We start from the raw sequence: 56,084 nt of genomic DNA on the forward strand, positions 1-56,084 counted from the left end.
ACATGCGTCCGTAGTGGGACGGGTGCACGTCACGGACCTCGAAGCCGGCCCGCTCACGGGAGAGACCACCCGGGCCAAGAGCCGACAGGCGGCGCTTGTGGGTGAGACCCGACAGCGGGTTGTTCTGGTCCATGAACTGCGACAGCTGGCTGGTGCCGAAGAACTCCTTGATGGAGGCGACGACCGGCCGGATGTTGATCAGGGTCTGCGGCGTGATGGCCTCGACGTCCTGAGTCGTCATGCGCTCACGCACGACGCGCTCCATCCGCGCCAGGCCCGTGCGGACCTGGTTCTGGATGAGCTCGCCGACGTTGCGCAGACGACGGTTGCCGAAGTGGTCGATGTCGTCGGTCTCGACGACGATCGAACGGCCGGACTCGCCGACGGTCTCGGTCTCCCCGGCGTGCAGCTTCACCAGGTACTTGATGGTCGCGATGATGTCGTCGCTGGTGAGAACACCGGCGTCGAGCGGCTCATCCGCGCCGAGCTTCTTGTTCACCTTGTAGCGGCCGACCTTCGCGAGGTCGTAGCGCTTCGGGTTGAAGTAGAGGTTCTCGAGCAGCGTCTGAGCAGCCTCGCGGGTGGGCGGCTCGCCCGGGCGCAGCTTGCGGTAGATGTCGAGCAGCGCGTCGTCCTGGCCCTGGGTGTGGTCCTTCTCCAGGGTGGCGCGCATCGACTCGTACTCGCCGAACTCCTCCAGGATCTGCTCGGTGGTCCAGCCGAGAGCCTTCAGGAGGACGGTGACGGACTGCTTGCGCTTGCGGTCGATGCGGACACCGACCATGTCGCGCTTGTCGATCTCCATCTCCAGCCAGGCACCCCGGGAAGGGATGATCTTGGCGGAGAAGATGTCCTTGTCGGACGTCTTGTCGATCGACGAGTCGAAGTAGACACCCGGCGAGCGGACCAGCTGCGACACAACGACACGCTCGGTGCCGTTGATGACGAAGGTGCCCTTGTTGGTCATGAGCGGGAAATCGCCCATGAAGACCGTCTGGGACTTGATCTCGCCGGTCTCGTTGTTGGTGAACTCGGCCGTCACGAAGAGCGGGGCGGCGAACGTGAAGTCGCGCTCCTTGCACTCGTCGATCGAGTTCTTCGGGGGCTCGAAGCGGTGGTCGCGGAACGTAAGCGACATCGACCCGGAGAAGTCCTCGATCGGTGAAATCTCCTCGAAGATCTCCTCCAGGCCGGACTTGGTGGGGACGTCTTGTCCACTGTCCAGAGCAGCCTCGACGCGAGCCTTCCAGGCGGCGTTGCCGAGGAGCCAGTCAAAGCTCTCGGTCTGCAGCGCGAGGAGGTTCGGAACCTCGAGGGGCTCCTTGATTTTTGCAAAAGAGATGCGCAGCGGGGCGGTGCTGGCGCCGTTGTTCGTATTCGCGGTCGAGGCGTTGCGCGAGGCGGCCAAGAGGGGGTCCTTCCGAGGGCTCGGACTCACTACGCGCGTACCGGTCCCAAACTGGACACATGGATAGATGTCCCTCTTCAGAGATGATCAATCCACGGTGCACAAGATGAGTATGCCCCTGGTGACGGGCAGGAGGCAGCTAACAGGCAGCGCAAAGGGTCAGTGTAGCCAAGCGGCACACTGATGTCCAGTCGGGGTTCTCAGAGACCCACGTTGCTCTCAACAGCTTGTTCTCAACACCTATGTCTAGCCCTGCATGAGCTGCGCTCTTCTTTACTGCCCTCTTCGTCATCGATCCATGCCTCGGATCCGGATCGATGTGACGACGCGCCTTGAGAATTGCGCGCCTCGTGCGGTTCGTCAAGGCCCCCCAGCCGGGCCAGGCCCCGGAGACCCGCATCCGCCGCCCCTCTTCGCCGTTCGCGCTCCCCTTCGAGAGGCGCACGGCGAAGATCACCATACTCGTCAGCGCGGGAAGAGCAAGGCACCCTCATGGGTACGCCGAAAGGCGACCACCCGTACGGGTGATCGCCTTTCGCGATGTGACGTCCGTGCCTCGCGGCACGGGGGTCCAGACGAGTCAGAAGACTCGCAGGGTCACTTGACCTCGACGGAGGCGCCGGCGCCCTTGAGGGACTCGGCAGCCTTCTCGGCGGCCTCCTTGGCGACCTTCTCGAGGACGGGCTTCGGGGCGCCGTCGACGAGGTCCTTGGCCTCCTTGAGACCCAGCGAGGTCAGCTCACGCACGACCTTGATGACCTGGATCTTCTTCTCGCCGGCACCCGTGAGGATGACGTCGAACTCGTCCTGCTCCTCGGGAGCGTCAGCGACGGCACCCGGACCGGCAACGCCGGCAACGGCGACCGCGGCGGCGGCGGTGACGTCGAACTTCTCCTCGAAGGCCTTGACGAACTCGGAGAGCTCGATGAGGGTGAGCTCCTCGAACTGGGCGAGCAGGTCTTCCTGGCTGAGCTTCGCCATGATGGCGTCCTTCCACTATTCGGCAGGTGCCGGATGTATATGTCGGCGGGCGTACGTGGAGCCCGCTGGACCGCTGAGCGAAATTACTCGGCGGCCTCGGCGGGAGCCGGAGTACCGGCACCGCCCTGCTCTTCCCTCTTGGCGCGAAGCGCTTCCGCGGTGCGGACGAACTTCGACGGCAGAGCCTGGAAGAGCTGCGCAGCCTGAGTCTGCTTGCCCTTCATGGCACCGGCCAGCTTGGCGAGCAGAACCTCGCGGGACTCGAGGTCCGCGAGCTTCTTGAACTCATCGGCGGACAGCGCCTTACCGTCAAGGACACCGCCCTTGATGATGAGGTTGGGGTTGTCCTTGGCGAAGTCACGAAGACCCTTCGCCGACTCCACCGGGTCACCGGTGACGAAGGCAACCGCCGTCGGACCTGCGAACAGGTCGTCGAGCGTGTCGATCCCGGCCTCGTTGGCCGCAATCTTGGTCAGCGTGTTCTTCACCACGGCGTACTGGGCGTTCTCACCGAGCGAACGGCGCAGCTGCTTGAGCTGTGCCACGGTGAGACCCCGGTACTCGGTCAGCACGGCGGCGTTCGAGCTGCGGAACTGGTCCGCGAGCTCGGCTACCGCGGCAGCCTTGTCGGGCCTTGCCATGAGCTTGGCCTCCTTCCGGGTGATGAGGACCGCTCAGAAGGGGCCGGAAAAGACGAAACGCCCCAGCACAAGTGCCAGGGCGTAGCTCAACCGCACGAAGTCCGGGAGCTTTCCACAGTCACCTGCGCAGGTCGTCCGTGCTCAACGGATCCTTCGGTTGCTGTCCCCCTTGCGGGAGCGCAGCAACGACCAGCGGTCTTTGGCTTCTGCAGAAGAGTACGCGACCGGGGTCGCGCCGAGCAAATCCGTCCCACTCCGGGTACTGCGGGAGGTTCAGGACGCGCCGCCGGACGCTCCCTGCTGCTGCTTCAGGAGCTCGGAGAAGTCGACGCTGTCGGAGGCCGGCGGCCGCTCGACCGACACCTTGGTGCCGTAGTCGCTGTAGAACACCGTGGAGTTGAGCTCGCCGGTCTTCATCTGGCCGCGCTCGGTCTTCTTCACCAGCAGGTCGTTCTTGTCGACCCAGATGTCGACCTTCTCCGTGGTGATCCCGGCGTCGCTGAGCTGCTTCTTGAACGCGGCGAGCTGACCGGCGTCCAGCTCGGAGTTCTTGGCGGTCAGCTCGGCGACGTCGACCGTGCCGGAGTAGTGCGTGGTGGCGACACCCCGGACGTCCTCCTGGCCCGTCTTCTTCACGTCCCCGGAGGCCAGCAGCGCCTTCACCCCCTGGTCGGGGGTGGTGTTCTGCATCTGGTCCTTCATCAGCTCGCCCGAGGCGCCGGAGAGCTTGGCGAGGTCCTCGTAGCTGTAGTTGATCCAGTGCTTGCCACCGGCCTGCTGGCGAAGGCATCGCCCATGTTGGCCGCGTAGCCGTCCTTGAAGTAGCGCGCCTGCATCGTGCCGTCGCTGCCGGACTGCTTCAGGGTGTCCGCCATGGTGCCGCCGGTGTACTTGATCTCCAGGGCGCCGCTGATGCCGTCGGACCAGTCGATGGCCCCGGACTGCTTCATGGACATCTGGGTGCCCATCGTGGTGGTGCCCTCGACCTTCGCCGAGTTCGCCCCGCCGGTCTTCTTCTGGACCGCGAGCAGTGCGGCGATCGGTTCGGCCTTCGTCGCAGCCGCGCCGCCGCGGCTCTCGCTCTTGCTGTCCGATCCGCCGCAGGCCGCGACCGACGTCAGCGCCGCTGCCACTGCCACGGACAGACCCACGCGCCGTACGGTACTTGTCCTCATATCCGCTCCCACCCCTGTGTCCGGCTCTCGGTGCCCTCACGCTAACTCACGGCTCCGACAGCCACCGGTACGTACGTACGAGGACGGGCCCCGCACCTCGAAAGGTTGCGGGGCCCGTCAATGTCACACGTGACGCGGCGTTCGTACGAGCACTCGGGCTCAGACGGAGGCCGGGTCCTCCTCGACGAGGAGGTTACGGGTGCGGTTGGAGTCCAGCGGGATGCCGGGGCCCATCGTGGTGGCCAGCGTGGCCTTCTTGATGTAGCGGCCCTTGGCGGCGGACGGCTTCAGACGGAGGATCTCGTCCAGCGCCGCTGCGTAGTTCTCCACCAGCTTGGTCTCGTCGAACGAGGTCTTGCCGATGATGAAGTGCAGGTTCGAGTGCTTGTCGACGCGGAACTCGATCTTGCCGCCCTTGATGTCGTTGACAGCCTTCACGACATCGGGGGTGACGGTGCCGGTCTTCGGGTTCGGCATCAGACCACGCGGACCGAGCACGCGGCCCAGGCGGCCGACCTTGCCCATGAGGTCCGGGGTCGCGACGACGGCGTCGAAGTCCAGACGGCCCTTCGCCACCTCGTCGATGAGCTCGTCGGCGCCGACGATGTCGGCGCCCGCGGCTTCCGCGGCCGCAGCACGGTCACCGGTCGCGAAGACCAGGACCCGGGCGGTCTTGCCGGTGCCGTGCGGGAGGTTCACGGTGCCACGGACCATCTGGTCGGCCTTGCGAGGGTCAACACCCAGGGCAAACGCGACCTCGACGGTGCTGTCGAACTTCGTGGAGGCGGTGTCCTTGGCGATACGGACGGCCTCGAGCGGGGCGTAGTTGCGCGCCCGGTCGATCTTGGCGTCCGCAGCGCGGAGGTTCTTGCTGCGCTTCACTTCTACTCCTGTGGTTTCAGAGTGTGGAGTCGTGGTGCGGACCAGCGCTTGGTCCTACCACTGAGGGCGGTGGGGCTGAATCAGCCTTCGACCGTGATGCCCATGGAACGGGCGGTGCCGGCGATGATCTTCGACGCTGCGTCGAGGTCATTGGCGTTCAGGTCGGGGAGCTTCGTCGTGGCGATCTCGCGGACCTGGGCGGCCGTCAGCTTGGCAACCTTGGTCTTGTGCGGCTCGCCGGAGCCCTTGTCCACACCCGCGGCCTTGAGGATCAGCTTGGCGGCCGGCGGAGTCTTGGTGATGAAGGTGAAGGAACGGTCGTCGTAGACCGTGATCTCCACCGGCACGACCATGCCACGCTGCGACTCGGTCGCGGCGTTGTAGGCCTTGCAGAACTCCATGATGTTGACGCCGTGCTGACCCAGTGCGGGGCCGACCGGCGGGGCCGGGTTGGCCGCACCGGCGTTGATCTGGAGCTTGATAAGCCCCGTGACCTTCTTCTTCTTGGGAGGCATGTGCTCTCTCCGGGTCCTAGTGAGAGTTTTCGCCGTCATCCGGTCATCCGGATGCAGGCATACCGCACAACGATAACGGGTATAGCTGCGCGACCAAAAACCAAGCAGGTCAGACAGGCTTTGACAGCCGGTCTGACCTGCTTGGTAGGCATGTGTCCAGAAGCTGGCGGGCGCCTGCTCGGGCAGTCGCTAGTTCTTCTGGATCTGGTCGAAGCTGAGCTCGACCGGCGTCTCGCGGCCGAAGATCTCGACGAGACCCTTGACCTTCTTCGAGTCGGCGTTGATCTCGTTGATCGTCGCCTGCAGCGTCGCGAACGGGCCGTCGGTGACGGTGACGGAGTCGCCCACCTCGAAGTCCAGCACCTGGACCTCGACCTTGCGGGACGGAGCCGGCTTGCCCTCGGCCTCCGCGGCCTCACGGGCGGCCTTCTCCTCGGCCTCCGGCGCGAGCATCTTGACGATCTCGTCCAGGGTCAGCGGGTACGGGTCGTAGGCGTTGCCCACGAAGCCGGTGACACCGGGAGTGTTGCGGACGACGCCCCAGGACTCGTTCGTCAGGTCCATGCGCACCAGGACGTAACCCGGGAGCTTGTTCTGACGGACGTTCTTGCGCTCGCCGTTCTTGATCTGGACGATTTCCTCCTCAGGCACCTCGGCCTGATAGATGAACTCCTCCACGTTCAGCGAGACGGCGCGCTGCTCCAGGTTGGCCTTCACACGCTTCTCGTAACCGGCGTACGTGTGGATGACGTACCACTCGCCCGGCAGGGTGCGCAGTTCCTCGCGCAGGGCCGTGACGGTGTCGACGGGGGCGGCCGGCTCGGCCTCTTCCTCGTCGGCCTCGTCGTCGGCTTCCTCGGCGTCGGCCTCTTCGTCGTCCGCGGACGCCTCGGCGGCCTCGTCGTCAGCGGCCTCGGCCTCGGCGTCACCGGCGTCGGCCTCGGCGGCCTCGTCGGTGGTCTCGGCGTGCACTGCGGCCTGCTCGGCGGGCGCGCCCGCGGCGTCGTCGGCAGCTTCAGCCTGGTCCGGCTCCACAGCGTCCGCCGCCTCGACGATGTCGAGCTCGTCCTCGGCGGACTCGAAGGCGCCCGCCGTCGGCTCGACGGCGTCGTTCAGGTTCGGGTCAGACACGGTGGCTGCTTCTTCCTGGATACAAATGGGTGGAACATGCGAAAGGGGCGCCCATGAGGCGCCCTCCGCGGGATCAGCCGAAGACGTACTTGATGACCCGCTGGAATCCGAAGTCAATCACGGTAACGAGACCGATCATGACGACCACGAACACAATCACCACTGAGGTGTATGTCGTGAGCTGGTTGCGAGTCGGCCAGACAACCTTGCGGAGCTCGGCGATGATCTGGCGGTAGAAGAGCGCGAGACGGCCCAGAGGGCCCTTCTTGCCGCGCTTACCGCCCTTCCGGGTCTTCTTCTTCGACTCGGGGACTTCATCCTCGGCATCAGGCATGTCGATGGAGCCCACGGCGTCCGTCACGCTTCTCACCTGATTCCGGGTCATGGCCGTGCCGCGCCCGGTGGAGCCGCACGGCGATGCATTGAAGTACGTACATGCGCACACATCCTGGCGAAGGAGTGTGTAGCAGGGCCGGAGGGACTTGAACCCCCAACCGCTGGTTTTGGAGACCAGTGCTCTACCAATTGAGCTACGACCCTTTGTGGTTTCCACCAACCTACCGCATGTTCCCGGATGCCCCGAGTGCAGGAACGGTGCGGCTGGTGAAGGCCAACGACAGGTGAGTGTACGTGCTCAGCGGCCCGGCGTCGAACAGATAGCTCCCGACCGGTCCTGTCCGATTGTTGTCCGCATGCTGTCCGAGTGCTGTCCGGTCCCTGAAACCCCTGTGCCGACGCGGAATACGGTCTGGGAGCATGGGGGGCATGAGCGCTGCTACTCCTCCCTCCGAGCGCCGGGTCTCCGCCCGCATCGGTGCCATCTCCGAGTCCGCCACCCTCGCCGTCGACGCCAAGGCCAAGGCCCTCAAGGCCGCCGGCCGTCCGGTGATCGGCTTCGGTGCCGGCGAGCCCGACTTCCCGACCCCCGGCTACATCGTCGACGCCGCGGTCGAGGCCTGCCGCAACCCGAAGTACCACCGCTACACCCCGGCCGGCGGGCTCCCCGAGCTCAAGGCCGCCATCGCGGAGAAGACGCTGCGCGACTCCGGCTACGAGGTCGACGCCTCCCAGATCCTGGTGACCAACGGCGGCAAGCAGGCCATCTACGAGGCCTTCGCGACGATCCTCGACCCGGGCGACGAGGTCATCGTCCCGGCTCCGTACTGGACCACCTACCCCGAGTCGATCCGCCTCGCGGGCGGTGTCCCGGTGGAGGTCGTCGCCGACGAGACCACCGGCTACCGGGTCTCCGTGGAGCAGCTGGAGGCGGCCCGTACCGAGCGTACGAAGGTCGTCCTGTTCGTCTCCCCGTCGAACCCGACCGGTGCGGTCTACAGCGAGGCCGACGCCGAGGCGATCGGCCGCTGGGCCGTCGAGCACGGCCTGTGGGTGCTGACCGACGAGATCTACGAGCACCTGGTCTACGGCGACGCGAAGTTCACCTCGCTGCCGGCGATCGTGCCCGAACTGCGCGACAAGTGCATCGTGGTCAACGGTGTCGCCAAGACGTACGCGATGACCGGGTGGCGCGTGGGGTGGATCGTCGGCCCCAAGGACGTGGTGAAGGCCGCGACCAACCTGCAGTCGCACGCGACGTCCAACGTCTCCAACGTCGCCCAGGTCGCCGCGCTGGCCGCCGTCTCCGGGAACCTGGACGCGGTCGCCGAGATGCGCACCGCCTTCGACCGGCGCCGACAGACCATCGTGCGGATGCTCAACGAGATCGACGACGTGCTGTGCCCGGAGCCCGAGGGCGCGTTCTACGCGTACCCCTCGGTGAAGGCGCTGCTCGGCAAGGAGATCCGCGGCAAGCGCCCGGCCACCTCGGCGGAACTGGCCGCGCTGATCCTGGACGAGGCCGAGGTCGCGGTCGTGCCGGGCGAGGCCTTCGGTACGCCGGGCTACCTGCGTCTCTCCTACGCGCTGGGCGACGACGACCTCGTCGAGGGTGTCTCGCGGCTCCAGAAGCTGCTGGGCGAGGCCAAGGCCTGATCACCTGACGCATCCAGCGGGCGACCCTCGGCCACGGCCGGGGGTCGCTTTCCTGTTCGGGGGGCAACTCGATGGGGAATCCGGCTACCGCGACACCCCGTCCGTGCGGCAGGATCTTGGAATGGAGCGTGATGTACGGCTGTTGCCCAAGGCCCACCTGCACTTGCATTTCACCGGGTCGATGCGGCCCACGACGCTGCTCGAACTCGCCGACAAGTACGGCGTACGGCTGCCGGAGGCACTGACCGGCGGCGAGCCTCCCCAGCTGCGCGCGACGGACGAGCGGGGCTGGTTCCGTTTCCAGCGGCTCTACGACATCGCCAGATCCTGTCTGCGCTCGCCCGAGGACATCCAGCGGCTGGTGCGCGAGGCCGCCCAGGAGGACGTCGCGGACGGCTCCGGCTGGCTGGAGATCCAGGTCGACCCCACCTCGTACGCGCCCCTGCTCGGCGGGCTCATCCCGGCGATCGAGATCATCCTGGACGCGGTGGACAGCGCCTCGCGCGCGACCGGGCTGCCGATCCGGGTGGTCATCGCGGCGAACCGGATGAAGCACCCGCTGGACGCCAGGACCCTGGCCCGGCTCGCGGTGCGCTACGCCGACCGGGGCGTCGTCGGATTCGGGCTCTCCAACGACGAGCGGCGCGGCATGGCCCGCGACTTCGACCGGGCCTTCGCCATCGCCAGGGAGGGCGGCCTGCTGGCGGCCCCGCACGGCGGTGAGCTGTCGGGCCCCTCCAGCGTCCGCGACTGCCTGGACGATCTGGAGGCGTCCCGGGTCGGGCACGGGGTGCGGGCCGCCGAGGACCCGCGGCTGCTGCGCAAGCTGGCGGAGCGCGGGGTGACCTGCGAGGTGTGCCCCGCGTCCAACGTGGCGCTCGGCGTCTACGAGAAGCCGTCGGACGTACCGCTGCGCACCTTGTTCGAGGCCGGGGTGCCGATGGCGCTCGGCGCGGACGACCCGCTGCTCTTCGGCTCCCGGCTGGCCGCGCAGTACGACCTGGTGCGACGCCACCACGCGTTCACCGACGAGGAGCTGGCGGAGCTGGCACGTCAGTCGGTACGCGGTTCGGCCGCGCCGGACGCGGTGCGGGCGGAGCTGCTGGCGGGCGTGGACGGCTGGCTGGCGAAGCCGGTGGGCTGACCGGCCGCCGGCCCGGCCTGCTCGCCGATCCCCCGCAGCAGCGCGCGGGCCACCGACGCGGCGAACTCGTCGAGGGACTGCGGCGGCCGCCCGTCCTCCGTGGCCGCGTAGGCGAAGGCCCGCTGTGCGCAGGCCCCCAGCAGCAGGGACGCGGCCGCGTAGGTGTCGGCGTCGGCCCGCACCCGGCCCGCGGACTGCTCGGCGCGCAGATAGGCGTCCACCCCGCGGATCGGCACATGGGGGCCGGTACCCAGCTCCCGCATCGCCGCGTTGTGACGGTTCCTGAGCCTCGGCTCGGCGTACAGGGACGCCGCGATCGGGAAGCTCTGCTCGTAGAAGAGGGCGGCCTCGCGGGCGATCTCGGTGAGGTTCTGCTCGACCGTCCGCTCTCCCTCCCCCGGGTCGGCGATCAGCCGCTTCAGGATTCCGTCGACCTTGGGCAGCCGTTCCTTCAGGACCGCCACGAAGAGCTCCTCCTTGCTCGGGAAGTGCTTGTAGAGCGCGGCCTCCGAGCAGCCGGCGGCCTTGGCGATCTCCTTGGTGGTGGCGCGGGCCAGGCCGATGGTGAGCATCAGCCGGTGAGCGGCGTCGATGATGCGGGCGCGGGCCGGCTTCTGATCCATGTGCACTCCAACGAAGCTTGACGAGTGGGTAAGTGTTCACTCACTGTAGAGGTGAGTGAACACTTACCCACCCTGGGAGGGTGCGCAATGAGACTCACTGTGTTCGGTGCGACAGGCGGTATCGGACAGGAGATCGTCCGCCAGGCGGTGGCGGCGGGGCACCAGGTGACGGCGGTGGTGCGCGACCCCGCGCGGCTGCCGGTCCCGCTCTCCGACGTGACGGTCCACACGGTGGCCCGGATCGATGACCCGGAGGCACTGCGCGAGGCTGTCGCGGGCCGCGACGCGGTGCTCTCGGGCCTGGGCTCACGGGGCCGGAAGGCCGGCGGGATCGCCGAGCGGCTGACCCGCGCCGTGCTCGCGGCGATGGAGGCCGAGGGAACGCGACGGCTGCTCGTGGTGAGCGCGGCCCCGGTCGCGCCGGAGCCCGCGGACGACCCGCTGCTCGACCGGATGATGCTCTCCGCGATCGGCCTGATCCTCAAGGAGGTCTACGCGGACCTCACCGCGATGGAGGCGGCGCTCGCGGCCTCCGCGACGGACTGGACGTCCGTCCGGCCCCCGAAGCTCACCAACGGCCCGATGACGGGGAGGTACCGGACGGTCCACGGCAGCAACCCGCGCAGCGGCCGGTCCATCTCCCGGGCCGACGTGGCGCACGCGATGCTGGCGCTGATCGACGACCCTGCGGCGGTGAAACAGGGCGTGGGCGTGGCGTACTGACCGGCCGGCCCGTGCGGGGCCCTGCTGCCCGGGCGCTGCTACAGGGCCACGCCGACGGTCACCGGTTCGTTGACGAGCGTGACGCCGAAGACCTCGTGGACCCCGGCGACGACCTCGCGGGCCAGGGCCAGCAGGTCGTCGGTGCTCGCGGCGCCCCGGTTGGTGAGGGCGAGCGTGTGCTTGGTGGAGATGCGGGCCGGTCCGGTCCCGTATCCCTTGGTGAATCCGGCCCGGTCGATGAGCCAGGCCGCCGACGTCTTGGTGCGTCCCTCGCCCGCGGGGAAGGCGGGGGGCGACACCTCGGGTCCGAGCCGGTCCGCCACTCGGGCGAGGAACGCCTCGAACTGCTCCCGGTCCAGGATCGGGTTGGTGAAGAACGAACCGGCCGACCAGGTGTCGTGGTCCTCGGGGTCAAGCACCATGCCCTTGCCGGCCCGGAGCCGGAGCACGGTTTCGCGGGCGGCGGCGGCGGGAACGCGCTCCCCCTCCGCGACGCCCATCGCGCGGGCCGTTTCGGGGTACTTCAGGGGGGCGGACAGGCCGCCCGCCTCCTCCAGCCCGAAGCGGACCCGCAGCACCACGAAGCGGTCGGGTTCGGCCTTGAAGCGGCTGTGCCGGTACGAGAAGTCGCACTCGGCGTTCGGGATGGTGACCGTCTCACGGCTGTGCCGGTCGTAGGCGACGACCTCCGTGATGGTGGACGACACCTCCTGCCCGTACGCCCCGACGTTCTGGATCGGCGTCGCACCGGCGGAGCCGGGGATTCCGGCCAGGCATTCGAGCCCGGCGAGACCGGCCTCCACGCTGCGGGCGACAGCGTCCGTCCAGACCTCCCCGGCGGCCAGTTCGAGCGTCGCACCGTCCAGCACGAAACCCTTGGTGGCGATGCGCAGGGCGGTGCCGTCGAAGCCCTTGTCACCGATGACCAGATTGCTGCCGCCGCCGATGACCAGGAGCGGGGTGCCGCTGTCATCGGCCGCGCGGACTGCGTCGACCACTTCGGCGTCGGTCGTCGCGGTGAGGAGGCGGGTGGCGGGGCCGCCGAGCCGGAAGGTGGTCAGGGGGGCGAGGGGCGCGTCGTGGAGTTCCTGCACGGGGACAAGAGTACGGTCCGCTCCCCCGCCGTCAGGGCGGGGCCGCGGACCGTATCGGCGTGACAACCCCTCAGACGGATACGGGGACCCGCGCCTCGGCCTGCTCCGCCTCCTGCGCCAGGGTGCCGCGGCGGCCCGGGATCATCAGGGCGACGAGCGCGGCGAGGGCCACCACCGCGGCGCCGATCCAGACCGCGAGGACGGTCCCGTCCGTGAAGGTCTGCGGGGAGTCGTAACCGCCCTGCGAGGAGAAGGCCGTGGCGAGCACGGCGACCCCGAGGGCTCCGCCGACCTCGCGCAGCGCGTTGTTGGCGCCGGAGGCGATGCCCTGTTCGCCGGGGCGGACGCTGGACATCACCAGGCTGGCGGCGGGTGCGAAGTACAGGGCCATTCCGACGCCGCCGACCATCAGACCGGGCAGTTGCGAGGCGTAGGAGGCATCGGGTGCGAGGGCCAGGGCGAACAGGCCGAGGCCGGCGGCCTGGAGGGCGAGTCCGGTCACGACCACCGGGCGGCCGCCGAACCGGTCGGCGAGCAACCCGGCGACGGGCGCCACCAGCATCGGCATTCCGGTCCAGGGCAGCATCCGCAGACCGGCCTCGGTGGGCGAGTAGCCCAGCACCCCCTGGAAGTACTGGCTGAGCAGGAAGATCGAACCGAACATGCCGAAGAACATCAGCAGGCTGACCGTGTTGATCCCGAAGAACGCCCGGTTGCGGAAGAGCCGCATCGGCAGCATCGGGTTCTTGGCGCGGAATCCGTGGCGGATGAAACCGCCGAGGAGAACGCCACCGGCGATGAGGGCGCTCAGGACGGTGGGGTCGGTCCAGCCGTCGGAGTTGGCGTTCACCAGGCCGTAGACGATCCCGAAGAGCCCGCCGCTGACCAGAAGGGTGCCGGGGATGTCGAGCCGGGAGTCCGGGGCGTGCGACTCGGCCAGGCGCAGCCGGGCGAGGGGCAGCAGGACCAGGCCGATCGGAACGTTCAGCCAGAAGATCCACTGCCAGGAGAGGTGTTCGGTGAGGGTGCCGCCGACCAGCGGCCCACAGGCCACCGCCAGCCCGGTCACAGCGCTGAAGAGGCCCAGCGCGGCGCCGCGGCGGGCGGGCGGCACGGCGGCCGTGAGCAGGGTGAGCGTCAGCGGCATCATGATCGCCGCGCCCATGCCCTGGATCGCTCGGAAGGCGATCAGTTCGTTGATTCCGGGCGAGAGGGCGGCTGCGGCGGAGGCGCCGGTGAAGATGCTGAGGCCGACGATGAAGAGCCGGCGCCGGCCGAACCGGTCACCGAGTGAGGCGCCGAGCATCAGCAGGACGGCGAAGGTGAGGGTGTACGCGTTCACCGTCCATTCGAGCTCCGGCAGCTCGCCGCCGAGGCTTTCGCGGATGGACGGCAGGGCGGTGGTGACGACGAGGTTGTCGAGGGCCGCCATGAAGCTGGCGACGCTGGTGATGACAAGGGCCCAGGCCGCTCCCGAGCGGCCTTTCGTGTGCTGGGTCACTGCTTCTCCTGTGAGTTAGTTATTGATTACTAACTTTTCCGGGCAGAAAATCGGGCCGAACCCGGGCTGCGCCCGTCAGCCCGTCGGCTTGGCCGATTCGTAGAATCTGGCCCAGATCCGGTGGCCGGCCGGAAAACCGAGCGAGGCCAGGGTGTTGACGAGCATTCCGTACGCGAGAAACGTGGTCGCCTCGCCGGCGTCGCCGAGCGTGAGGGCGATGTCGTCGAACATCTGCAGCCATCCGGCCCGCAGCGTCTCACCGAACTCGTGGTCGCCGGCAGCCTCGGCCGCCGCGACGGCCGCGTACATCTGCATCTGCATCAGCAGCCGGTCCGGGTCCTCGACGATCAGGCGCTGATACGCCGCGGCCATGGCATGCAGCGCGTCGTCACCCTTGAGGCCGTCAGTGGCCTTGGCGAAGACTCCGCGGGTGTCCGCCAGGCACCGCTCGGCGGCCGCGATGAACATGGCCTGCTTATTGGGGAAGAGCCGGAAGAGATACGGCTGCGAGACGCCCACCCGTCTGGCGATCACCTCGGTGGACGTGCCGTTGTACCCGCCGCGGGCGAACTCGGTGATCGCCGCGCGGATGACGCTTTCGCGTCGCTCGTCCGCACTCATCCTTGCCATACGGCTAAGTTAGTACTCAATCACTAACTTAGTCAACCCGGACGCCCCCACTGCTCATCGGCGCTGCCGCCACCGCTCGCGGATGCCACCGCCCTCACCCATGCGCAGGGGGCGCGGCCCCATGGACCGCGCCCCCTGCTTCACTCGGCTCCGCACGGCGTCAGCCGAGCTGCACCACGGCGCGGGACATGCCCAGCACCTTCTTGCCGTCGCACATGGCCGTCAGGTCGACGCGCACCCGCTTGTCGTCCAGCAGGGCGGCCACCTTGCCGCTGACCTCGACCAGGGCGCCCTTGTCGTCGTTCGGCACGACGACCGGCTTGGTGAACCGCACCCCGTACTCGACGACCGCACCGGGATCGCCCACCCAGTCCGTGACCACCCGGATCGCCTCGGCCATCGTGAACATGCCGTGCGCGATCACGTCCGGCAGCCCGACCTCGCGGGCGAACTTCTCGTTCCAGTGGATCGGGTTGAAGTCGCCGGAGGCTCCCGCGTACTGCACCAGCGTCGCCCGGGTGACCGGGAACGACTGCGCCGGCAGCTCCGTACCGACCTCGACCGACCCGAAAGTCACCTTCGCCGTCATCACGCCTCCTCGGCGGCGCGCGCCACCAGCTTCGTCCACGCCGTCACGACATGCTCCCCGGACGCGTCGTGGACCTCGCCACGGACGTCCAGGATGTCGTTGCCCGCCAGGGACTTGACCGCATCGATGGTCGACGTGACCGTCAGCCGGTCCCCCGCCCGCACCGGGCGGGTGTACACGAACTTCTGATCGCCGTGCACCACCCGGCTGTAGTCCAGGCCCAGCTGCGGGTCCTGCACGACCTGCCCCGCGGCCTTGAAGGTGATCGAGAACACGAACGTCGGCGGCGCGATCACATCGCCGTGACCGAGCGCCCTGGCCGCCTCGGGATCGGTGTACGCGGGATTGGCGTCGCCGACCGCCTCGGCGAACTCCCGGATCTTCTCCCGGCCGACCTCGTAAGGCGCGGTGGGCGGATAGGTCCGCCCCACGAAGGACTGGTCGAGCGCCATGAGCTCGCAACCTCCTGATGAAAGACGAATGGGCCGAAGTGCAGCCCTATACAACGACACGAGGCCGCCCCCAACGGGGACGGCCTCGTGTACGAGCCTGATTCAGCGCGTTTCGCGGTGCGCAGTGTGCGAGTTGCAGCGCGGGCAATGCTTCTTCATCTCAAGACGGTCCGGGTTGTTACGCCGGTTCTTCTTGGTGATGTAGTTCCGCTCCTTGCACTCCACGCAGGCCAGCGTGATCTTCGGGCGGACGTCGGTGGCAGCCACGTGAGTGCTCCTTGGACGGACGGTGGACGGATGAACGCAAAAAAAGAGTAGCCGATCGGAGGACCGACCCCACAATCGGCTACTGTTAGTAGCGGTGACCGGACTTGAACCGGTGACACAGCGATTATGAGCCGCTTGCTCTACCGACTGAGCTACACCGCTTTGATGATGAGCCCCCCCGCCGAAGCGGGGTTTCCCGATCACCAGAGCCCCAATGCGGAATCGAACCGCAGACCTTCTCCTTACCATGGAGACGCTCTACCGACTGAGCTATTGGGGCGAGCGATGAAGACATTACACGCTCGGTCGCCGATCGCCCAAATCCGTTTCGAAGCCCCATCCCGAGCCCTTGATCGGCGCCGCTCCGAACCCTTGATCAGCCGCTCGTCCGGCACTTGATCAGCGGTTCGGCAGCCACCGGACCACCTCCCCCGGTACGTGCGCCCAGGTCCCGCGCACCTCACCGGACGACACCGGTACGACTATTCAGCTCCTCCTCGAACCCGACACATCACACCCCTAGGCTCGACTCACTCTGCGTGACCCTGTCCCCTCTCTGGAGCGCAATGCCCGACAGCCGGCCGCGGCCGCCAGACGACCACACCGCCGACGCGGCCAACGGCCGGGAGGGCTCCGCGCTGACGCTCTGCGGTGCCCGTCTCGCCGATGGCCGCGTCGTGGACGTACGGCTCGGCGGCAGCCGTATCGAGGCCGTCGGCACCGCCGGCAGCCTCTCCGCACCGTGCGCCCGCATCGATCTGCGCGGCCACCTCCTGCTGCCCGCGCCTGCCGAGCCGCACGCCCACAGCGACACCGCGCTCACCGCCGACGGCACCGGACCCGGCGCGCCCGGACCGGCCTCGCAACTCCCCGAGGACGTCCAGCGGCGCGCCACCGAGGCCGCGTTGCTGCAACTCGGCCACGGCGCGACGGCGCTGCGCTCACACGTACGGATCGGCGGCGTGCAGGGCCTCGGCGCCCTCGAAGCCGTCCTCCAGGCGCGCCGCTCGCTGCGCGGGCTCACCGATCTGACACCGGTCGCCGTCCCCCGGCTGCTCACCGGTATCGCGGGCGCCGACGGCCTGGCCATGCTCCGCGACGCGGTGAAGATGGGGGCGGGCGCGGTCGGCGGCTGCCCCGACCTCGACCCGGACCCGACGGGGTACGTGGAAGCCGTCCTGGAGATCGCCGCCGAGCACGGCTGCCCCGTCGACCTGCACACGGACAGTGACGATCCGGCCCGGCTGGCCCGGCTCGCGGCCATGGCGGGCGGGCTGCGCCAAGGTGTCGCCATCGGCCCCTGCGCGGGTCTCTCGCGGCTCACCCGGGAGACCGCGGGCCGCGCCGCCGACCAGCTCGCCGCGTCCGGGGTGACGGTGATCTGCCTGCCCCAGGGCGGCTGCTGCGGAGTGGAGCGCCGGGGCACGGCCCCCGTACGGCTGCTGCGCGCGGCCGGGGTCCGGGTCGCGGCGGGCAGCGGGGCGCTGCGTGACCTCGCCAACCCGGTGGGGCGCGGCGATCCGCTGGAGGCCGCCTTCCTGCTGGCCTCGCAGAGCGGGCTGCGGGCCGAGCACGCCTACGAGGCGGTGTCCACGGAGGCCAGGCGCGTGCTGGGACTGCCCGAGGTGCGGATCGAGGCGGGCTTCCCGGCCGAGCTGCTCGCCGTGCGCGGCGAACAGCTCACCGGGGTGCTCTCACTGGCGTACAGCCGGATCGTGGTGCACCGCGGCCGGGTGGTGGCCCGGACCAGCGCGGTGCGCGAGTACTGCGACTCCGAGACGGGCGGCGGGCCCGGACTCCCCCGCCAGGGGCGACCGGAATCCAGTCCCGGCGGCGGGGCTTGAGCGCGCCGCGGCGTGGTCCGGCGTACGGTCGTGACCATGCGCATTGTCATCGCAGGTGGACATGGTCAGATCGCGCTGCGGCTGGAGCGGCTGCTCGCTGCACGCGGGGATGAGGCGGTGGGGATCATCCGCGATCCCGGACAGCGTGACGCCCTCCGGGCGGTCGGCGCGGAACCGGTGGTCCTGGACCTGGAATCGGCCACCGTGGAGGATACCGCGGAGGTGCTGCGCGGCGCCGACGCGGTGGTCTTCGCGGCCGGTGCGGGCCCCAACAGCGGCGCGGACCGCAAGGACACGGTGGACCGCGGGGCCGCGGTGCTCTTCGCGGACGCCGCGGAACGGGCGGGGGTGCGGCGTTACGTCGTGGTCTCGTCCATGGGCGCCGACCCCGACCACCCCGGCGACGAAGTGTTCGACGCGTACCTGCGGGCCAAGGGTGCGGCGGACGCGTACGTACGCTCCAGGACGGCGCTCGACTGGACGATCCTGCGCCCCGGCATGCTGACCAACGACGCGGGCACCGGCCAGGTGCTGCTCGCCGCGTCGACCGGCCGCGGCCCGGTTCCGCGCGACGACGTGGCGGCAGCGCTCCTGGAGCTGGTGGACACCCCCGCGACGGCGGGCCTGACGCTGGAGCTCATCTCGGGCAAGGTGCCGGTGATGGTCGCGGTGAAGGACGTCGCGGGGAACTGACGAAGGCGCCGGGGGCGGCGGACCCGCCGCCCCCGGTCAGCCGCCCGGTGCCGGGCGTACGGTGATGCCGTGCCGCTCCAGCAGGGCCGCGGTGACCCCGTCACCGTCGCGCAGCTCGCCGGTGAACGTACCGTCATAAACCCTGCCCCGCCCGCACGAAGGGCTGCGGGCCATCAGCAGCGCCTCGGTGCAGCCGGCCCTGCGTGCCGCCTCCAGAGCCCGCCCTGCGCCCTCCAGGAAGGCCTCGGTGACATCGAGCCCGGTGTCGTCCACGACGCGTGCACGGCCGTCCAGCACGTCGTGGCCGTCGCCGCCGACGATCTCGGCGGGACGGCGGGGCGTGGACAGCCCGGCGGCGACCTCGGGGCAGAAGGGCACGGGCCGGCGGTCGCTGATGGCCGCGGCCGTCTCCGAAGAGGCCTTGCCCCGGCCGTCGAACCGGCACGGCACACCTTGAAGACAGGCACTGACCAGCACGGATTCCATGTTCACGCCCCTCGCGACATAACAGAGTAAGGCCCCCGTCCGAGGACGAGGGCCTTGCTTTGTGGCGGCGCCAGGGTTCGAACCTGGGTAGGCTGAGCCGGCAGATTTACAGTGGGCTACTTCCGAGCCCCCTGACCTGCAGCCCCTCCGTTCTTAGAGCCCTCTGGGACACGCCTGGGGAAGAGGATCTTGAGGGCATCGCTTCAGGGTCCGCTCCGGAGCGTGGGCCGACGGCTTGTGATCCTCCCTGCGTCGAGCTGGAGACGTAGATCTCATATGCCTTCCTCGCTGCGCGGACCTCGATGCAGGTGACGTCGAGCGCGCGGGCGTGAGGCGTCGCAGCATGGAGGATTAGCAGTTGTAGCGTTTCGATGGCGCACAGTTACGACTGACCGCTACGCTCGCCGTGGGTACATGCGAGCGGGGGAACCATGACGGAAATCGTAACGTCGGCTCTGAGTCTTCTTGTCAAAGCAGCTGCCAGTCCAGCCAAAGACGCAGCATTTAGAAAGTCCTGGGTAATTGCCACCCTTAAGCGACTGAATTTGGACCCGAAGCAGCCGCCAAAAGATTTCTATAGCCTCTACGCGTACACGCTAGTAGAGGCCCTCCACGATCAACCCTCTCCCGTTCTGCAGGTATTCCGGGACGAGCATGTCCAGCAGTCCTTCTATCGCTCCTTTTCTGATAAAAACTGGACTCGGCTAAAGCGTGAGATTGGTGAGTCCGTTGAGCGAAACCGGGAAACCGGTGAATACGGAAATCTTCCGTACGGCATGAGTGAAGTGGCTCAGGACTTCATTTCTAAGTTTCAAGATCTAGTCAGTCGTAGCCGGAGCGCCTACGAAACGAGACTTGAAAATAAACTAGACGACATGTCAGAGATGCTCGACCAAGTACTCAAGACGCGATCTGCAGAAGAGAAGCACCGACAGTCTGAAAATCCTCAGTGGGCTGAAGCAAGTGCGGCACAGAGACTGACAGGCGACGTCAGGGAATGGTTCCATGCTGTGGGCTACACCGTGCGTCGAGAATGGAAAGTAGAGGAAGTATCTTCCGTTGCCCTGCTGGTCGAAGTACCACAGCGCCGTCCGGGTAAATTCGACCTGGTCGTTGCGCTTTGCGTGGAAGGAGAGGTTGCTCCCTACCATCTGGAGTCGTTGAAGGGCCTAGTGGAAGAGGTAGGTGCAGCGGAGGGGTGGGGGATTGCGCACCTAAGGGTAAGTAGCGCTGCCCGTGAGCTGGCGAGCAGGTCGAACGATTCTCTCTTTTGCTATTCATTCGATGAACTGATTGACCTTGAAGCAGACTTCGAGCCATATATCCAGTGGCTAGAACGAGAAGTTCAGAATCAACACATTGACACTCGATTCGTTCCCCTTGCATGCCGCAAGGAAGAGATTGACCCTCGAACCGAGAAATCCTTCGGAACAAGCATGTACGACTGGCGTGAGGGTGGCCTCGACAACTACGTCGACGCTTGGCTAGCCGATCCGGCAAAGAAACACTTGTCTTTGCTGGGCGAGTTCGGGATGGGTAAATCGTGGTTTGCGCTCCATCTCGCTGGCCGGCTAGCAGTCGGTTGGCGAGACGCAAAATCACGCGGAGTTGCCCGTCCCCGCATTCCACTCGTGATTTCCCTTCGGGACTACGCAAAGCAGACGTCTGTATCGGCACTCCTTTCCGAGTTCTTTTTTCACAAACATCGCATCAACGTCCGTAATTATGAAGTATTCAGCGTGCTGAACCGCATGGGTCGCTTTCTTCTGATTTTCGATGGATTCGATGAGATGGCGTCTCGCACCGACCGCAATACGATGGTCGCAAATTTCTGGGAACTGGCTAAGATCGTCGAGCCGGGAGCTAAGGTACTTCTCAGTAGTCGCACAGAGTACTTCCCAGAGGCCAAGGAAGCTAGAGATCTATTTGGTGCACGCGTCGCGGCTGCAACGCATGCAATCCCCTCGGATGGTCCTACGTTTGAGATAGTCGAACTCGTACCCTTTGATGATGATCAGATCCGGAAGATGCTGAGCCATCTCCTGACACCCGAAAAATTGGAAGTTGTAATGGGTCACGAGAGTGTCCGTGACCTCATGCGCCGCCCCGTGATGTCAGAGCTAGTGATCGACGCTCTGCCTGAAATTGAACAGGGAGCCGTAATCAACCTGGCGCGAATCTATCTCTACGCCATTAAGCGCAAGATGGACCGCGACGTCTCTAATGAGCGCACCTTCACCTCCCGCGCAGATAAACTATTCTTCTTGTGCGAAGTGGCGTGGGAAATGATCCACACAAACCAGCTTAGTTTGAACTACCGAGATTTTCCCGACAGATTGCGTGCCTGTTTCGGCTCGGTCGTTGAGAATTCGAAAGATCTCGACTACTGGGAACAGGACATGCGCAATCAAAGCATGCTGGTAAGGAACTCTAGTGGCGACTACGGGCCGTCCCACAAATCGCTGCTAGAGTTCCTTGTTGCTTTCAGATTCGCAGCAGAACTTGGGCTCCTCGAAGGCGACTTCCTGCACCTAATCTCCGGCCCTGACGAGAGCAATGGTGAACGCCTCTCGTGGTCAGAGTACTTTGCCTCCCGAGGCGAGGGCGGCCGACTGGCGCATCTCCTAGGGTTCGACCCGGAAGGGGTCGAAAAGCTTGCCAGTAATTTCGGAATGGCCGAGTACAACCCGGTCATTTTCGACTTCCTAGCGACCATGATCAAGGAATGCGATTCCTACCAGGATGTGCTGATCGCCCATATCAAAAGTACTGCTAGCGCGTTGGAGCCGTTCAATCTAGGCGGAAACTGCGCGAACCTATTGGCGCAAGCCGGGGGTTCACTTGCTGGCATCTCATTGCATGAGGCAAGACTAAGCGGATTCGGTGACACCGGCGAGGCCTTCTTCGATATCTCGCTGGAGGCTACCAATCTATCCAAAGCCGACTTGTCTGAGGCCGATATCTCGCACCTGAATAAGCGCAACGCCAATTTCACCGGAGCCTTGCTGCGTGGAGGCAGCTTCCTTGATAGCCCCATTAGCGCAGATCACGTTCTGCTTGATTCGCACGGAGCTATTACTGTTCTACGTTCTCGGCTGCCTAATACTCACCCGTGGGTGCAACCCATGGATTCTGCTGCACTGCATTGGCCGCATGGCGACCTCCACGAGGAGCCTGTTGTCGTACCGCTCACTCCTGATCCCAAAGAATCATGGGCTGGAGGATGCGGGATTTTCGAATGGGATGACGGGGAATGGGGTTGCACTGATCGTAGCGGTACTGTAATCAGATCCTCGGCCACTGGCGAGATCACACAGAGTTTCCAGGTCGCTGCGTCTTTTGCTGTCACGTGGGGGGACTCACGGGCACTCATGGCGGTAGATCGCTCAAGTAGCGGATATACATGGAAAGTCGTTGACGCCGCTACTGGACACCTGCTGGCGGTTTGCGACGAAGCCATAGCCCCGATCGCTCATGCGCGCGTGTGGGGGTACCGCCCCAGCGTAAATGGCGTTTTGCTGCGAGTCTCATCTGAGGAGGAAACGGCCCTCTTCGAGATGACTTCCGCTAATAGTGAGTGGGTGGAGCAGGCCAGGTTTCCTGTGGGGACAGCTCATTCAATCGGAGGATTTACCTCCATCAGGACGATGGTTAAGGAGGACACCGTATATATCGAAGGCCCTCGATCGGAAATTTTGACTTACCCGAAGAGTGAGTTTGGGGACACATTGGATGACCTGGCCGTTGCCCGGTGTTCAGCATTCACACCGGATGCTCAGCGGCTAGTTATGTCAAACGATAGGAGCGTCTGGATGCTAGAGCGAGACGCTGGATCATGGCGCAAAGCCTGGTCTCGATCTGTGAGCTCAGACGTAAGCGCCTTTCCAGCTATGTCAGCAGACGGTTCTAAGGCTGTCTTCGCATTCCGTACTGGCGAGTTGTCAACATGGTCGCTGGCAGACGGTAACCGGATGTCTGCGAGGAGCTTCAATCCCCTACTTCGCGGAGCACAGTTCTCCAGAGAATCTGACTTGGAGGAGAGTGATTATGAGTCGATTAAGCTTTCAGGCGGCCTGATCGGCGGTTGAGCGCAAAGTAGGGAGCGTCGGTCCTGGGCCCAGGAAGATGACGTGGCGGCACCTCTATCGCGCTGGAGGGTGGAGGACCCCATGATGCGTTTCCGCACCTTCTGGTACGAGCCGACTCCTAAAACCTGCGTTGCACAGTCGCTCGTACGCTCTCACCACATCTTCTGGCATCGCCTGGCTGATCATGAAGCCCCGTTGCGGGTAATGCCGCAGCCGCTGGAGAGCTCCTACGAGCATGTCGAACACCAAGCGAGCGTTCCCAATTGATTCGACGTAATCGCTAAGTTGTAGCGGCATCGACGCGCTCACAATTTCTACGTCGGGCCACAGCTTCCGTGCCGTTGCGTAGCCGCGCCGCTCTTCGTACGGCTTGCTAATCAGCAGCACCGATGCCACGTTCACGCCCGCCTTTTCAAGCAGGCTCCTTGAAAATCGGATGTTCTCGCCGGTGTTATGCGCTTTAGGTTCAACGAGCACAGCGGAGCTGGGAACCCCCAACTCCAGCGCACGCTCGCGATAATGCACGGCCTCTCCGCGCGGCATGCGCTCTCGCGTCGTCGGGCTCGTGGCGCCGGTGAAGACGATCAGGGGTGCCATTCCGCGCTTGTAGAGGTCCACCGCAGTGTCAGCCACGCCCAAGTCGTGGCTGCCCAGGCCGATCGCCACTGAGCAAGGCCGCGGCTCGTGGTGCATCTGGTGGTAGTCCCACAACGTCTGTGCGTCCGCCCAGGACTGTTCCGAAATCAATGCTTCGCCTCTCCGTCCTGCGCTGAGTCGGGCACGTTAAAGTCGTACTCCCACGCGAAGCGGGACGCGGCGTGGACGCCGATCGCGAACTCGACCACCGTGTCGTCCGCCGTGAACGTGGTGCGGTGCAGCTCCACTACCCATTCGCCGGCGGCCAGCTGCAGAAGCTTCGCCTCGTCCGACGTGGGGACGCGCGCGAAGAGTTGCTCCTTCATGTGGTCGATCTCGTATCCAGCGTCGTACAAGACGCGGAATCCCCCACCGCGGCCGGCGGGACCCGGCGTGGGGTCGACGATGCGCGTGCCCTCGACGTGCTCGGGACGGTAGTAGCTGGTCAAGGTGTGCGTGGGCTGGTCGCCCTCCTTCACCAGGCGGGCTCGCGCGTAGACGTCCGCACCGACCGGTAGGCCGTGTGCCTCCGCTACGGCCGGCGGGGCTTCGACGAGGGAGACCGTCTGCGTCTGGTCTCCCCGGCGGTAGGCCCGGCCAGTGGCTACCCGGTCGGCAATGAACGCCACCTGGTCGCTGTCGCGCCACTTCGCCTTGTCGTACCGGGCAATGCCGAGCCGCTTCAGCGGTGTCTGCTGGCGTACTACCGTCCCGTGTCCGCGCGATGAGGCGACCAGCCCTTCGGCCTCCAACGCCTTGTACGCCGCGTGAACCGTCGACTTCGAGCCCTCGCCAGCCTCGACCAGCTCTCGGATGTGCGGCAGCTGCTGGCCCGGGCCGTACTCGCCCGACCTGATCCGCTCAGCCAGCTTGTCCGCAAGCTCTCGCCACTTCGGCGCCATTCCAACCTCCCATGTCTCGAATCAACCAGTGAAACACAGTCCCAGGACTGTTGACAGTCCTGGGACTGTGGGTGCATTGTCTCAGTAGCGGTCACGCAGTCCCAGGACTACAAGCCCTCGAGTCCCTACGTGCCTGCTCGCACCGCCCGGAGGGCTCCGTGAAACGAGTTCGAAGGAAGCGGCCGTTCATTGAGAACTGAACAGCGTGCCAAGGATCGCCGCCTCTCCTGTGCCCCAAGCAGGCGGCAGCGCGGGACGTCGTCCCGTGCGCTCAACGCGTTAGACGACCACTTCGCAGCGCTCATGACTGCTGCGGTCGGTTGCCTCCTCTGCCCGTCCGGTCCCTCTTTTCGGGCTGTACGGGCGGGGCTGAGGGGAGCCGGATGGACCGGAACCAGGAGCGGCACCCCGGGGGCAACCGGGGTGCCGCGATACAGGCACCTATGTAGGAGGCACCTGTGATCAGCAGTCTGACAGAGCAGGAACGCGACGAGCTTTCCAAGAAGGTCAGTGAGGCCAACCGCCGTTCCTCGGGCGGGTCCGGTCGCTGAGCATGCACCGCCCCGGATCACGGCGTGAGGCTGCCGGATCGAATCCGGCCCGGGGCACTCGCCGCCAGCTCTGGCGGCCGGGCTGGCCATATGTCGTGGCAGCCCATCCCTGAACGGCGCGCGGCCCCGGTGGGCAAACACCGGGGCCGCTTTCAGGCCGTCTCACCGCGAGGAGAAAACGACCCATGAAGAACATCGTTGCTGGTCGCGAGCCTGTTACCGCGACTGAGTTCATTGAGCTGGCTCTGGGGATCGACGTGGAGCTGTTTACCGGTTCGGCCACGGAGTCCGCGATGGAGCGGGCGGCGCGGCTGGACGTCGCCCGCGAGGTCCTCGCGGACCTGTGGGAGAGCGACCCGGAGACTGCGACCTACGCCGCGAGCCTGCTGCGGACGCTGCCCCTGAAGGCGCAGGCGAACGGCCGCCGCTCGCGCCGCACGGTTCGCCGCCCGGCTTTCGCGGGTGCCGGCACTGGTTCGGCGGTGGCCGCGTGAAGGACCACACCGCGCAGATGTCCATCCGTGGCGGCCGGTGGCGTCTGTACGTCGTGCTGATGGGCGTTCCGGTGTCCCAGTGGCCGGAGCATGACTTCGGTCCCACCCCCGTGGTGCCGCCGCTGACCGAGCGTTCACGTGCGCTCGCCGCACTCGGCTTCGTGTTCACGGACGGGGCCGAGTGGGAGTGGGAGGAGTACAGCGAGACGCCGGACGACGACACGTCGCCGGTGCGGCTGCTGGCCTCGGTCAAGGTGCGTTCACGAGAGGGGGGCGCTCCGTGAACAGTGTTCAGATCCGTTCAGCGGAGCGTGCGTTGTCGGTCGGGACGTGGCTGATCGTGGGTGGGGCGATGCTCTTCTCCATCCTGACGGTGACGCCGCTCATGGAGCGGCATACGGCCGAGGGGTGGAAGTGGACCGCGCCGATTCTGCCCCTGGTGGTGGATGCCGCGGTCGTCATCGTGGTCCGCCTCGATGCTGTTCTGGCCCGTCTCGGTGGGCATGGCGGGCGGTGGCCGGTTGCGCTGCGGTGGATGACCGGGTGCATGACCCTGGCCCTGAACGTGGCCGACTCCGCACTGAGGAAAGAGCTGGTCGGCGTGGCCGTGCACGCGGTCGCCCCGCTCCTGCTCATCGTCACCGCGGAGACCGGTCTCGCCTACCGCCAGGCCATTACCGCCGCCCTGAGGGCGCAGGAAGCCCGGCAGAAGGCCGAGCAGGCCGAGCGCGAGCAAGCCGCCGCAGAGCGCCGTGAGGCGGCCGAGCGGCGAGCCCGGGAGGAGCGCGAGCACACCGCCCAGTTGGTGCGTGAGCAGCGTGAGCATGAGGCGCTGCTGGCCCGCGAACAGACCGAGCGCGAGCAGGCGGCACGGGCGGAGGAGCGAGAGCGGGCAGAGGCCCGGGAGCGGGCCGAGCGCGAGGCTCGTGAACGCCGTGAACGCGAGCGTGAACAGCAGCAGGTGGAGCGTGAACGCCTCGAACGAGAGGCCGCCCAACGCCTTGCCGCTGAGCGTCTTGAGCGCGAGCAGCGTGAACACCGTGAACGCGCCGCACGGCAGGAGCGGGCCGAGCGTGAACGGGCCGCGCTGCTGGCGGCCGGCCCCGCGACGGAGAAGCAGCCTGAGGAGAAGGCCCGGGCAACCGTGCGTGCGGCTTTCGAAGCGGGCCTGGCCGTGCGGGCCGCGGCGGAGCTGACCGGCTGGTCGATCGGCTGGACCGCCACCCGCTATCAGGAACTGCGCGACACCGCCCCGAACCGTGCGCTTGAAAGCGCGACCCAGTGAGCACGCTGCCGGTCTACCCGTGGCGCCTCGCCCCGGACGGCTACGCAACCTTCCGCCAACTCCGCACCCGCGGGCTGCGGCCCGGCGGTCAAGACGTCGCTGCCGTGCTGGAGCGCCCGCGTAAGCGTCGGGGCCCGCTGGTCGCCTACCTCTACCGCATCGACTGGGCGAAGCCGGTCCGGCCGATGACACCGGCCAAACGGGCCGCGCTGGCCAAGGCGAACGCCGCCCAGCAGGTCTGCCCGAACTGCCGAAGGGACGCCGGGTATCGCATCCCGCGCTCCCTCGGCATGTGCGTGCCCTGCGCCTACCCCGAAGAACAGTGCGCCGCCTGAAAGTTCGCAGGGCCCGGCCCTCTCCACCACAGATCCGGCCGGGCCCCTGACTCCGCGAAGGAGTGCACTCAGCATGACCGACACCACCATCACCCCGGTAGTGGCCCCTGAGGCCGCACCGGACAACACCCCGCCGCCCATGCCCGCACAGACGCCCGCACCGGCCGCCGAGGTGGAGCACACCCCGGGCGGCTGGCCGGTCGTCCCGCTCGCGGTGACCGGCACCAACGCCACCACGTCCCTGCTCGCCGCCGCCGCCCTCGTCGGAGGACCGGCCGTCCTGGCCCTCGCCGCCACCGGGGCAGTCGTGCTCGGCACCGCCACCGCAGCACGCAAGCACCGGGCCAAGAAGAGGACGCCGCAGAAGGCCACCGCCCGCACCCAGCGCTCTGCGACCGGTACGGGATCGGCTGGCCCGGGCTCCGGCCGGAGCGGATCCGGTCGGGTGCCGGGCCAGGGCCGTATCGGGAACGCCGGCACCAGTAAGAGCGCAGGTCACGGCCAGGGTAGGTGGGGCCGCGGGGCCGCCGGTTCACTGCTCAGCTCCGGCAAGTCGAGCCGCCCGAAGAGCAGCCCGCGCAGCCTCCGCAAGACGTCGGCCAAGCACTCTTCCTCCGGGGCTGCCCCGGGTAAGTCGCGGGCCCGTTTGGGGCAGGTCAAGTCGCTGCGGGAGTCGGCCCGTAAGTCGCCCCTCTCCCGGTCCGGCCGGCGTTCCGAGACCAGCGGGGCGCGTCGCTCTCTGGCTGATGCCCGCCGGGACGCCAAGACAGCGGCCCGGTCGGCGTCCATGGCCCGTAAGGGGCCGATCGGCCGGGCGGTGAGCAAGGCGGCGGGGAAGGTCGGCGCTGCCAAGGGCAGGGCGATCGAGCGCAACCGCCAGGCGCGCGACCAGCGGGCCGCCGGGAAGGTCGCAGGGCAGCGCAACGACGTGCGCAAGGCCCCGGCCAGGAAGAAGGCCCGCAAGGCCCTGCGCCGGTCCGCGGCCCGGTTCCAGGGACGCCGACTCCTCGCCGCCCTGCTCGCCGGGGCACTCGGGCTCATCGGCCTGGTCTCCACCCCGCTCGGCCGGAAACTCGGCTGGGCCTGGCTCCAGTGCCCCGGACGCCGCCTCTACGCCCGGCTGACCCTCACCGCCGAGGAACAGCGCACCCACCGGGACAACGCCATACGCGCCGCCCTGGAAAACGACGAGGCCGCCGTCGACCAGGAGACCGCCGACACCCACGAGCAGATCAGCGATACGGCCGAGCGCCCTGAGGGGCTGACGCCGGCAGCACTCACCACGACCCCGGATGAGGGAGAGAACGTGTCTGGTTTCCGGTTCGAGGAGTACGCCGCGGAGATGGAATCCGCGGCCGGACAGTACGACCCCGAGAGCGCCATGGAGATCCTCGCCATGGTCGAAGGGCTCCCGGCCGCGCTCACGAGCGTGGCGAACGTGATGCGGGTCCTGGCCGAGCGCGCCGACTCCGAGTTCCCGCTGGAGAAGGAAGTCGCGGACGGCTTCAACGACATCTTCGGCGCCGTCATGAGCGCCGTGGCGGTCGCTGAGGACATGGGCCCGCTGTTCCGCCAGTCCCACGAGCAGGACATCGCCCGCCACGAGGACCCGCGCAACGGGTCCCAGGCCGAGAAGGGATGGAACGTCTGAAATGACCACCACCACACAGGCCAGCACCGGGCCGGTGTGGGACTGGGCTGCCGGTCACGGACACGTGACCGGCGCCCTGTCCGCCACCACCGGATGCCTCGCAGTTGCCACCACCGGGGCCGCCACCGGCATGCCGCCCGGCTGGGCCCTGACCGTCGGCGCGGCCGGCGCGATCGGCCACACCATCAGCAGCCTGCGCGACCGCCTCTCCACCCGCACCACCGCCATGCGCTCCGCCTCCTGGCTGGTCGGGGCTGGCTGGACCACGTGGGCCATGACCACCGGCCCCCTCACCTGGGCCGCACTCGGCTCCCTCGCCACCATCGGCGTTGGGATCGGCGCCGCTGCCCGCTCCACCCTGCTCTACGAAGAAGCGCGGGAGTTGGAGGCCATCGCCGCCGATGAGCGCCAGGTCAGCCGTGAGTTGTCGGCCGAGCGCCGGGCGATCGCTGCGGAGTGGGTGGACCGGGTACAGCGGGTCTGCAACCTCACCCTGCGGATCCTCGCGGTGGAGATCTGGCCCACCGGCACCGGATTCACGATCGACGCCGAACTCCCCGCCGGCGGGACGACGTACGACCGGATCGCGCAGCACTCCGCCGCACTGTCCGCCGATGCCCGCTTGCCGCACGGATGCACAGCCGTCGCCTCTCAGGGCGTGCACCAGGGGCGGGTACTCATCGACGTGACCACGGTCAACGTCCTCTCCGAGGAACGCACCTACCCCTCGGACTACAGCCCGCTTTCGATCTACACCGGGATCCCGTGGGGCTACCGCACCAACGCCGAAGAGATCTGCGTGTTCCTGCGAGAGCAGTGCGCCCTGGTCGTCGGTCCCACAGGATCCGGCAAGACGAACATGGTGCACGTCATCCTCGCCGGGTTCGCCCGCACCACTGACGTCCTGACCTGGGTGATCGACCTGAACGCCGGATCCGCCGGCCTGCCCTGGGTCCGCGCCGCGTTCGACGCCAACGGGGTGCCGATCGAGGGAGTGCGGCCGGGCGTTGACTGGCTCGCTTCGACGCACGAAGAGGCTGCGCGGATGCTCGATGTGGCCCTGGCGATCGGCATGCGCCGGAAGGTCGCCTATCAGGATCTGATGGCGGAGCGGAACACCGACCAGCTCCCCATCAGCGCGAAGATTCCCCAGATCATGCTGGTCGTGGATGAGGGTGCGGAGATCCTGACCAGCACTGACCGGGCCATGAAGGATCTCGCCAAGAAGATCCTCGAAGTGATCCGCATGCTCCGCGCCATGGGCATCCGTACGGTCCTCACCGCCTTGGGGGCCACCGGTTCCGTGCTCGGGAACCTGATGATCCGCCGCGAGGCCAAGGCCCGGGTCTGCCTCACCGGTGGGGAAGTCGAGGGAATGGACCTGAGCAAGGTCTTCCCCGGCTCGCGCGGGCTCCGGGTGGACCAGGCCCCGTACAAGGGGGCCGGGTTCATGGGAACGCCGGAGTCGGCTGCGGCGCTGTTCAAGAACTGGCGGATCCTGCCCAACCAGATCCGCGACATCGTCCTCGCCACCGCCGACATGCACCCCGCCCTGGACGCCATCTCAGCCCAGGCTGGGGGCGACGACTACGCGAAGCGATGGGCGCCGGATCGCACCGCGTGGATGCGGGACACCGACCACGCTCCGGCCACCGCCGGAGCAGGCGAGCAGCCCAGCGCCGGCGGACTGAACCTGTCCGCGCTGCGGACCGGCCAGGAGTCGCCGGAAGAGGTGTTGGCCCGAAAGTTCCGGGAGCAGATCGACGCCCAGTTCGGTACCGCCCCCGATCCTCAGCCCGGGGCGGAGCCTCCGGCCGGACCTGGGCTGAACCTGTCCGCGCTGCGTCCGGAGAACAACGCCGCCCGCCAGGCCGCGCTCCAACTCCTGATGTCCGCCGGCCCCGAGGGCACCGGCGCTTCCGCGATCGCCCGCGCCCTGGCCGACGAGCACGGCACCACCCGGCAGACGGTCGCCGGATGGCTCAAGGAATGGGCCGAGACCGGCGAAGCCGTACGCGTCGGAGAGGGCACCAAAACCCGCTACGTCCACTACCGATACGCGCCCGACCGCCCCGTCGAGGACTGAGCGCCGACCGGATCGGCTACTCCCAGCCCATGTTGCGGGCGACCATCTCCCGGGCCCGTTCCAAGTCGCCGCGTGTTGTTTCCATGGCCCACTCCTCCAGCTGTGCCAAGAGGTCGGTCAGCGCCTGCTTCTCCGCACGGTGATTGACGGGGAGCTTGTCGAAGTCCAGCTCCATCAGCCAGTGGAAGAGCACGACCACGTCGGCTTGCCAGAGGGAGAACTCGGCATGGGAATCAAGGTCCGGCGGACCGGTCGCGTCGTCGCTCATGCCTCGACGATACGGCCCGAGCAGAAGCCGTGACGCGAGCCCTTCACCCTCTCAACGCCTGCACCGCCGGAAGGGCCCTGGACGGCTCACTGAGGGTCGAAAACGGCCCGTGACCTGCAAGGCGACAAGCGACAAGACAAGACAAGCGACAAGGCACACGACAAGCCGGACGACAAGCAACACGACAAGTCGCAGGGGACCGCACCTTGACGTTCAAGGGTGGTCCCCCGTGCTGCTGAAGGAGCCCCCTCGTGCATGAGACCGCGTACGAGATCACCACACTCAACCCCCAGCAGCCCACCGCTCACCCCGCGATGCTGCCGAATGAGATCCCGCCCGGAGTACAGATCGTCACGCTGCCCGGCGGTGCCCGCACCCTTGCCTACACGCCGAACCAGGCCCCGCCCGCGCCGCCGGTTCCGGTCGCGCAGCCGATCCCGGCATGGGCCAAGACCACCGCACTCCTCACCCCGACGATCGGCGGAGGCATCGCCGCCGCCGGGATCGGGATCTCCTACGCAGCCCCGGGACTGATCGCCATGAGTGAAGCCCTCTGGGCCGCCGTCGCCCTCATCGCCGCCGGAGCCGTCGGCGTCCCGTTGCTCCTGCGGCTCGGCCGCAGCGCGGCCGGCAACGGGCGGGGCACGACGCACATCACGCAGCACATCAGCGCGCCCGGGATGTTCGGCAAGGCCACCGGCACCATCAACCACCGCTGACCGAGAGCAGGAATCCATGCCCAATCTGAAGCCGTACACGGATCAAGCGTCCGACGCCATCGCCAGCCCGCCTCACCGGGATGCGGACCCTGCGCTGCCCGGCACCCGGCTGCACCCTTCGGATCCGCTACCGCGCCGTCAGCCCGGACGAGGCCGATCGGCTGGCCACGCTTGCCCACGACCACACCCGACACGGCATCCGGAAGTAGCTGTGCCGAGGGCGGCCCCCTCTCACGCCAATGAAGTCGGGGCCGCCCTCGCCTGCCAGCACCTTTCACAGAACTGGAGACATCCAGCATGACCCATGGAGTACGTTCCGCGCTGCTGTCTGCAGCGCTCGATGCCGCCGTCTGCGGCTGGGCAGTCTTCCCGTTACGGCCTGGCGGCAAGCCGCCCGCCCTGCACGGTGAAGCTTCCTGCCCGCTCACCGGCGACTGCATCACCGGCCACCGCAAGTGGGAGCAGCGCGCCACCACCGACCTCGACCGCATCCGGCGAGCGTGGTCGGCCGGCTGGTTCAACATCGGTATCGCGACCGGCCCGTCAGGGCTCGTCGTCGTCGACCTCGACATGCCCAAGCCCAAGCCCAAGCCCAACAGCAGTGCGGACACACCTTGCGGCGTGACGACCTTCAAGGCGCTCTGCGAGCGCACCGGGCAGGTCGTCCCCGCCACCTACCGGGTGCGGACTGCGAGCGGTGGAGAGCACCTGTACTTCACCGCTCCGGACGGCGTCCGGCTCGGCAACACCGCCGGATTCCTCGCCCCACCGATCGACACCCGCGCTTGGGGCGGATACATCGTCGCCCCCGGCAGCACCGTCAACGGGCGTACGTACGAAGTCATCGACTCCGCGCCGGTGGCGCCGCTGCCCGGATGGCTGCTCGACGCGCTCAAGCCTGATGCGCGTCCTACGGGGCCCGTGAAGCTGTCCTTGCCGAAGCGAGGCAACCGGGCAGCAGAGACGGCGCTGGAGCGGGAAACCGCCCTCGTGGCGGCCACCGTCGAAGGCAGGCGCGAGGCGCAGCTCTTCGAGAGCGCCCGGAAGGTTGCCCGCTTCGTCGGATGGGGCGACCTCACGCGGGACGAGGTGGAAGAGGCATTTCAGAGGGCGGGTGAGGCGGCCGGGCTCCCGGCTTCCCAGTGCCGCTCGACTCTGCGCAGCGTTCTGAACTGGTCCCTGCGCACCTGCCGGCCCCGGGAGACGACATGAGCCCCCGGCCCAATCCCCCTCTGAAATGCCTGCCCTCCACCCCCACAGGCCTCGGCCTCGCCGAACCGGCCCCGGCCCACCTTGGCGGTGGTGCGCCGAAGGGCGTCGCCGAAGGCGTCCCCACTGCTGTTCGCCCTGACCAGCAGATCGGAGACGGGCGCTCCCCGATCGCCTGGCCCACCATCAGCGCACCCCGTGGCGCGGTCCCGACCGTCACCAGCACCTGTGCGTGCGGCCGCAACCGGTTCGCCACAGGACACCGCAAGGCACTCGCCCTGATCGAAGACCATGCCCGCCACCGCGACCTCTGCCCGCTCCGCAACCAGCAGGAAGGCGCCGCCACATGACCGCAGCACCAACCACCCCGCCCCTCGACGGCGCCACCGTGCTCAACGACGTGGAGACCTTCCACCGCAGGTTCAACGTCTTCCCCACCGAGGCCGCCTACGTCGCCGTCACTCTGTGGGACGCGCACGCGCACCTGGTGGAATGCTTCGAGACCACACCGCGGATCGCCTTCCTCTCGCCCGAGCCGGGGTCGGGGAAGTCCCGGGCGCTGGAGATCGTGGAACTCCTCACCCCCCGGCCGGTCAGCACGGTCTCGGCATCCGCGAACGCCCTGTACCGGCTGGTCGACTCCGCCGCCGGACTGCCCACCGTGCTCTTCGACGAGGTGGACACCATCTTCGGCCCGAAGGCCGGCGCGGACGAGGCGCTGCGCGGATTCCTGAACGCCGGATACCGGCGCATCGGCGGGGCCCTGCGGTGCGTGGGGGAGGGCTCCAACCAGAACGCGCAGGTCTTCGGCTCGTACTGCGCAGTCGCCATGGCCGGGCTCGGCTCCCTGCCGGACACGGTACTGACCCGCTCCATCATCATCCGCATGCGCAAGCGCGCCCCGAACGAGCGCGTGGAGCCCTACCGGCAGCGCATCCACGAGAAGCAAGGCCACGAACTGCGCGACCAGCTCGCGGCATGGGCCGACACCGTCCGCGACCAGGTCGCCGACGCCTGGCCCGAGATGCCCGAGGGAGTCACCGACCGGCCGGCCGACGTATGGGAACCGCTCCTCGCCGTCGCCGACGCCGCCGGGGGCGACTGGCCCGACCGGGCCCGCGCCGCGTGCCTGGAGCTGATCAGCGCCGCCCACGACAACGACGAAGCCTCCCTCGGAGTCCGGCTGCTGACCGACCTCCGCGACCGGGTGTTCTGCGGCGCGGACCGCGTGCCCACCGCCGTCATCCTCGAAGGCCTCCTCGCCATGGACGACGCCCCATGGGGAGACCTGGACGACAAGCCGATCAACTCCCGCACCCTGGCCCGGCTCCTCGCCCAGTACGTCACCCCCGCCAACAAGCCCATCAAGCCGCGCGGCATCCGTACCCCCGCGGGCTTCCCGAAGGGCTACTACGCAGAAGACCTCACCGACGCCTGGACGCGGTACTGCCCTCTTCCCCCTGAGGAATCCGCCACGTCCGCCACATCCGCCACACCGCAGGTCAGCGGGGGTGAATCCGTGGCGGATACCGCCACAGCCATCCGCCACATGTCTGCGGAAACCGCCACACCGCTCTTCCCGGTCGCGGGCTGAACACCAGCGCCACCAGGTGCCGCCACACCCCGGGTGTGGCGGCACCTATCCGCCACACAATCGCTATCCGCCACAAACGCAAGGCTCTGACCTGCGATGTGGCGGCGTGGCGGACGTGGCGGATGCATCAGAGCAAAGAGACCACGCGCTCAAAGAGGAGTCGCACGATGGCCAGCCCGCAGATGCTCAAGCTCCCCGAAGTCCTCGCCGAACTCGCCATGAGCCGAGCCGCCTTCTACCGCATGCGTGCCCGCGGCAAGGCTCCCAAGCTCATCAAGCTCCCCAACGGTCAGCTCCGCGTACGCCGCGCCGACCTCGACGCCTGGTGGCGCGATCTCGAAGCGTCCGCCGCCTGACCTCCCACTCCCCCGCTGAAAACCCGAGGGCCCGCCGTACCGGCGGGCCCTCGGCCTGTTCCAGGAGAACCATGCCCCTCACGTACGACGTGCGCCTGTACTCCATCGAGGTGCGCCGGGACCGGCCCAAGCCCTACCGGCTCCGGTGGATGGTCGGCCAGCGCAAGCACTCCAAGAGCTACCAGCTCAAGGCCCAGGCCGACGGCCGGCGCTCGGAGCTGATGGCCGCCGTCCGCCGCGGTGAGCAGTTCGACGAGGAGAAGGGCCTGCCGACCTCCGAACTGCGTGCGCTCCAAGGCTCAATCACCTGGTACGCCCACACCCGCGCCTACATCGACCGCAAGTGGGCGGCGGCGCCGGCCAAATCCCGGAAGAACTACGCGGACGCTCTCGCCACCATCACCCCGGCACTCGTGAAGTCGGCCGCTGGGAAGCCGGACGCGGCGCTGCTTCGGCGGGCGCTGTACGGGTGGGCGTACAACCGGAACCGGTGGAACGAAGAGCCGCCGGCGGACGTGGCGCAGGCCCTGAAGTGGCTGGACCGGAACTCCCTGCCGGTGTCCGCGCTCGAGGACGCGGCCACCGTCCGCCTGGCGCTGGACGCCCTCGGGCTGAAGATCGACGGGAAGCCCGCCGCGCCTCGCACTGCCCGCCGCAAGCGCGCGTGCCTGAGCGACGTCCTGGGCCTGGCCGTCGAAGAGCGGTACTTCACCGTGCCGGTGAACCCGCTGACGACAGTGAAGTGGGCCGCGCCGAAGTCCGCCGAGGAGGTCGACCCGCAGAGCGTCGCGAATCCGCGCCAGGCGCGCTCGCTGCTTCAGGGGGTCCGTGAGCAGGGGCCCCGGGGCGAGCACCTCGAAGCGTTCTTCGGGTGTCTGTATTACGCGGCCATGCGGCCGGCGGAGGCGACGGCCCTGCGCGACTCGCAGTGTCATCTGCCCGAGGCGGGCTGGGGCGCGCTGACGCTCCGCGAGGGGGCGGTACGGGCCGGTCGGAACTGGACCGACGACGGAGAGGCGCACGAGATGCGGCACCTGAAGGCGCGGGCGGTCAAGGACTCCCGGCCCGTGCCAATCCCCCCGCACTTCGTCCGGCTGCTCCGTCAGCACATCGCCAAATTCGGCGTCGCCCCGGACGGCCGGCTCTTCCGCACGAACCGCGGGGGGCTGCTCCAGGAGACCGGGTACGGAGAGGTCTGGGCGCGGGCCCGTAAAGAGGTGCTGAGCGAGCGGGAGCACGCGTCGTTCCTCGCTCGCCGCCCGTATGACCTACGTCACGCGGGGGTCTCCTTCTGGCTCAGTTCCGGAGTGGACCCCATGGAGTGCGCGCGGCGGGCCGGCCACACCATCGCCGTCCTCTTCCGGGTCTACGCGAAGGTGCTCGCCCAGACGCAGCAGCGGGCCAACGACCGGATCGACGCGGCCCTGCGGGAGTGGAACGAACCGGAGTGAGCCCCGTCCCCCGGGGGACGTCTGGGGGACACGCCCTGATCAGGGGTGGGATTCAGGTGAGACAACGTGGGATGCAGGGCCCATCGGCGCTCTCCGCAGCCCCACTTGCACACATGCGAAAACCCCGCCCGACCTGGTGTTTAAGCAGGTCGAGCGGGGTTTCACTTCCAGTGGCGGCGCCAGGGTTCGAACCTGGGTAGGCTGAGCCGGCAGATTTACAGTCTGCTCCCTTTGGCCACTCGGGCACACCGCCAAGGGATGCTGCCGTGAGGACCGTCTCTCGACGGCGCTCTGTGGCAACGACGTAAACGATACCTGATGCCCAGGGGTGCTGTGCCACTGGATTGACCAGCGGCCCGGACGGGCGCGGGTGGCTAGGCTTTGGTGGGCGGCGTGGTGCCAGCGGGCCCCGCGGCCGCCCCGTGGACATTCCGTTTCCAGCACCCCCGATACAAGGAGCAACACGTCATGGCCGACTCCAGTTTCGACATCGTCTCGAAGGTCGAGCGGCAGGAGGTCGACAACGCCCTCAACCAGGCCGCCAAGGAAATCTCGCAGCGTTACGACTTCAAGGGCACCGGCGCCTCGATCTCCTGGTCCGGCGAGAAGATCCTCATGGAGGCGAGCGGCGAGGAGCGGGTCAAGGCGATCCTCGACATCTTCCAGTCCAAGCTGATCAAGCGCGGCATCTCGCTGAAGTCGCTGGACGCGGGCGAGCCCCAGCTGTCCGGCAAGGAGTACAAGCTCTTCGCCACCATCGAGGAGGGCATCTCCCAGGAGAACGCCAAGAAGGTCGCGAAGATCATTCGCGACGAGGGCCCCAAGGGCGTCAAGGCGCTGGTCCAGGGTGACGAGCTGCGGGTCAGCTCGAAGAGCCGGGACGACCTGCAGGCCGTTCAGGCGCTGCTGAAGGGCCAGGACTTCGACTTCGCCGTGCAGTTCGCGAACTACCGGTAGGACGCGGCGGTCCGGGCGCGGGGCGGAACACTTCGTTCCGCGCCCGGACGTCATGTCCGAATACCGCCGGTCGCAGCGGTGCGGGCGACGCAGACTGGTCCGTGGCGGCCGATGATCCGGCTGCCGGCCGGACGGGAAGAGGGACGAGTCATGACCATGTACGCGACGGTCGACAGCCCACTGGGCGAACTACTGCTGGTCGGCGAGCAGGCCGCGGGGCCGGCCGGCGACGCGGTCGCGCTCGTCTCGCTCTCCCTGCCGGGCCAGAAGGGCGCGGCGGTCGTCCAGGACGGCTGGAGTCGCGAGCCCGAGGCCTTCGCGGGAATCGCCGCGCAGCTGCGGGAGTACTTCGAGGGGCGGCGGACCCGCTTCGACATCGCCCTGGCGGACGGCCGGGGCACCGCATTCCAGCGCCGGGTATGGGCCGCGCTGGACGACGTCCCCTACGGGGAGACGGTGTCGTACGGGCAGATCGCCGAGCGGGTCGGTGCCTCCGGGGCGGGGGTACGGGCCGTGGGCACGGCGATCGGGCGCAATCCGCTGCTGGTCGTACGGCCGTGTCACCGGGTGATCGGCGCGGACGGGGCGCTGCGCGGCTACGCGGGCGGCCTGGAGCGCAAGGAGCGGCTTCTGGGGCTTGAGGGCGCCCTGGCGGTGAGCTGATGGCCGGGCTCTTCCCCAGGCCGCGGGCACAGATCGCGCCGGGTGCCGTGCATGTCCCCGAGTGGCTGTCCGTGGAGCAGCAGCGGGAGTTGGTGACGGCCTGCCGGGAGTGGGCGCGTGGGCCCGTACCCCTGCGGCACACGGCGCTGCCGGGCGGCGGGGTGATGTCCGTACGGACCGTGTGCCTGGGGTGGCACTGGCAGCCGTACCGGTACACGCGTACGGCGGACGACGTGAACGGCGCACCGGTCGCCCCGTTTCCGGAGTGGCTCGGGGAGTTGGGGCGGGCGGCGCTGGTGGCGGCGTACGGGCAGGAGAGCCCGGTGCGGGCGTACGCGCCGGACACCGCGCTGATCAATTTCTATGACGACGCGGCACGGATGGGCATGCACCAGGACAAGGAGGAGCGGTCCGGTGCCCCCGTGGTGTCGCTGAGCATCGGCGACACCTGTGTCTTCCGCTTCGGGAACACGGAGAACCGGGGAAGGCCCTACACGGACGTGGAGCTGGCCTCGGGGGATCTGTTCGTCTTCGGCGGGCCGTCGCGTTTCGCGTTCCACGGGGTGCCGAGGATCCGCCCGGGTACGGCCGGTCCCGCGACAGGCCTGAGCGGTGGTCGGCTCAATCTGACCCTGCGCGAGACCGGGCTGGGCGTCTGAGGAAGGGACGGGTCTCAGCGGCGTTCGCGGGAGTTCCCGAAGAACAGGCGGTAGATGATCAGCAGGACCAGCGATCCACCGATGGCCGCGACCCAGGTCCCCGCGTCGAAGAAGTCCTTGGAGATCGGGCGGTCCAGGAACTTCGACGATATCCAGCCACCCAGGAAGGCGCCGACGATCCCGGTCAGGGTGGTCCCCACGAGGCCACCGGGGTCTCTGCCCGGCAGCAGAATCTTGGCGATGACGCCGGCAATCAGTCCGAGAATGATCCAGCCAATAATGGTCATGCGTGCGAACCTACCCGTCACTCGGTCTTGGAATCCAAGACGTTCGTGATGGCCGGCCGGTTGCGGTCCGCGGTGCGCGAACTGCGCGTATCCCGTTGTCCCGTCCGCCGCCCGGAGCTTCTACCAGCCGGCGAACGGCTCGTCGGTACTGACGATCTCCTTGCCGAAGGGCATCAGCGATACGGGGATCAGCTTGAAGTTCGCGATGCCCAGCGGGATGCCGATGATCGTGATGCACAGGGCGATTCCGGTGGTGATGTGCCCCAGCGCCAGCCACCAGCCGGCGAGGACCAGCCACAGGACGTTGCCCACGCAGGAGGGTGCGCCCGCGTCCCGGCGGTCGACGACACGGTGGCCGAAGGGCCAGAGGGCGTAGACGCCGATGCGGAAGGCCGCCAGGCCGAACGGGATACCGATGATCGTGATGCACAGCAGGAGGCCCGCGACGAGGTAGCCGAGGAACATCCAGAAGCCGCACAGGACCAGCCAAATGACGTTCAGAATCGTTTTCACGGGCGATGACCTGCCATCTGCTCGAGTCGGGCAATACGCTCCGCCATCGGCGGATGTGTCGAGAACATCTTGGACACACCCTGCCCCGGGCGGAAGGGATTCGCGATCATCATGTGGCTCGCGGTCTCGATCCTCGGCTCGGGCGGCAGGGGAAGCTGCTTCGTGCCGGCCTCCAGCTTCCGCAGGGCGCTCGCCAGGGCGAGCGGGTCACCGGTCAGCTGGGCGCCCGAGGCGTCCGCCTCGTACTCGCGGGAACGGCTGACGGCCAACTGGATGACGGAGGCGGCGAGCGGACCCAGGATCATGATCAGCAACATGCCGAGGATGCCGGGGCCCTCGTCGTCGTTGGAGCGGCCGACCGGGATCAGCCAGGCGAAGTTGACCAGGAACATGATGACGGAGGCGAGGGCTCCGGCGACGGACGAGATCAGGATGTCTCGGTTGTAGACATGGCTGAGCTCATGGCCGAGGACGCCGCGCAGCTCGCGTTCGTCCAGGATCTGGAGGATGCCATCGGTGCAGCAGACCGCGGCGTTGCGCGGGTTGCGGCCGGTCGCGAAGGCGTTGGGGGCCTGCGTCGGGGAGATGTAGAGCCGTGGCATGGGCTGGCGGGCGGCGGTGGAGAGCTCGCGGACCATGCGGTAGAGCTGGGGCGCCTCGAACTCGCTCACCGGGCGGGCGCGCATGGCGCGCAGCGCCAGCTTGTCGCTGTTCCAGTACGCGTAGGCATTGGTGCCGACAGCTACCACGAGCGCGACGATCAGGCCGGTACGTCCGAAGAAGCTGCCGATGACGATGATGAGTGCGGACAGGCCCCCGAGGAGTACGGCGGTTCTCAGCCCGTTGTGCCGGCGGTGCACGGTACGCCCTCCAAATGGTGCAAGCAGGGGAACCCTTTGCTTGGTGGTGCTCCACTGCCCAGTGGAGCCTCCCGTACTGGTCAACGCCAGGCGAGGAGAGCTAGTTCCCTTGTGCTTACGGCCGCGGGGCCCGGCCGGCTCCGGCTGTTCGCGCCGGAGCGGGCCGTAGGCCGTACGGGTGGAGGTGTGCGTCCGGGTCAGCGCTGGACGGGGAGTTTCGCGAGCGCCAGGGCCTCGGGGTCGGGCTCGACCTCGCTGGTGCAGTGGGCGCAGCGGGAGGCCACGGCCGGGATCTCCGTGTAGCAGCGGGGGCAGTCGCGCAGGGCTGCCTTGATGTCGGCCTGCTCCTCGTCCTTCTTGGCCGTGAAGCGGTTCTGGACCTTGGCCATGGGCACGACGACACAGAAGTAGAGGACCGCGGCGGTGATGAGGAAGGCAATCGCGGCGCTGACGAAGAGTCCGTAGGGGAACGTCACACCGTCGAACTTGAACTCGGCCTTGCTGAAGTCGCCGGTGCCGCGGGTGATGATGCCGATCAGCGGCACGATGAACGCGTTGCTGAACCCGGTGACGACTGCGGTGAACGCGGCTCCGACGGCGAGGCCGATCGCCATGGAGATCACGTTTCCGCGCAGGATGAAGTCCTTGAACCCGTTCAGCACTGCTCTAGCTCCTCTGTGATGTCAACGCCGAGTGCGTCATGTGCGGGCATGACCCTGCCCTGTGCGGGCTGCCGGGGGCAAGCCGATCTTGAAGCCGTCGGAACAAGCGTCGGAACAGCCGCCGGAACTGGTGTCAGAACAGGTTGACGGCGGCGAACCTGAGGACGGTCTGGGGAGCGCCCGAGAGGGCGATACCGGCAGCGGCGGTGAGGACGATCGCGGCGGTCAGCGGGGCCGGGGTCCGGTGCCGGGTGGTGGGCCGCGGCTGCTCCGTACCGTCTTCCGCGGGACCGCGGAACAGGGCGGCGGTCCACTGGAGGTAGTAGTAGAGCGCGATCACGACGTTGACGGCCATGACGACGGCGAGCCAGCCGAGTCCGGCGTCGACGGCCGAGGAGAAGACGGTGACCTTGGCGAAGAGGCCGATGATGCCCGGTGGCAGTCCGGCCAGGCAGAGCAGGAAGAAGCCCATCGTGAGGGCGGCCAGGGGGCGGGTGGCGTAGAGGTTGCGGTAGTCGGCGATGCGGTTGTGCGGGTGGGTGCGGGCGACCAGGGCGGCCACCGCGAAGGCGCCGAGGTTCACGACGGCGTACATCAGGGCGTACGCGACGGTGGAGCCGATCTGCCGGTCCCCGGCGTACGCGGCTGCGGCGATCGGCACCAGGAGGTAGCCGGCCTGGGCGACGGACGACCAGGCGAGGAGGCGTACGGCGCTGCGGGCGCGGGTGGCGCTCTGGCGCAGCGCGGCGACGTTGCCGATGGTCATGGTGAGCGCGGCGAGGACGGCGAGGGCGGGGCCCCAGACGTCCGCGTAGGAGGGGAACGCGACCACGGTGACGAGGATGAGGCCGGAGAAGCCGACCGCCTTGCCGACGACCGAGAGGTAGGCGGCGATCGGCAGGGGTGCGCCGACGTAGGTGTCGGGCACCCAGAAGTGGAAGGGCGCGGCGGCCGTCTTGAAGGCGAAGCCGACGAGGGTGAGGGCGACGCCCGCCTGGGCGAGGACGGAGAGCTGTCCGGGGACGTCGTCGAGGCGGCCGGCGATCTCCGTGAGGTGGAGGGTGCCGGTCGCCGCGTAGACGAAGCTGACGCCGAGGAGCATCACGGTGGTCGCGACGACGGAGGACAGGAAGAACTTCAGCGCGGCCTCGGAGGAGCGCCGGTCGCCGCGCTTGATGCCGACGAGGGCGAACGCGGGCAGCGAGGCGACTTCGAGGGCGACGACGAGGGTGGCGAGGTCGCGGGCCGCGGGCAGCAGCGCGGCGCCCGCGGCGGAGGACAGCAGCAGGAACCAGAACTCGCCGGCCGGGAGCTTGCGGGTGTCGCCGATCGAGAGCAGCGCGGTGAGCAGGGCTCCGCCGAGTACGAGGACCTGGATGATGAGGGCGAAGTGGTCGGCGGTGTAGCTGCAGGCGCGGGTGCCGGTGGTGAGGCAGAAGGTGGAGCGGTCGCCGTCGCGCAGCGGGATGAGGAGGGCGAGGGCGGCGACGAGTCCGGCGACGGCCCCGTAGCCGAGGAGCGGTTTGCGTGCCCGGGGTACGAAGAGGTCGGCGACCAGGACGACGAGGGCGACGGCCGCGACGGTGACCGGGGGCGCGATGGCGAGCCAGTCGACGGACTGGACGAGGCTGGTGGTGCTCTCGGCCGCTGTGGTCACGACTTGCCTCCTGCGAGGAGCTTCTGCACGGCCGGGTCGGTGAGGCCGAGGAGGACGGCGGGCCACAGTCCGGCCAGGACGGTGAGGGCGGCGAGGGGGGTCCAGGCGGCGAACTCGTGGTGCTGGATGTCGGGGATGCGGCGCGGTACCTCGGGCTTGGCGCCCATGCAGACACGGCGTACCAGGATGAGCATGTACGCGGCGGTGAGCAGGGTGCCGAACGCGGCGACCGACATGAAGGTCAGGAAGGCGGGCCGGCTCAGGCCGTCGGCCGGGTCGAAGGCGCCGAACAGCGCGAGCATCTCGCCCCAGAACCCGGCGAGGCCGGGCAGGCCCAGGGAGGCGATCGCGGTGAACGCGAGGAGGCCGCCGAGGCGGGGCGCGCTGCCGTAGAGCGCGGCGCCGGTGGCGCCGGAGAGGGTGTCGAGGTCGGCGGTGCCGTACCGGTCCTTGACCGCGCCGACCAGGAAGAACAGCAGGCCGGTGATGAGCCCGTGGGCGATGTTGGCGAAGAGCGCGCCGTTGACGCCGGTGGGGGTCATGCTCGCGATGCCGAGGAGTACGAAGCCCATGTGGCCGACGGAGGAGTACGCGATCAGGCGCTTCAGGTCGCCCTTGGCGCCGGGCCGGACGAGGGCCAGGCAGGCGAGCGATCCGTAGATGATGCCGGCGACCGCGAAGGCGGCGAGGTACGGCGCGAAGGTGTGCATGCCGTCGGGGGCGATCGGGAGCAGGATCCGGACGAATCCGTACGTGCCCATCTTCAGCAGGACGCCCGCGAGCAGGACCGAGCCGACCGTGGGGGCGGCCGTGTGGGCGTCCGGGAGCCAGCTGTGCAGCGGCCACATCGGAGTCTTGACCGCGAGTCCGATCCCGATCGCGAGAACGGCGATGACCTGCACGGACGAGGTGAGGCCGCGGCCGTTGTCAGTGGCGAGTGCCACCATGTCGAAGGTGCCGCTCTTCAGTCCGATGAGGAGCAGGCCCAGCAGCATGACGACCGAGCCGAGCAGTGTGTAGAGGATGAACTTCCAGGCGGCCGCCTGCTTCTGCGCACCGCCCCAGCGGGCGATGAGGAAGTACATCGGGATGAGCACCATCTCGAACGCCAGGAAGAACAGCAGCAGATCGAGGACGGCGAAGGTCGCGAGGGTGCCGGACTCCAGGACGAGGATCAGTGCGACGAACGCCTTCGGGGAGGGGCCCGCGGGCAGCTTGAAGTAGCTGTGGAGCGCGCAGAGGAAGGTCAGCAGCGCGGTCAGTACGAGGAGGGGGAGCGAGATGCCGTCGATGCCGAGATGGATGCGGACGCCGAGCGCCGGGATCCAGCTGATGTCGGTGGTGGCCTGCATCTTCGACGGGTGGTCGTGGTCGAAGCCGACGGCCAGCACGATCGCGGCGATGAGGATCACGCCGGTGACGGTCACCCCGTGGCGGAGCACGGCCTGGTCGGGGTTCCTGCCCTTCAGTCCGGGCGGGGCCGGGAGCAGGGCCGCGACGGCTCCGAGGAGCGGGACGACGACGATGAACGCCAGAAGGAACTGCATCACGGATGGGCTGATATCGAACACGGCTCACGACCCGGCGTTGACGTTGGCGAAGACGACGGCGGCGACCGCCAGGACCAGGGAACCGGCGAGCAGTGCGCTGAGGTAGGTCTGCACATTGCCGGTCTGGGCACGGCGGACGGCGGTGCCGAGCCAGCGTGCGCCGGTGGCGGAGCCGCGTACGTAGGTGTCGACGACCTCGCGGTCCAGGAAGCGGACGAGGCTCGCCGCGGCCTGGGCGGGGCGGACGAACAGCGCCGCGTAGACGGCGTCCAGGTGGAAGCCGGCGGCCGCGTGGCGGTGGAGCGGGCCGAGCAGCAGCCGGCCGGGGTCGGCCGGGTCGGGTGCGTCACCGGCGTCTCCGTAGGCGGCGGTGTGACTCTCCATGGCCTCGACCTCGACGAGGGCGGGTTCCGCTTCGGGGTGGGCGACGACGGAACCCATGGGGGTCCGGGCGGCCAGTGCCGTGGTGTGGCGCCAGGCCCCGTAGGTGACCAGGCCGCCGACGAGGCCGACGCCGGTGGAGAGGACGGCGGTGGTCAGCGACGGGGTGAGGCTGTGGCCGTCGAACCAGTCGCCGATCACGCCGACGGTGAGTCCGAAGGCGATGGTGGGGACGGCCAGGACCCAGAGGACCGAGGTCATGGCGACCGGCTGCCTGCCGTGGTCGGGGACCTCTGCGCCGCGGCCCCGGAAGGCGAGCAGCCAGAGACGGGTGGCGTACGCGGCGGTGAGGACGGCGGCCAGGAGCCCGGCGACGAGGACGGTCCAGCCGGCGGCGGCCGGGGCGACGTGGCGGTCGCCGAGGGCGGTGTGCTCGGCGGCGACGAGGACGGCTTCCTTGGAGAAGAAGCCGGCGAACGGCGGGATGGCGGCCAGCGCGAGGAGCGCGACGGTCATCGTCCAGTAGGCGTCGGGGATGCGCTTGGCCAGGCCGCCCATGCGGGACATGGCGGCCAGCGAGTTGGTGCCGGCGGCGTGGATGACGACGCCCGCGGCGAGGAAGAGGACGGCTTTGAACGCACCGTGCGAGAGGAGGTGGAAGACGGCGGCGCCCCGGTCGCCGACGGCCAGGGCGCCGGACATGTAGCCGAGCTGGCCGATCGTGGAGTAGGCGAGGACGCGCTTGATGTCGTCCTGGGCGAGGGCGGCGAATCCGGAGCCGATCATCGTGACGGCGGCCATGACGGCGAGGACGACGAGGGCGGCGCCCGAAGCGGCGAAGACGGGGAGCAGCCGGGCCACGAAGTAGATGCCGGCGGCGACCATCGTCGCGGCGTGGATCAGCGCGGAGACGGGGGTGGGTCCGGCCATCGCGTCGGGCAGCCAGGTGTGCAGGGGGAACTGCGCGGACTTGCCCGCGACACCGGCGAGGAGCAGCAGGGCGATCGCGGTGGGGTGGTCGAGGCCACCGTGGGCGACGGAACCCAGGATGCCGGTGATGCGGAAGGTGCCCGTGTCGGCGGCGAGGGCGAACAGGCCGATGAGGAAGGGAACGTCGCCGAGCTTGGTGACCAGGAAGGCCTTGAGGGAGGCCGCGCGGGCCTCGGGCGTCTCCCAGTAGTGGCCGACCAGGAAGTACGAGCAGATGCCCATGATCTCCCAGCCGACCAGGAGCACCATCAGGTCGCCGGAGTAGACGACGAGCAGCATCGCGGAGGTGAAGAGGGAGACGAGAGCCGCGTAGGAGGGGTAGCGGGGGTCGTCGCGCAGGTAGGCGGTCGAGTAGATCTGCACGCAGCTCGCCACGAGGGCGACCAGGACCGCGACCAGGACCGCGAAGCCGTCGAGGTGCAGGGCGAGGTCGACCGGGACCGAGCCGGTGGGGGTGAGCTGGGTCGAGGCGTCGATGGCCCGGCCGCCGCCCTGGCGGGCCGCGACGACGGCCGCGATGACGAGGGAGGCGAGGGAGGGCAGTACCGCGAGCGGGCGGACGAAGCCCGGCGCGCTGCGTCCGAGCAGGAGTCCGGCCGCAGCTCCCAGGAACGGGAGGAGGGGGACGAGGACGGCGAGGGTCGTGGTGGTCACGGGGTGGCCTCTGCCTTCTTTGCCTTCCCTGCCGAAGCAGTGGCCTGGTCTTCGGTGCCGGTGCCGGTGCCGGTGCCGGAGGCAGTGGCTGTGCCGTCGCCGTCGTCGCTGTCGTCGCCGTCCGGGACCGTCTCGGCCTCGTCGGTCTCGGCGGTGTCGCGGAGGCGGTCGACGTCGGAGCTGCCGCGGTTGCGGTACACGGCGAGGACGATGGCCAGACCGATACCGATCTCCGCCGCCGCGATGGCGATGGTGAACAGGGTGAGGGCCTGGCCGGAGTGCAGGGCGTCGCGGAGCCAGACGTCGAAGGCGACCAGGTTGAGGTTGACGGCGTTGAGCATCAGCTCGACGGACATCAGGACCAGGATCGCGTTGCGGCGCGCGAGCACTCCGTAGAGCCCGGTGCAGAAGAGGAGGACGGCGAGCACGGCGGGATAGGCGAGGTGCATCAGCTCTTGTCCTCTCGGCCCTTGCGGGACAGGACGATCGCGCCGACGAGGGCGGCGAGCAGGAGAACGGAGAGCGCTTCGAAGGGGAGCACCCAGTGCCGGAAGAGGAAGGCGCCGGTGGCTTCGGTGGACCCCTGGGCCGGGCCGTCCAGCTCGATCCAGGTGGTGCGGAAGGCGTCCACGACGACCCAGACGAGGGTGCCGGCGGCGGCGACGGCCACCGCGAGGGCGGCCCAGCGGTTCTCCGAATCGGCGTCCGGTGAGCGGCCGATGGGGGCCCTGGTGAGCATCAGGCCGAACAGCAGGAGGACGACGACGGAACCGACGTAGATCAGTACCTGCACCCAGGCGATGAACTCGGCCGTGAGCAGGAGGTACTCGACGGCGAGGCCGCCGAGCGCCACGATCAGCCAGAGGGCCGCGTGCACCAGCTGCCTGGTCGTGACGGTGACGAGGGCCGCGCCGAGGGTGGCGATCCCGACCAGGACGAAGGCGATCTCGATACCGGTCGGGGAGAGGAAGCCGGGGTGGCTCTCGTTGACGGTGATGACGGGGCCGGAGGCGGCGCCGAGGGTGGCGGCGGTTGCGGCTGCGGTGATCACGTCTGGCCCTCCTCATCCGTCGAGGTGGGATCGGTCGGGAGAGGATCAGTCGGGGCAGGGTCCGTCGGGGCAGGTGGGGTGGCCGCGGCGGCGGCCTCCTGCTCGCGCTGGGTCCGGAGCTTCTCCGCCGTCTTGCGGGCGGCGGCGATCTCCTTCGGCTCCTCGGCCGCCGGATCGAGCGCCGGCGGCTCCGGCACCGTCCACATCCAGTCGCGGAGCTTGTCGCGCTCGTGGGTGAGTTCGAGGATGTCGGTCTCCGCGTACTCGAACTCCGGCGACCAGAAGAGCGCGTCGAACGGGCACACCTCGATGCAGATCCCGCAGTACATGCAGAGCGAGAAGTCGATGGCGAAGCGGTCCAGCACATTGCGGCTCCGCTCGCGTCCGCCCGGGGCCGCGGCGGGCACCGTCTCCTTGTGGGAGTCGATGTAGATGCACCAGTCGGGGCACTCACGGGCGCAGAGCATGCAGACCGTGCAGTTCTCCTCGAACAGCGCGATGACGCCGCGGGAGCGGGGAGGCAGTTCGGGCTGCACGTCCGGGTACTGGGCGGTGACGGTCTTCTTCGTCATCGTCCGCAGGGTGACGGCGAGGCCCTTGGCCAGTCCTGCGCCAGGGATCGGGGGCACTAGTTGATCGCCACCTTCACGATGCCGGTGAGCGCGATCTGCGCGAGAGCGAGCGGGATGAGCGTGGTCCAGGCGAGTTTCTGCAGCTGGTCCTCGCGGAGACGGGGATAGCTCACGCGCAGCCAGATCACGACGAAGGCGAGGACGGCGACCTTCAGGAGCGTCCAGACCCAGCCCAGTCCGTCGGCGCCCAGCGGGCCGTGCCAGCCGCCGAGGAAGAGGACGGTGGTCAGTGCGCACAGCACGACGATGCCCGCGTACTCGGCGAGCAGGAACAGGGCGAAGCGGAGGCCGGTGTACTCGGTGTACGCACCGAAGATGATCTCCGAGTCCGCGACCGGCATGTCGAACGGCGGGCGCTGGAGTTCGGCGAGCCCGGCCACGAAGAAGACCAGGGCGCCGATGATCTGCCACGGCAGCCACCACCACTCGAAGGCATCGAGGATGCCGGGCAGCGAGACCGTGCCGGCCGCCATCGCCACCGAGGCGGCGGCCAGCAACATCGGCAGCTCGTACGCGAGCAGCTGCGCGGCGGTACGGATGCCGCCGAGCAGCGAGAACTTGTTGGCCGATGCCCAGCCCGCCATGAGCGAGCCGAGCACGCCGATGCCCATCACGGCGAGCACGAAGAAGATGCCCGCGTCGATGACCTGGCCGACCGCGCCCTCGCCGGGTCCGATCGGGATGACGACGAGCACGAGGAGGTACGGGAGCAGCGCGACGGCGGGGGCGATCTGGAAGACGCGGCGGTCGGCCTCGGCCGGGACGATGTCTTCCTTCTGTACGAACTTCACGCCGTCCGCGATGAGCTGGGCCCAGCCGTGGAAGCCGCCGGCGTACATGGGGCCCAGGCGGCCCTGCATGTGGGCCATCACCTTGTGTTCGGCCTGGCCCACGACGAGGGGGACGACCATGAACACCGCGAACACGATGACGAGGCGGAGGGCGACGTCCAGTACGTCGTTCACTCGGTATCGCCTCCGGCGGGGGGTTCGGGAGTTTCGGGGGTGCGGGGGGCCTTGGGGGCCTCGGGGGTGTCTGCCGCGTCGGAGGGCTGCTCGGAGGGTTGCCCGGTGGGCTGCTCGGCGGGCGGTTCCGGAGTCGGGGGTGCGGCCGTGTCCGAGGGACCGGCGTCCGGGTCCGGTGAGTCGTCGAAGGCCGGGCGGGCGTTGTGCCACGGCGCGTCCGCGGTCGGAGCCGGGCCCGAAGGCGCCTCGCCCCCGGCCGCCTGGTCCGAAGCCGCCCCGGCGCCGGTCGCATCGCCTCCGGTCGCACCGCCCACCGGCGGCTGCTGGGAGGCCGAGCCCTGGGACGCCGTGCGGGTGCGACGCGGCGGCCCGGTACGGCGCGTCGGCTCCGTACCGGCAGCACCGGCGTCCACGCCGCCAGCACCATCCGCGCCCGTCGTCGGCGCCACGACCGGCTGCTGTCCCGCCGAGCCGTCGCTCGCGCTGCGGGTGCGGCGGGCCGGGCGGTCGCCCGCGGGCCTCGCCGTCCGGGTGGGGCGGGCGGGGGCAGGCGGGAGCTGGCCCTTCAGCGGGCCCCATTCGTTCGGGTCGGGGACACCGGGCGGCAGCATCGTGCGGCGCTTGGGGCCGCCGTGCTCCGACTCGCCCGGCTCCTTGGCGCCCGGCCAGGCCTTGGCCACGCGGGCCGCCAGGACGAAGTCCTTGCGCAGGGGGTGGCCCTCGAAGCCCTCGGGCAGCAGCAGGGGGACCAGGTGCGGGTGGCCGTCGAAGCCGATGCCGAACATCTCGTGCGTCTCGCGCTCGTGCCAGGCCGCCCCCGCGAAGACGCCGATCGCGCTGGGCAGCACGGCCGCCTCGTGCGGAACGGTCGTGCGGACCAGCAGCCGCCGGACCGCCGGACCCGGTCCGGAGCGGTCGGGCAGCGCGGCGAGATGGGCGCAGACCCGGAAGCCGGTGCCCGGTTCGTCGACGGCGCTGAGCCAGTCGAAATAGGTGCAGCCGAGCCCGTCACGCGCCGTTTCCAGGGCGGCGATCCAGGAGGCGGGCGGCACGTCGACGGTCAGCAGGTCGTACGCCTGCTCCGCCGTGGCGTCCTCGCCGAAGATCTCGGTCACGGCGTCCGGCAGCCGGTCGTAGCTCTCGGCGGCGGTCACTTCCGCTCCTCCCCGGAGGCGTCCGGCACGGACGGTGCCTGCGGTGCGGCGACCAGTGCACTGCGCAGCGCGGCGATGGAGGGACGGGCCCCGCCCGTCGCGTAGCGCTCGCCCAGCGACTCGCGCGCGATCTTCTCCTGGAGCTTGAGGATTCCCTGGAGCAGGGCTTCGGGCCGGGGCGGGCAGCCGGGAACGTAGACGTCGACCGGGATGATCTGGTCGACGCCCTTCGTCACCGAGTACGAATCCCAGTACGGGCCGCCGCAGTTGGAGCAGGCGCCGAAGGAGATGACGTACTTGGGCTCGGGCATCTGCTCGTACAGCCGCTTGACCGCCGGAGCCATCTTGTCCGTCACCGTGCCGGAGACGATCATGAGGTCGGCCTGGCGGGGGCCCGGGGCGAACGGGATCACGCCGAGCCGGATGAAGTCGTGGCGCGCCATGGAGGCGGCGATGAACTCGATGGCGCAGCAGGCGAGTCCGAAGTTGAAGACCCAGAGGCTGTAGCGGCGGCCCCAGTTGAGGACCACCTTCATCGGCTCGGGCGCGAGCCGGGACAGCACGCCCAGCCGCTTCGGCTCGGGAAGGAACGTGGGTACGGGCTCGGGACCCGGCTCCGGTCCCGACTGCGGCTGTGGCTGTGGCTGACCGGCTGACGACGGGCTCGTCACGTCCATTCGAGGACGCCCTTCTTCCATGCGTAGAGCAGTCCCACGGCCAGGAAACCGAGGAAGATGAACATTTCCACCAGCGTCGTCGCGCCGTATCCGGGCGCGGCGAAGACGGTCGCCCACGGGAACAGGAAGATCGAGTCGACGGCGAAGATCACGTACAGGAAGGCGTACACGTAGTAGCGGACCTGGGTGTGGGCCCAGCCCTCCCCCACGGGGTCCACGCCGCACTCGTACGTGAGGAGTTTCTCCGGCGTCGGGACCACGGGACGCATCAGCCGGCCGGTTCCGAAGGCGACGGCGACGAACAGCACCCCGACCACGGCGAGCAGTCCGACGACCGAGTAGCTGTGGAAGTACTCCGACGCGAGAACGGTCGGTCCCGGCAGGTCCGCAACGTCCGCCACGTCCGCCCCTCGCTCCCTCAAACCTGTTCGACGATCTGTACGCACGGGAGTCTAGGCCCTGTAAAGGAACGGTAAGCAGCCGCGTCGGGCAACGGGTGGGGTTATCCCTACTTCATCGCCACCCATGAGCCCCATGGCGTCCGGGTGCCCCACCCGGCAGGCTGGGCATATGACCATGAGCCCCCAGGTACCCGACAACGACCGGCCGCCGCCCGTCCGCTCCGCCCTCGACGTGTGCACCTGGAAGGAGATCGCGCATCTCCTCGCCAATTTCCCGCTGGCGGTCGTCGGGTTCATCTACACGGTGCTCATGATCGGCATCGGCGTGGGGCTGGCGGTCACGGTGGTCGGCCTGCCCCTGCTGGCAGCCGGGCTGCAGGGTTCACGGCTGCTCGGCCGGGCCGAGCGGGGCCGGGCGCGGAGTCTGCTCGGGCTGCGGATCGACGAGCCGAGCGCGATGGCTCCGGTCCGCCGGGAGGAGGGGTTCTTCTCCTGGCTGTGGTCGAGTCTGAGGGACCCGGTGGGCTGGCGCGCGGTGCTGTACTCCTTCATCCGGCTGCCGTGGGGCGTGCTCACCTTCGTGGTGGTGTTCGTGAGCCTCTTCGTCCTGTGGCCGGTGCTCCCCTATACGGCGCGGTTCCTGTCCAACGCCGACCGGGGCATGGTGCGCGGGCTGCTTTCGCCCTCCGACGAGTTGGAACGCCGGGTCGCGGAGCTGGAGTCGGACCGGGGCGTGGTCGTCGACACCGCCGCCGCCGACCTGCGCCGCATCGAACGCGATCTCCACGACGGCGCCCAGGCCCGCCTCGTCGCCCTCGCCATGGGGCTCGGCCTGGCCAAGGAGAAGCTGACCGACGACCCCGAGGCCGCGGCGCGGATGGTCGACGAGGCCCACGGCGAGGTCAAGGTCGCCCTCCAGGAGCTCCGTGATCTCGCCCGGGGCATCCACCCCGCCGTCCTCACCGACCGCGGCCTGGACGCCGCGCTCTCCGCCATCGCCTCCCGCTGCACCGTCCCCGTCACGGTGGGGGTGGATCTGCCGGGCCGGCCGGCGCAGGCCATCGAGGGCATCGCGTACTTCACCGTGTCCGAGCTGCTCCAGAACGTCAGCAAGCACAGCGGGGCGCGTACGGCGTCCGTCGATGTGTGGCGGACGGCGGACCGGCTGCTGATCCAGGTCACCGACGACGGACGGGGCGGGGCCTCGATGGACGGCGGTACGGGGATGTCGGGGCTGGCCGAGCGGCTGGGCGCCGTCGACGGTCTGTTCGTCCTCGACTCCCCGCCCGGCGGCCCGACGACGGTCACCGCGGAGCTGCCCTGGCGCGACCGGGAGGACGGGAAGGGCGCGGCCGGGGCCCGTACGGGCCGGCCCGCCGCGGCCAAGGGGCGCTGAGAGCCGCCGCCGCGCGGCGGCGAGGATCGCTGCCGCGCGGCGGGGTGGGGAAAACCCCCGGCCGAAGAGGGATACCGCCCTCATGGTGGGCGGCTCGGCGGGACAGCACACTTTGTCGTACACACAGCAGGCAGAACCGGCCTCACAGACGCAGAAGAAACGGACGGAACCCATGGCCACGACATACGGACCCGGCACGCGGGGCGATGATCGACCGGGAACCGGCTCCTTCGACCACCCTGGGGAGAGGCACTTCTTCCCGGCCTGGCTGCGCGCCCCAGTCGAGGGCCGGACCTGGCGCGAGTTCGCCTATCTGCTGCTGAGCCTGCCGATCAGCGTCGTGCTGTTCTCCTTCTCCGTCGCCATGACGTCGTTGAGTGCCGGCCTGCTCATCACCTTCCTGGGGGTTCCCGTCCTGGCCGCCGGGCTGTCCGTGTGCCGCGGCTTCGGCGCGATGGAGCGGGCCAGGGCCCGTGGGCTGCTGAAGCTGTACGTGCCCGCTCCCGCGCCGGTACGGGGCAGGACCGGCGGCCTGATGTCCTGGATCGGGGCGGTCCTGAAGAGCGGGGTGTCCTGGCGGCACCTGCTCTACTCGGTGCTGCACTTCCCGTGGGCGGTCTTCGCCTTCTGCGTGTCGCTGACCTTCTGGTCGCTGAGCTGGGCGGCGTTCACCTACCCGCTGTGGCACTGGGTCTTCCCGACGCACCTGGGAAGCAGTGGCATTCAGCTGTACGGGGACGCGGGCCACGAGGTCTACGCGGACTCCCCCCTCGACCTGGCGGCGTCCAGCGCCATCGGGCTGGCGCTCGTCCTGATCACCCCGTGGATCATCCGCGCTCTCACCTCCGTGGACCGGGTGATGGTGGCCGGGCTGCTGGGTCCGTCCCGGCTGGCGACGCGGGTCACGGAGCTGGAGTCGGACCGGGGCGTGGTCGTCGACACCGCCGCCGCCGACCTGCGCCGCATCGAACGCGATCTCCACGACGGTGCCCAGGCCCGCCTCGTCGCCCTCGCCATGGATCTGGGCCTGGCCAAGGAGAAGCTGACCGACGACCCCGAGGCCGCGGCGCGGATGGTCGACGAGGCCCACGGCGAGGTCAAGGTCGCCCTCCAGGAACTGCGCGACCTGGCCCGGGGCATCCACCCCGCCGTCCTCACCGACCGCGGCCTGGACGCCGCGCTCTCCGCCATCGCCTCCCGCTGCACCGTCCCCGTCACGGTCGAGGTCGACCTGGCGTCCCGGCCCGCGCAGGCCATCGAGGGCATCGCCTACTTCACCGTGTCCGAGCTGCTCCAGAACGTCAGCAAGCACGCCCACGCCACCCGCGCGTCCGTCGACGTGTGGCGGACCGCGGACCGGCTGATGCTCCAGGTCACCGACAACGGGCGCGGCGGCGCCGACCTGACGTCGGGCAGCGGTCTCGCCGGTCTGACCGAGCGGCTGGGCGCGGTGGACGGAATCCTGCTCGTCGAGTCCCCGGTGGGCGGCCCGACAAAGGTCACGGCCGAACTGCCCTGGCGCGGCTGACCTCTCCTCTCCCCGCCCAAGCCCCTCCCTCTCGCCCTGCCCGGCCGCCGGGCGGACCCGGATACCGGGCCCGCCCGGCGGCCGGGCTCTGCGCACCCCGCGCGGCGACGCAACCCTTCGAACGTTCGCGGCGTCACCGCCGATGCTGGAATGCTGGGATGCTGAACGGCATACGGCCGGGGAACAGCGAACAGTGGGGGAAGAGAAGTCGTGGTGGAGGACAGGGTGCGCGTAGTCATCGCCGAGGATTCGGTACTGCTCCGGGAGGGACTCACCCGGCTGCTGACCGATCTCGGTCATGACGTCGTAGCGGGGGTCGGGGACGCGGAGGCGCTGATCAAGACGGTGGGCGAGCTCGCCGCGCAGGACGCGCTGCCCGATGTGGTGGTCGCCGACGTGCGGATGCCGCCGACCCACACCGACGAGGGTGTGCGGGCCGCGGTGCGGCTGCGCAAGGAGTACCCCGGGATCGGGGTGCTGGTCCTTTCGCAGTACGTGGAGGAGCAGTACGCCACCGAGCTGCTGGCCGGCTCCAGCCGGGGGGTGGGGTACCTGCTGAAGGACCGGGTCGCCGAGGTCCGGGAGTTCGTGGACGCGGTGGTCCGGGTGGCACAGGGCGGTACGGCGCTGGACCCCGAGGTGGTGGCGCAGCTGCTGGGCCGGAGCCGTAAGCAGGACGTGCTGGCCGGACTGACGCCCCGTGAGCGCGAGGTCCTCGGCCTGATGGCGGAGGGGCGGACGAACTCGGCGGTGGCGAAGCAGCTGGTGGTGAGCGACGGCGCGGTGGAGAAGCACGTCAGCAACATCTTCCAGAAGCTCGGGCTCTCCCCCAGTGACGGCGACCACCGGCGGGTGCTGGCCGTGCTGACCTATCTGAACTCCTGATGCCGCGGCCAACTATCTGACACTCTGTCAGATAGTTGCCGGGCGCTCCCGGCGACGTCCGGACGGGGAAGCCGGCGACTCGCTCCACCCCCTCCCCAGCGAGGGTCCGACGAGGAGCCGGGCGGCTGATGAATCATGACGGAACAGCGCCGAAATGCGTCTCAAAATGCCGTCCACCATGTGATCGACCAGAGGAAGGCGACCCTTACACACGTAGGGTGGCCCTGGGACCGCCGGCGGGCCGGATGGTTCCGAGCCGCCGCGCCGAGGGAGGTCCAGTAAGTGACCAGCCAGGTCAGTAGCCAAGCCGAACAGGCCGATGAGGCCAGTGAGGCGCTCGTGGGGGGACAGCGTGCCTCCCAGTCCGCAGCAGGCGACGGGGACAAAGAGATCCGCCGTCTGGACCGGGTGATCATCCGTTTCGCGGGTGACTCCGGTGACGGTATGCAGCTCACGGGAGACCGGTTCACCTCGGAGACCGCTTCCTTCGGGAACGACCTCTCCACCCTGCCGAACTTCCCCGCCGAGATCCGGGCCCCCGCAGGCACCCTGCCGGGCGTGTCGTCGTTCCAGCTGCATTTCGCCGACCATGACATCCTGACCCCCGGCGACGCGCCCAACGTGCTCGTCGCGATGAACCCGGCCGCGCTCAGGGCGAATATCGACGATGTGCCGCGCGGCGCCGAAATCATCGTGAACACCGATGAGTTCACCAAGCGCCCGATGGCCAAGGTCGGGTATCGGACCAGTCCGCTGGAGGACGGCTCGCTGGAGGCGTACAACGTCCACCCGGTGCCGCTGACCACCCTCACCATCGAGGCGCTGAAGGAGTTCGGGCTCCCCCGCAAGGAGGCCGAGCGCTCCAAGAACATGTTCGCGCTCGGGCTGCTGTCCTGGATGTACCACCGGCCGACCGAGGGAACCGAGAGCTTCCTGCGGGCCAAGTTCGCCAAGAAGCCGCAGATCGCCGAGGCGAACGTGGCCGCGTTCCGGGCCGGCTGGAACTTCGGGGAGACCACCGAGGACTTCGCGGTCAGCTACGAGGTGGCCCCGGCCACCCAGGCCTTCCCCACCGGCACGTACCGCAATATCTCGGGGAACCTCGCGCTGTCCTACGGGCTGATCGCCGCGGGCCGGCTGGCGGACCTGCCGGTCTATCTGGGCTC

General features: G+C 68.8%; 56 protein-coding genes, 4 tRNA genes and 2 pseudogenes (2 of these 62 only partly in view). 25 read left to right on the top strand and 37 right to left on the bottom strand.

The window, feature by feature from the left end:
- The 9 genes and pseudogenes from rpoB to OG322_RS14195 all read right to left on the bottom strand — a co-directional run.
- Positions 1-1,408: the start of a DNA-directed RNA polymerase subunit beta gene (gene rpoB / locus OG322_RS14155; RefSeq protein WP_123461045.1), read on the bottom strand. The gene continues 2,078 nt to the left of window position 1, outside the view; 1,408 of the gene's 3,486 nt are visible here — the first part of the coding sequence; its start codon is at positions 1,406-1,408; the stop codon falls past the left edge of the window.
- 597 nt (positions 1,409-2,005) lie between these two features.
- Positions 2,006-2,389: a 50S ribosomal protein L7/L12 gene (rplL, locus tag OG322_RS14160; RefSeq protein ID WP_123461044.1), complete on the bottom strand. Its 384-nt coding sequence runs from the start codon at positions 2,387-2,389 to the stop codon at positions 2,006-2,008.
- A gap of 83 nt (positions 2,390-2,472) precedes the next feature.
- Positions 2,473-3,030, bottom strand: coding sequence for a 50S ribosomal protein L10 (gene rplJ / locus OG322_RS14165; protein ID WP_123461043.1), 558 nt, complete (start codon positions 3,028-3,030; stop codon positions 2,473-2,475).
- Between the two features lie 273 nt (positions 3,031-3,303).
- A pseudogene (locus OG322_RS14170) lies at positions 3,304-4,205 on the bottom strand (hypothetical protein).
- A gap of 159 nt (positions 4,206-4,364) precedes the next feature.
- A complete protein-coding gene (gene rplA / locus OG322_RS14175) occupies positions 4,365-5,087 on the bottom strand; it encodes a 50S ribosomal protein L1 (RefSeq protein ID WP_123461041.1) in 723 nt (240 codons plus the stop codon).
- 80 nt (positions 5,088-5,167) lie between these two features.
- Positions 5,168-5,602, bottom strand: a complete 435-nt coding sequence (rplK, locus tag OG322_RS14180; protein WP_024494105.1) for a 50S ribosomal protein L11 — start codon at positions 5,600-5,602, stop codon at positions 5,168-5,170.
- A 189-nt stretch (positions 5,603-5,791) separates the two neighbouring features.
- A complete protein-coding gene (gene nusG / locus OG322_RS14185) occupies positions 5,792-6,733 on the bottom strand; it encodes a transcription termination/antitermination protein NusG (RefSeq protein ID WP_124284772.1) in 942 nt (313 codons plus the stop codon).
- Between the two features lie 73 nt (positions 6,734-6,806).
- Complete coding sequence (secE, locus tag OG322_RS14190; protein WP_037687986.1) at positions 6,807-7,094, bottom strand: preprotein translocase subunit SecE; 288 nt, start codon at positions 7,092-7,094, stop codon at positions 6,807-6,809.
- Positions 7,095-7,200: 106 nt separating this feature from the next.
- A tRNA-Trp gene (locus tag OG322_RS14195) sits at positions 7,201-7,273 on the bottom strand.
- A 225-nt stretch (positions 7,274-7,498) separates the two neighbouring features.
- Here OG322_RS14195 and OG322_RS14200 point away from each other — a divergent pair.
- The gene (locus tag OG322_RS14200; RefSeq protein WP_123461039.1) at positions 7,499-8,725 is read left to right on the top strand and encodes a pyridoxal phosphate-dependent aminotransferase; all 1,227 of its coding nucleotides are present in this window, start codon (positions 7,499-7,501) and stop codon (positions 8,723-8,725) included.
- Between the two features lie 121 nt (positions 8,726-8,846).
- Positions 8,847-9,869 (top strand): adenosine deaminase, encoded by a 1,023-nt coding sequence (locus OG322_RS14205; protein WP_123461038.1) that lies wholly within the window; start codon positions 8,847-8,849, stop codon positions 9,867-9,869.
- A gap of 26 nt (positions 9,870-9,895) precedes the next feature.
- Here OG322_RS14205 and OG322_RS14210 read toward each other — a convergent pair.
- Positions 9,896-10,492 (bottom strand): annotated as a pseudogene (locus OG322_RS14210) (TetR/AcrR family transcriptional regulator); the annotation flags it as partial.
- A gap of 87 nt (positions 10,493-10,579) precedes the next feature.
- Between OG322_RS14210 and OG322_RS14215 the strand changes: the two are divergent.
- The gene (locus OG322_RS14215; protein WP_124284771.1) at positions 10,580-11,215 is read left to right on the top strand and encodes an NAD(P)-dependent oxidoreductase; all 636 of its coding nucleotides are present in this window, start codon (positions 10,580-10,582) and stop codon (positions 11,213-11,215) included.
- Between the two features lie 38 nt (positions 11,216-11,253).
- On the opposite strand, the gene OG322_RS14220 is transcribed toward OG322_RS14215, so the two are convergent.
- The 8 genes from OG322_RS14220 to OG322_RS14255 all read right to left on the bottom strand — a co-directional run bounded on the left by OG322_RS14220 (position 11,254) and on the right by OG322_RS14255 (position 16,028).
- Complete coding sequence (locus OG322_RS14220; RefSeq protein WP_123461035.1) at positions 11,254-12,309, bottom strand: UDP-N-acetylmuramate dehydrogenase; 1,056 nt, start codon at positions 12,307-12,309, stop codon at positions 11,254-11,256.
- A gap of 70 nt (positions 12,310-12,379) precedes the next feature.
- Positions 12,380-13,810: a DHA2 family efflux MFS transporter permease subunit gene (locus OG322_RS14225; RefSeq protein WP_329306489.1), complete on the bottom strand. Its 1,431-nt coding sequence runs from the start codon at positions 13,808-13,810 to the stop codon at positions 12,380-12,382.
- A 75-nt stretch (positions 13,811-13,885) separates the two neighbouring features.
- The gene (locus OG322_RS14230; RefSeq protein ID WP_124285275.1) at positions 13,886-14,431 is read right to left on the bottom strand and encodes a TetR/AcrR family transcriptional regulator; all 546 of its coding nucleotides are present in this window, start codon (positions 14,429-14,431) and stop codon (positions 13,886-13,888) included.
- A 169-nt stretch (positions 14,432-14,600) separates the two neighbouring features.
- Positions 14,601-15,029 (bottom strand): MaoC family dehydratase, encoded by a 429-nt coding sequence (locus tag OG322_RS14235; protein ID WP_123461032.1) that lies wholly within the window; start codon positions 15,027-15,029, stop codon positions 14,601-14,603.
- Positions 15,029-15,481, bottom strand: a complete 453-nt coding sequence (locus OG322_RS14240; RefSeq protein ID WP_123461031.1) for a MaoC family dehydratase N-terminal domain-containing protein — start codon at positions 15,479-15,481, stop codon at positions 15,029-15,031. The genes OG322_RS14235 and OG322_RS14240 overlap by 1 nt, the downstream gene beginning before the upstream one ends.
- Positions 15,482-15,583: 102 nt before the next feature.
- Positions 15,584-15,748 (bottom strand): 50S ribosomal protein L33, encoded by a 165-nt coding sequence (gene rpmG, locus OG322_RS14245; RefSeq protein WP_003956487.1) that lies wholly within the window; start codon positions 15,746-15,748, stop codon positions 15,584-15,586.
- Positions 15,749-15,837: 89 nt separating this feature from the next.
- Positions 15,838-15,910, bottom strand: a tRNA-Met gene (locus OG322_RS14250).
- A 45-nt stretch (positions 15,911-15,955) separates the two neighbouring features.
- Positions 15,956-16,028: transfer RNA gene (locus tag OG322_RS14255), tRNA-Thr, on the bottom strand.
- 286 nt (positions 16,029-16,314) lie between these two features.
- On the opposite strand from OG322_RS14255, the gene OG322_RS14260 reads away from it, so the two are divergent.
- Together OG322_RS14260 and OG322_RS14265 are read left to right on the top strand one after the other, a co-directional pair.
- Positions 16,315-17,592 carry an amidohydrolase family protein gene (locus OG322_RS14260; protein WP_123461030.1) on the top strand — a complete coding sequence of 426 codons (1,278 nt, stop codon included), beginning with the start codon at positions 16,315-16,317 and terminating at the stop codon, positions 17,590-17,592.
- 36 nt (positions 17,593-17,628) lie between these two features.
- Entirely contained in the window at positions 17,629-18,285 is a 657-nt protein-coding gene (locus OG322_RS14265; RefSeq protein ID WP_123462362.1) for an SDR family oxidoreductase, read from the top strand.
- A gap of 36 nt (positions 18,286-18,321) precedes the next feature.
- Here OG322_RS14265 and OG322_RS14270 read toward each other — a convergent pair whose 3' ends face one another.
- The gene (locus OG322_RS14270; protein ID WP_123462360.1) at positions 18,322-18,771 is read right to left on the bottom strand and encodes a DUF523 domain-containing protein; all 450 of its coding nucleotides are present in this window, start codon (positions 18,769-18,771) and stop codon (positions 18,322-18,324) included.
- Positions 18,772-19,202: 431 nt separating this feature from the next.
- Here OG322_RS14270 and OG322_RS14275 point away from each other — a divergent pair, with 431 nt between their 5' ends.
- Entirely contained in the window at positions 19,203-22,859 is a 3,657-nt protein-coding gene (locus OG322_RS14275) for an NACHT domain-containing protein (RefSeq protein ID WP_329306490.1), read from the top strand.
- Between the two features lie 54 nt (positions 22,860-22,913).
- On the opposite strand, the gene OG322_RS14280 is transcribed toward OG322_RS14275, so the two are convergent.
- Positions 22,914-23,606: a YdcF family protein gene (locus OG322_RS14280; protein WP_329306491.1), complete on the bottom strand. Its 693-nt coding sequence runs from the start codon at positions 23,604-23,606 to the stop codon at positions 22,914-22,916.
- Positions 23,603-24,397, bottom strand: coding sequence for a GntR family transcriptional regulator (locus OG322_RS14285; RefSeq protein ID WP_329306492.1), 795 nt, complete (start codon positions 24,395-24,397; stop codon positions 23,603-23,605). Before OG322_RS14285 ends, OG322_RS14280 begins: the two co-directional genes overlap by 4 nt.
- Positions 24,398-25,133: 736 nt before the next feature.
- Here OG322_RS14285 and OG322_RS14290 point away from each other — a divergent pair.
- From OG322_RS14290 to OG322_RS14315, 6 genes are all read left to right on the top strand, one after another.
- Positions 25,134-25,442 (top strand): hypothetical protein, encoded by a 309-nt coding sequence (locus OG322_RS14290; protein WP_329306493.1) that lies wholly within the window; start codon positions 25,134-25,136, stop codon positions 25,440-25,442.
- The gene (locus tag OG322_RS14295; protein ID WP_329306494.1) at positions 25,439-25,726 is read left to right on the top strand and encodes a DUF6303 family protein; all 288 of its coding nucleotides are present in this window, start codon (positions 25,439-25,441) and stop codon (positions 25,724-25,726) included. The genes OG322_RS14290 and OG322_RS14295 overlap by 4 nt, the downstream gene beginning before the upstream one ends.
- On the top strand, positions 25,723-26,727 hold the full coding sequence (locus OG322_RS14300; RefSeq protein ID WP_329306495.1) for a DUF2637 domain-containing protein: 1,005 nt from the start codon (positions 25,723-25,725) through the stop codon (positions 26,725-26,727). Before OG322_RS14295 ends, OG322_RS14300 begins: the two co-directional genes overlap by 4 nt.
- Positions 26,724-27,062: an RRQRL motif-containing zinc-binding protein gene (locus tag OG322_RS14305; protein WP_329306496.1), complete on the top strand. Its 339-nt coding sequence runs from the start codon at positions 26,724-26,726 to the stop codon at positions 27,060-27,062. The genes OG322_RS14300 and OG322_RS14305 overlap by 4 nt, the downstream gene beginning before the upstream one ends.
- A 73-nt stretch (positions 27,063-27,135) precedes the next feature.
- Complete coding sequence (locus OG322_RS14310; RefSeq protein ID WP_329306497.1) at positions 27,136-28,713, top strand: hypothetical protein; 1,578 nt, start codon at positions 27,136-27,138, stop codon at positions 28,711-28,713.
- A 1-nt stretch (position 28,714) separates the two neighbouring features.
- A complete protein-coding gene (locus OG322_RS14315) occupies positions 28,715-30,799 on the top strand; it encodes a hypothetical protein (RefSeq protein ID WP_329306498.1) in 2,085 nt (694 codons plus the stop codon).
- A gap of 16 nt (positions 30,800-30,815) precedes the next feature.
- Here the strand turns inward: OG322_RS14315 and OG322_RS14320 are convergent, their stop codons facing one another.
- A complete protein-coding gene (locus OG322_RS14320) occupies positions 30,816-31,067 on the bottom strand; it encodes a hypothetical protein (protein ID WP_329306499.1) in 252 nt (83 codons plus the stop codon).
- A gap of 251 nt (positions 31,068-31,318) precedes the next feature.
- Here OG322_RS14320 and OG322_RS14325 point away from each other — a divergent pair, with 251 nt between their 5' ends.
- The 6 genes from OG322_RS14325 (at position 31,319) to OG322_RS14350 (ending at position 36,396) form a co-directional block, all read left to right on the top strand.
- Positions 31,319-31,786, top strand: a complete 468-nt coding sequence (locus OG322_RS14325) for a hypothetical protein (RefSeq protein ID WP_329306500.1) — start codon at positions 31,319-31,321, stop codon at positions 31,784-31,786.
- Positions 31,787-32,083: 297 nt separating this feature from the next.
- A complete protein-coding gene (locus tag OG322_RS14330) occupies positions 32,084-32,998 on the top strand; it encodes a bifunctional DNA primase/polymerase (protein ID WP_329306501.1) in 915 nt (304 codons plus the stop codon).
- A complete protein-coding gene (locus OG322_RS14335; protein ID WP_329306502.1) occupies positions 32,995-33,345 on the top strand; it encodes a hypothetical protein in 351 nt (116 codons plus the stop codon). The genes OG322_RS14330 and OG322_RS14335 overlap by 4 nt, the downstream gene beginning before the upstream one ends.
- Positions 33,342-34,589 (top strand): DUF3631 domain-containing protein, encoded by a 1,248-nt coding sequence (locus OG322_RS14340; RefSeq protein WP_329306503.1) that lies wholly within the window; start codon positions 33,342-33,344, stop codon positions 34,587-34,589. Before OG322_RS14335 ends, OG322_RS14340 begins: the two co-directional genes overlap by 4 nt.
- 167 nt (positions 34,590-34,756) lie before the next feature.
- Complete coding sequence (locus tag OG322_RS14345) at positions 34,757-34,945, top strand: helix-turn-helix transcriptional regulator (protein ID WP_329306504.1); 189 nt, start codon at positions 34,757-34,759, stop codon at positions 34,943-34,945.
- 71 nt (positions 34,946-35,016) lie between these two features.
- Positions 35,017-36,396 carry a tyrosine-type recombinase/integrase gene (locus OG322_RS14350; RefSeq protein WP_329306505.1) on the top strand — a complete coding sequence of 460 codons (1,380 nt, stop codon included), beginning with the start codon at positions 35,017-35,019 and terminating at the stop codon, positions 36,394-36,396.
- 171 nt (positions 36,397-36,567) lie between these two features.
- Here the strand turns inward: OG322_RS14350 and OG322_RS14355 are convergent.
- Positions 36,568-36,649 (bottom strand) — tRNA-Tyr (locus OG322_RS14355).
- A gap of 215 nt (positions 36,650-36,864) precedes the next feature.
- On the opposite strand from OG322_RS14355, the gene OG322_RS14360 reads away from it, so the two are divergent.
- The 3 genes from OG322_RS14360 to OG322_RS14370 all read left to right on the top strand — a co-directional run bounded on the left by OG322_RS14360 (position 36,865) and on the right by OG322_RS14370 (position 38,675).
- Positions 36,865-37,353, top strand: coding sequence for a YajQ family cyclic di-GMP-binding protein (locus tag OG322_RS14360; RefSeq protein WP_123461029.1), 489 nt, complete (start codon positions 36,865-36,867; stop codon positions 37,351-37,353).
- 150 nt (positions 37,354-37,503) lie between these two features.
- Positions 37,504-38,016, top strand: a complete 513-nt coding sequence (locus OG322_RS14365; RefSeq protein WP_123461028.1) for a methylated-DNA--[protein]-cysteine S-methyltransferase — start codon at positions 37,504-37,506, stop codon at positions 38,014-38,016.
- A complete protein-coding gene (locus OG322_RS14370; protein WP_329306506.1) occupies positions 38,016-38,675 on the top strand; it encodes an alpha-ketoglutarate-dependent dioxygenase AlkB family protein in 660 nt (219 codons plus the stop codon). The genes OG322_RS14365 and OG322_RS14370 overlap by 1 nt, the downstream gene beginning before the upstream one ends.
- A gap of 14 nt (positions 38,676-38,689) precedes the next feature.
- On the opposite strand, the gene OG322_RS14375 is transcribed toward OG322_RS14370, so the two are convergent.
- The 14 genes from OG322_RS14375 to OG322_RS14440 form a co-directional block, all read right to left on the bottom strand.
- A complete protein-coding gene (locus OG322_RS14375; RefSeq protein ID WP_123461026.1) occupies positions 38,690-38,962 on the bottom strand; it encodes a GlsB/YeaQ/YmgE family stress response membrane protein in 273 nt (90 codons plus the stop codon).
- A 120-nt stretch (positions 38,963-39,082) separates the two neighbouring features.
- Complete coding sequence (locus OG322_RS14380) at positions 39,083-39,475, bottom strand: YccF domain-containing protein (protein WP_123461025.1); 393 nt, start codon at positions 39,473-39,475, stop codon at positions 39,083-39,085.
- Positions 39,472-40,335 carry a zinc metalloprotease HtpX gene (htpX, locus tag OG322_RS14385; protein WP_123461024.1) on the bottom strand — a complete coding sequence of 288 codons (864 nt, stop codon included), beginning with the start codon at positions 40,333-40,335 and terminating at the stop codon, positions 39,472-39,474. Before htpX ends, OG322_RS14380 begins: the two co-directional genes overlap by 4 nt.
- Before the next feature lie 197 nt (positions 40,336-40,532).
- Complete coding sequence (mscL, locus tag OG322_RS14390; protein ID WP_123461023.1) at positions 40,533-40,997, bottom strand: large conductance mechanosensitive channel protein MscL; 465 nt, start codon at positions 40,995-40,997, stop codon at positions 40,533-40,535.
- Between the two features lie 133 nt (positions 40,998-41,130).
- Complete coding sequence (locus tag OG322_RS14395) at positions 41,131-42,654, bottom strand: NADH-quinone oxidoreductase subunit N (protein WP_123461022.1); 1,524 nt, start codon at positions 42,652-42,654, stop codon at positions 41,131-41,133.
- Positions 42,651-44,201 (bottom strand): complex I subunit 4 family protein, encoded by a 1,551-nt coding sequence (locus OG322_RS14400; RefSeq protein ID WP_266413125.1) that lies wholly within the window; start codon positions 44,199-44,201, stop codon positions 42,651-42,653. Before OG322_RS14400 ends, OG322_RS14395 begins: the two co-directional genes overlap by 4 nt.
- Positions 44,202-44,228: 27 nt before the next feature.
- The gene (locus OG322_RS14405) at positions 44,229-46,229 is read right to left on the bottom strand and encodes an NADH-quinone oxidoreductase subunit 5 family protein (protein WP_266411216.1); all 2,001 of its coding nucleotides are present in this window, start codon (positions 46,227-46,229) and stop codon (positions 44,229-44,231) included.
- On the bottom strand, positions 46,226-46,678 hold the full coding sequence (gene nuoK, locus OG322_RS14410; RefSeq protein ID WP_329306507.1) for an NADH-quinone oxidoreductase subunit NuoK: 453 nt from the start codon (positions 46,676-46,678) through the stop codon (positions 46,226-46,228). The genes OG322_RS14405 and nuoK overlap by 4 nt, the downstream gene beginning before the upstream one ends.
- The gene (locus tag OG322_RS14415; RefSeq protein ID WP_123462358.1) at positions 46,678-47,226 is read right to left on the bottom strand and encodes an NADH-quinone oxidoreductase subunit J family protein; all 549 of its coding nucleotides are present in this window, start codon (positions 47,224-47,226) and stop codon (positions 46,678-46,680) included. Before OG322_RS14415 ends, nuoK begins: the two co-directional genes overlap by 1 nt.
- Before the next feature lie 50 nt (positions 47,227-47,276).
- The gene (locus OG322_RS14420; RefSeq protein WP_123461018.1) at positions 47,277-47,909 is read right to left on the bottom strand and encodes a NuoI/complex I 23 kDa subunit family protein; all 633 of its coding nucleotides are present in this window, start codon (positions 47,907-47,909) and stop codon (positions 47,277-47,279) included.
- A complete protein-coding gene (locus tag OG322_RS14425) occupies positions 47,909-48,877 on the bottom strand; it encodes a complex I subunit 1/NuoH family protein (protein WP_123461017.1) in 969 nt (322 codons plus the stop codon). The genes OG322_RS14420 and OG322_RS14425 overlap by 1 nt, the downstream gene beginning before the upstream one ends.
- Positions 48,874-50,031, bottom strand: coding sequence for an NADH-quinone oxidoreductase subunit C (locus OG322_RS14430; protein WP_266411219.1), 1,158 nt, complete (start codon positions 50,029-50,031; stop codon positions 48,874-48,876). The genes OG322_RS14425 and OG322_RS14430 overlap by 4 nt, the downstream gene beginning before the upstream one ends.
- Entirely contained in the window at positions 50,028-50,708 is a 681-nt protein-coding gene (locus OG322_RS14435; protein WP_329306508.1) for an NADH-quinone oxidoreductase subunit B, read from the bottom strand. The genes OG322_RS14430 and OG322_RS14435 overlap by 4 nt, the downstream gene beginning before the upstream one ends.
- Positions 50,699-51,109 (bottom strand): NADH-quinone oxidoreductase subunit A, encoded by a 411-nt coding sequence (locus tag OG322_RS14440; protein WP_123461014.1) that lies wholly within the window; start codon positions 51,107-51,109, stop codon positions 50,699-50,701. Before OG322_RS14440 ends, OG322_RS14435 begins: the two co-directional genes overlap by 10 nt.
- Before the next feature lie 169 nt (positions 51,110-51,278).
- On the opposite strand from OG322_RS14440, the gene OG322_RS14445 reads away from it, so the two are divergent.
- The 4 genes from OG322_RS14445 to OG322_RS14460 form a co-directional block, all read left to right on the top strand.
- Complete coding sequence (locus tag OG322_RS14445; protein ID WP_123461013.1) at positions 51,279-52,505, top strand: sensor histidine kinase; 1,227 nt, start codon at positions 51,279-51,281, stop codon at positions 52,503-52,505.
- Positions 52,506-52,677: 172 nt separating this feature from the next.
- Positions 52,678-54,033 (top strand): sensor histidine kinase, encoded by a 1,356-nt coding sequence (locus OG322_RS14450; RefSeq protein WP_123461012.1) that lies wholly within the window; start codon positions 52,678-52,680, stop codon positions 54,031-54,033.
- 225 nt (positions 54,034-54,258) lie between these two features.
- The gene (locus OG322_RS14455; RefSeq protein WP_123462356.1) at positions 54,259-54,918 is read left to right on the top strand and encodes a response regulator transcription factor; all 660 of its coding nucleotides are present in this window, start codon (positions 54,259-54,261) and stop codon (positions 54,916-54,918) included.
- Between the two features lie 282 nt (positions 54,919-55,200).
- Positions 55,201-56,084 carry the beginning of a 2-oxoacid:acceptor oxidoreductase subunit alpha gene (locus OG322_RS14460; protein ID WP_329306509.1) on the top strand. The gene runs 1,069 nt beyond the window's last position, so only the first 884 of its 1,953 coding nucleotides appear in the window; its start codon is at positions 55,201-55,203; the stop codon falls past the right edge of the window.

Source organism: Streptomyces sp. NBC_01260 (assembly GCF_036226405.1).
Classification (GTDB): domain Bacteria; phylum Actinomycetota; class Actinomycetes; order Streptomycetales; family Streptomycetaceae; genus Streptomyces; species Streptomyces laculatispora.

Excerpts from the sequence above, each read along its gene's own strand:
- rplL (WP_123461044.1), bottom strand. The coding sequence starts at position 2,389 with ATGGCGAAGCTCAGCCAGGAAGACCTGCTCGCCCAGTTCGAGGAGCTC.
- rplJ (WP_123461043.1), bottom strand. The coding sequence starts at position 3,030 with ATGGCAAGGCCCGACAAGGCTGCCGCGGTAGCCGAGCTCGCGGACCAG.
- rplK (WP_024494105.1), bottom strand. The coding sequence starts at position 5,602 with ATGCCTCCCAAGAAGAAGAAGGTCACGGGGCTTATCAAGCTCCAGATC.
- OG322_RS14200 (WP_123461039.1), top strand. The coding sequence starts at position 7,499 with ATGAGCGCTGCTACTCCTCCCTCCGAGCGCCGGGTCTCCGCCCGCATC.
- OG322_RS14205 (WP_123461038.1), top strand. The coding sequence starts at position 8,847 with ATGGAGCGTGATGTACGGCTGTTGCCCAAGGCCCACCTGCACTTGCAT.
- OG322_RS14215 (WP_124284771.1), top strand. The coding sequence starts at position 10,580 with ATGAGACTCACTGTGTTCGGTGCGACAGGCGGTATCGGACAGGAGATC.
- OG322_RS14230 (WP_124285275.1), bottom strand. The coding sequence starts at position 14,431 with ATGAGTGCGGACGAGCGACGCGAAAGCGTCATCCGCGCGGCGATCACC.
- OG322_RS14235 (WP_123461032.1), bottom strand. The coding sequence starts at position 15,029 with ATGACGGCGAAGGTGACTTTCGGGTCGGTCGAGGTCGGTACGGAGCTG.
- OG322_RS14240 (WP_123461031.1), bottom strand. The coding sequence starts at position 15,481 with ATGGCGCTCGACCAGTCCTTCGTGGGGCGGACCTATCCGCCCACCGCG.
- OG322_RS14260 (WP_123461030.1), top strand. The coding sequence starts at position 16,315 with ATGCCCGACAGCCGGCCGCGGCCGCCAGACGACCACACCGCCGACGCG.
- OG322_RS14265 (WP_123462362.1), top strand. The coding sequence starts at position 17,629 with ATGCGCATTGTCATCGCAGGTGGACATGGTCAGATCGCGCTGCGGCTG.
- OG322_RS14270 (WP_123462360.1), bottom strand. The coding sequence starts at position 18,771 with ATGGAATCCGTGCTGGTCAGTGCCTGTCTTCAAGGTGTGCCGTGCCGG.
- OG322_RS14275 (WP_329306490.1), top strand. The coding sequence starts at position 19,203 with ATGACGGAAATCGTAACGTCGGCTCTGAGTCTTCTTGTCAAAGCAGCT.
- OG322_RS14285 (WP_329306492.1), bottom strand. The coding sequence starts at position 24,397 with ATGGCGCCGAAGTGGCGAGAGCTTGCGGACAAGCTGGCTGAGCGGATC.
- OG322_RS14290 (WP_329306493.1), top strand. The coding sequence starts at position 25,134 with ATGAAGAACATCGTTGCTGGTCGCGAGCCTGTTACCGCGACTGAGTTC.
- OG322_RS14310 (WP_329306497.1), top strand. The coding sequence starts at position 27,136 with ATGACCGACACCACCATCACCCCGGTAGTGGCCCCTGAGGCCGCACCG.
- OG322_RS14315 (WP_329306498.1), top strand. The coding sequence starts at position 28,715 with ATGACCACCACCACACAGGCCAGCACCGGGCCGGTGTGGGACTGGGCT.
- OG322_RS14320 (WP_329306499.1), bottom strand. The coding sequence starts at position 31,067 with ATGAGCGACGACGCGACCGGTCCGCCGGACCTTGATTCCCATGCCGAG.
- OG322_RS14330 (WP_329306501.1), top strand. The coding sequence starts at position 32,084 with ATGACCCATGGAGTACGTTCCGCGCTGCTGTCTGCAGCGCTCGATGCC.
- OG322_RS14335 (WP_329306502.1), top strand. The coding sequence starts at position 32,995 with ATGAGCCCCCGGCCCAATCCCCCTCTGAAATGCCTGCCCTCCACCCCC.
- OG322_RS14340 (WP_329306503.1), top strand. The coding sequence starts at position 33,342 with ATGACCGCAGCACCAACCACCCCGCCCCTCGACGGCGCCACCGTGCTC.
- OG322_RS14345 (WP_329306504.1), top strand. The coding sequence starts at position 34,757 with ATGGCCAGCCCGCAGATGCTCAAGCTCCCCGAAGTCCTCGCCGAACTC.
- OG322_RS14350 (WP_329306505.1), top strand. The coding sequence starts at position 35,017 with ATGCCCCTCACGTACGACGTGCGCCTGTACTCCATCGAGGTGCGCCGG.
- OG322_RS14360 (WP_123461029.1), top strand. The coding sequence starts at position 36,865 with ATGGCCGACTCCAGTTTCGACATCGTCTCGAAGGTCGAGCGGCAGGAG.
- OG322_RS14365 (WP_123461028.1), top strand. The coding sequence starts at position 37,504 with ATGACCATGTACGCGACGGTCGACAGCCCACTGGGCGAACTACTGCTG.
- OG322_RS14370 (WP_329306506.1), top strand. The coding sequence starts at position 38,016 with ATGGCCGGGCTCTTCCCCAGGCCGCGGGCACAGATCGCGCCGGGTGCC.
- OG322_RS14375 (WP_123461026.1), bottom strand. The coding sequence starts at position 38,962 with ATGACCATTATTGGCTGGATCATTCTCGGACTGATTGCCGGCGTCATC.
- OG322_RS14400 (WP_266413125.1), bottom strand. The coding sequence starts at position 44,201 with ATGCAGTTCCTTCTGGCGTTCATCGTCGTCGTCCCGCTCCTCGGAGCC.
- nuoK (WP_329306507.1), bottom strand. The coding sequence starts at position 46,678 with ATGCACCTCGCCTATCCCGCCGTGCTCGCCGTCCTCCTCTTCTGCACC.
- OG322_RS14435 (WP_329306508.1), bottom strand. The coding sequence starts at position 50,708 with ATGGACGTGACGAGCCCGTCGTCAGCCGGTCAGCCACAGCCACAGCCG.
- OG322_RS14445 (WP_123461013.1), top strand. The coding sequence starts at position 51,279 with ATGACCATGAGCCCCCAGGTACCCGACAACGACCGGCCGCCGCCCGTC.
- OG322_RS14450 (WP_123461012.1), top strand. The coding sequence starts at position 52,678 with ATGGCCACGACATACGGACCCGGCACGCGGGGCGATGATCGACCGGGA.